The 56,821-nt window shown below is 61.5% G+C and carries 47 protein-coding genes and 12 pseudogenes (2 of these 59 only partly in view); 33 read left to right on the forward strand and 26 right to left on the reverse strand.

What is annotated here, in order from left to right; genetic code table 11:
- Positions 1-774, reverse strand: the 5' portion of a protein-coding gene (locus AACG97_RS15625; protein ID WP_047595526.1) for an iron-containing alcohol dehydrogenase. Its footprint begins 369 nt before the window's first position; the window shows 774 of its 1,143 coding nt (coding positions 1-774); the start codon lies at positions 772-774; its stop codon lies beyond the left edge, outside the window.
- A 155-nt stretch (positions 775-929) separates the two neighbouring features.
- Between AACG97_RS15625 and AACG97_RS15630 the strand changes: the two genes are divergently transcribed.
- The 10 genes from AACG97_RS15630 to AACG97_RS15675 all read left to right on the forward strand — a co-directional run bounded on the left by AACG97_RS15630 (position 930) and on the right by AACG97_RS15675 (position 9,478).
- The gene (locus AACG97_RS15630) at positions 930-1,928 is read left to right on the forward strand and encodes a LysR family transcriptional regulator (protein ID WP_197885974.1); all 999 of its coding nucleotides are present in this window, start codon (positions 930-932) and stop codon (positions 1,926-1,928) included.
- 168 nt (positions 1,929-2,096) lie between these two features.
- On the forward strand, positions 2,097-2,834 hold the full coding sequence (locus tag AACG97_RS15635) for a hypothetical protein (RefSeq protein WP_197885975.1): 738 nt from the start codon (positions 2,097-2,099) through the stop codon (positions 2,832-2,834).
- Between the two features lie 113 nt (positions 2,835-2,947).
- Complete coding sequence (locus AACG97_RS15640; protein WP_010799440.1) at positions 2,948-3,163, forward strand: AlpA family transcriptional regulator; 216 nt, start codon at positions 2,948-2,950, stop codon at positions 3,161-3,163.
- Positions 3,164-3,167: 4 nt separating this feature from the next.
- Positions 3,168-4,055 (forward strand): ParA family protein, encoded by an 888-nt coding sequence (locus AACG97_RS15645; protein WP_070087315.1) that lies wholly within the window; start codon positions 3,168-3,170, stop codon positions 4,053-4,055.
- A 91-nt stretch (positions 4,056-4,146) separates the two neighbouring features.
- Positions 4,147-5,718, forward strand: coding sequence for a ParB family protein (locus AACG97_RS15650; protein ID WP_047595523.1), 1,572 nt, complete (start codon positions 4,147-4,149; stop codon positions 5,716-5,718).
- A gap of 16 nt (positions 5,719-5,734) precedes the next feature.
- The gene (locus tag AACG97_RS15655; protein ID WP_013972314.1) at positions 5,735-6,286 is read left to right on the forward strand and encodes a DUF2857 domain-containing protein; all 552 of its coding nucleotides are present in this window, start codon (positions 5,735-5,737) and stop codon (positions 6,284-6,286) included.
- Entirely contained in the window at positions 6,280-7,473 is a 1,194-nt protein-coding gene (locus AACG97_RS15660; protein WP_197885976.1) for an STY4528 family pathogenicity island replication protein, read from the forward strand. Before AACG97_RS15655 ends, AACG97_RS15660 begins: the two co-directional genes overlap by 7 nt.
- A gap of 324 nt (positions 7,474-7,797) precedes the next feature.
- Positions 7,798-8,553, forward strand: coding sequence for a PFL_4669 family integrating conjugative element protein (locus AACG97_RS15665; RefSeq protein WP_197885977.1), 756 nt, complete (start codon positions 7,798-7,800; stop codon positions 8,551-8,553).
- Positions 8,550-9,053, forward strand: coding sequence for a DUF3158 family protein (locus AACG97_RS15670; protein ID WP_013972311.1), 504 nt, complete (start codon positions 8,550-8,552; stop codon positions 9,051-9,053). The genes AACG97_RS15665 and AACG97_RS15670 overlap by 4 nt, the downstream gene beginning before the upstream one ends.
- Complete coding sequence (locus tag AACG97_RS15675; protein ID WP_013972310.1) at positions 9,050-9,478, forward strand: single-stranded DNA-binding protein; 429 nt, start codon at positions 9,050-9,052, stop codon at positions 9,476-9,478. The genes AACG97_RS15670 and AACG97_RS15675 overlap by 4 nt, the downstream gene beginning before the upstream one ends.
- A 44-nt stretch (positions 9,479-9,522) precedes the next feature.
- Here AACG97_RS15675 and AACG97_RS15680 read toward each other — a convergent pair whose 3' ends face one another.
- A complete protein-coding gene (locus AACG97_RS15680) occupies positions 9,523-9,765 on the reverse strand; it encodes a hypothetical protein (RefSeq protein WP_197885978.1) in 243 nt (80 codons plus the stop codon).
- Positions 9,766-9,905: 140 nt separating this feature from the next.
- On the opposite strand from AACG97_RS15680, the gene AACG97_RS15685 reads away from it, so the two are divergent.
- From AACG97_RS15685 to AACG97_RS15745, 13 genes are all read left to right on the forward strand, one after another.
- The gene (locus AACG97_RS15685; protein WP_225786227.1) at positions 9,906-10,247 is read left to right on the forward strand and encodes a helix-turn-helix domain-containing protein; all 342 of its coding nucleotides are present in this window, start codon (positions 9,906-9,908) and stop codon (positions 10,245-10,247) included.
- Positions 10,248-10,358: 111 nt separating this feature from the next.
- Positions 10,359-12,338: a DNA topoisomerase III gene (locus AACG97_RS15690; RefSeq protein ID WP_197885979.1), complete on the forward strand. Its 1,980-nt coding sequence runs from the start codon at positions 10,359-10,361 to the stop codon at positions 12,336-12,338.
- A 741-nt stretch (positions 12,339-13,079) separates the two neighbouring features.
- The gene (locus tag AACG97_RS15695) at positions 13,080-13,592 is read left to right on the forward strand and encodes an STY4534 family ICE replication protein (protein WP_197885980.1); all 513 of its coding nucleotides are present in this window, start codon (positions 13,080-13,082) and stop codon (positions 13,590-13,592) included.
- Between the two features lie 60 nt (positions 13,593-13,652).
- On the forward strand, positions 13,653-13,910 hold the full coding sequence (locus AACG97_RS15700) for a hypothetical protein (protein WP_197885981.1): 258 nt from the start codon (positions 13,653-13,655) through the stop codon (positions 13,908-13,910).
- Between the two features lie 62 nt (positions 13,911-13,972).
- Entirely contained in the window at positions 13,973-14,467 is a 495-nt protein-coding gene (locus tag AACG97_RS15705; protein WP_197885982.1) for a JAB domain-containing protein, read from the forward strand.
- A 58-nt stretch (positions 14,468-14,525) separates the two neighbouring features.
- Entirely contained in the window at positions 14,526-15,242 is a 717-nt protein-coding gene (locus tag AACG97_RS15710) for a DUF5983 family protein (RefSeq protein WP_225786228.1), read from the forward strand.
- A gap of 130 nt (positions 15,243-15,372) precedes the next feature.
- On the forward strand, positions 15,373-15,891 hold the full coding sequence (gene pilL2, locus AACG97_RS15715) for a PFGI-1 class ICE element type IV pilus protein PilL2 (RefSeq protein WP_197885983.1): 519 nt from the start codon (positions 15,373-15,375) through the stop codon (positions 15,889-15,891).
- Positions 15,888-16,556, forward strand: a complete 669-nt coding sequence (locus tag AACG97_RS15720; protein WP_197885984.1) for a hypothetical protein — start codon at positions 15,888-15,890, stop codon at positions 16,554-16,556. The genes pilL2 and AACG97_RS15720 overlap by 4 nt, the downstream gene beginning before the upstream one ends.
- A 10-nt stretch (positions 16,557-16,566) precedes the next feature.
- Positions 16,567-17,283 (forward strand): TIGR03759 family integrating conjugative element protein, encoded by a 717-nt coding sequence (locus AACG97_RS15725; RefSeq protein WP_225786229.1) that lies wholly within the window; start codon positions 16,567-16,569, stop codon positions 17,281-17,283.
- Positions 17,265-17,819 (forward strand): transglycosylase, encoded by a 555-nt coding sequence (locus AACG97_RS15730; RefSeq protein WP_197885986.1) that lies wholly within the window; start codon positions 17,265-17,267, stop codon positions 17,817-17,819. The genes AACG97_RS15725 and AACG97_RS15730 overlap by 19 nt, the downstream gene beginning before the upstream one ends.
- Entirely contained in the window at positions 17,816-18,277 is a 462-nt protein-coding gene (locus AACG97_RS15735; RefSeq protein WP_225786230.1) for an integrating conjugative element protein, read from the forward strand. Before AACG97_RS15730 ends, AACG97_RS15735 begins: the two co-directional genes overlap by 4 nt.
- Before the next feature lie 9 nt (positions 18,278-18,286).
- A complete protein-coding gene (gene traD, locus AACG97_RS15740) occupies positions 18,287-20,413 on the forward strand; it encodes a type IV conjugative transfer system coupling protein TraD (protein ID WP_197885987.1) in 2,127 nt (708 codons plus the stop codon).
- A gap of 33 nt (positions 20,414-20,446) precedes the next feature.
- Entirely contained in the window at positions 20,447-21,169 is a 723-nt protein-coding gene (locus tag AACG97_RS15745; RefSeq protein ID WP_225786231.1) for a TIGR03747 family integrating conjugative element membrane protein, read from the forward strand.
- A 133-nt stretch (positions 21,170-21,302) separates the two neighbouring features.
- On the opposite strand, the gene AACG97_RS15750 is transcribed toward AACG97_RS15745, so the two are convergent.
- The 5 genes and pseudogenes from AACG97_RS15750 to AACG97_RS15770 form a co-directional block, all read right to left on the reverse strand.
- Positions 21,303-22,634, reverse strand: a complete 1,332-nt coding sequence (locus AACG97_RS15750) for a BCCT family transporter (protein ID WP_318782798.1) — start codon at positions 22,632-22,634, stop codon at positions 21,303-21,305.
- The gene (locus AACG97_RS15755) at positions 22,600-22,938 is read right to left on the reverse strand and encodes a BCCT family transporter (RefSeq protein ID WP_232109477.1); all 339 of its coding nucleotides are present in this window, start codon (positions 22,936-22,938) and stop codon (positions 22,600-22,602) included. The genes AACG97_RS15750 and AACG97_RS15755 overlap by 35 nt, the downstream gene beginning before the upstream one ends.
- 362 nt (positions 22,939-23,300) lie before the next feature.
- Positions 23,301-23,510: pseudogene (locus AACG97_RS15760) on the reverse strand (aldehyde dehydrogenase family protein); the annotation flags it as partial.
- A 14-nt stretch (positions 23,511-23,524) separates the two neighbouring features.
- Positions 23,525-24,223, reverse strand: a pseudogene (locus tag AACG97_RS15765) (iron-containing alcohol dehydrogenase); the annotation flags it as partial.
- Between the two features lie 118 nt (positions 24,224-24,341).
- The gene (locus AACG97_RS15770; protein WP_225786232.1) at positions 24,342-25,643 is read right to left on the reverse strand and encodes a CoA transferase; all 1,302 of its coding nucleotides are present in this window, start codon (positions 25,641-25,643) and stop codon (positions 24,342-24,344) included.
- A gap of 85 nt (positions 25,644-25,728) precedes the next feature.
- Between AACG97_RS15770 and AACG97_RS15775 the strand changes: the two are divergent.
- Positions 25,729-26,031 (forward strand): annotated as a pseudogene (locus AACG97_RS15775) (transposase); the annotation flags it as partial.
- Between the two features lie 121 nt (positions 26,032-26,152).
- On the opposite strand, the gene gcvA reads toward AACG97_RS15775, so the two are convergent.
- A complete protein-coding gene (gene gcvA / locus AACG97_RS15780) occupies positions 26,153-27,082 on the reverse strand; it encodes a transcriptional regulator GcvA (RefSeq protein WP_197885731.1) in 930 nt (309 codons plus the stop codon).
- An 80-nt stretch (positions 27,083-27,162) separates the two neighbouring features.
- On the opposite strand from gcvA, the gene acuR reads away from it, so the two are divergent.
- Together acuR and acuI (AACG97_RS15790) are read left to right on the forward strand one after the other, a co-directional pair.
- The gene (gene acuR, locus AACG97_RS15785) at positions 27,163-27,795 is read left to right on the forward strand and encodes an acrylate utilization transcriptional regulator AcuR (protein ID WP_197885730.1); all 633 of its coding nucleotides are present in this window, start codon (positions 27,163-27,165) and stop codon (positions 27,793-27,795) included.
- A 47-nt stretch (positions 27,796-27,842) separates the two neighbouring features.
- A complete protein-coding gene (gene acuI, locus AACG97_RS15790; RefSeq protein WP_197885729.1) occupies positions 27,843-28,826 on the forward strand; it encodes an acrylyl-CoA reductase (NADPH) in 984 nt (327 codons plus the stop codon).
- A gap of 115 nt (positions 28,827-28,941) precedes the next feature.
- Here the strand turns inward: acuI (AACG97_RS15790) and AACG97_RS15795 are convergent, their stop codons facing one another.
- The gene (locus AACG97_RS15795) at positions 28,942-30,210 is read right to left on the reverse strand and encodes a DUF2254 domain-containing protein (RefSeq protein ID WP_197885728.1); all 1,269 of its coding nucleotides are present in this window, start codon (positions 30,208-30,210) and stop codon (positions 28,942-28,944) included.
- Between the two features lie 219 nt (positions 30,211-30,429).
- Positions 30,430-32,402: pseudogene (locus AACG97_RS15800) on the reverse strand (BCCT family transporter).
- A gap of 307 nt (positions 32,403-32,709) precedes the next feature.
- Between AACG97_RS15800 and AACG97_RS15805 the strand changes: the two are divergent.
- Positions 32,710-33,264: pseudogene (locus AACG97_RS15805) on the forward strand (Na+/H+ antiporter NhaA); the annotation flags it as partial.
- Positions 33,265-33,764: 500 nt separating this feature from the next.
- Here AACG97_RS15805 and AACG97_RS15810 read toward each other — a convergent pair.
- Positions 33,765-34,139: pseudogene (locus AACG97_RS15810) on the reverse strand (SNF2-related protein); the annotation flags it as partial.
- On the opposite strand from AACG97_RS15810, the pseudogene AACG97_RS15815 reads away from it, so the two are divergent.
- Positions 34,140-35,954 (forward strand): annotated as a pseudogene (locus tag AACG97_RS15815) (relaxase/mobilization nuclease domain-containing protein); the annotation flags it as partial.
- A gap of 122 nt (positions 35,955-36,076) precedes the next feature.
- Here the strand turns inward: AACG97_RS15815 and AACG97_RS15820 are convergent.
- The 4 genes from AACG97_RS15820 to AACG97_RS15835 form a co-directional block, all read right to left on the reverse strand.
- On the reverse strand, positions 36,077-36,382 hold the full coding sequence (locus AACG97_RS15820) for an ArsR/SmtB family transcription factor (RefSeq protein ID WP_066419976.1): 306 nt from the start codon (positions 36,380-36,382) through the stop codon (positions 36,077-36,079).
- A 220-nt stretch (positions 36,383-36,602) separates the two neighbouring features.
- A complete protein-coding gene (locus AACG97_RS15825; RefSeq protein ID WP_197885726.1) occupies positions 36,603-37,574 on the reverse strand; it encodes an LLM class oxidoreductase in 972 nt (323 codons plus the stop codon).
- A gap of 89 nt (positions 37,575-37,663) precedes the next feature.
- Positions 37,664-38,788 (reverse strand): alkene reductase, encoded by a 1,125-nt coding sequence (locus tag AACG97_RS15830; protein WP_197885725.1) that lies wholly within the window; start codon positions 38,786-38,788, stop codon positions 37,664-37,666.
- A gap of 65 nt (positions 38,789-38,853) precedes the next feature.
- On the reverse strand, positions 38,854-39,168 hold the full coding sequence (locus tag AACG97_RS15835) for an aldehyde dehydrogenase family protein (RefSeq protein WP_318782799.1): 315 nt from the start codon (positions 39,166-39,168) through the stop codon (positions 38,854-38,856).
- A 105-nt stretch (positions 39,169-39,273) separates the two neighbouring features.
- On the opposite strand from AACG97_RS15835, the gene acuI (AACG97_RS15840) reads away from it, so the two are divergent.
- From acuI (AACG97_RS15840) to AACG97_RS15850, 3 genes and pseudogenes are all read left to right on the forward strand, one after another.
- The gene (acuI, locus tag AACG97_RS15840; protein WP_197885724.1) at positions 39,274-40,260 is read left to right on the forward strand and encodes an acrylyl-CoA reductase (NADPH); all 987 of its coding nucleotides are present in this window, start codon (positions 39,274-39,276) and stop codon (positions 40,258-40,260) included.
- A 37-nt stretch (positions 40,261-40,297) separates the two neighbouring features.
- A pseudogene (locus AACG97_RS15845) lies at positions 40,298-41,242 on the forward strand (LysR family transcriptional regulator).
- Between the two features lie 2 nt (positions 41,243-41,244).
- Positions 41,245-41,511, forward strand: coding sequence for an EexN family lipoprotein (locus AACG97_RS15850; protein WP_197885732.1), 267 nt, complete (start codon positions 41,245-41,247; stop codon positions 41,509-41,511).
- Here AACG97_RS15850 and AACG97_RS15855 read toward each other — a convergent pair.
- A complete protein-coding gene (locus AACG97_RS15855) occupies positions 41,478-41,603 on the reverse strand; it encodes a hypothetical protein (protein WP_263975073.1) in 126 nt (41 codons plus the stop codon). The two genes, AACG97_RS15850 and AACG97_RS15855, sit on opposite strands and share 34 nt — an antisense overlap.
- Positions 41,604-41,744: 141 nt before the next feature.
- On the opposite strand from AACG97_RS15855, the pseudogene AACG97_RS15860 reads away from it, so the two are divergent.
- Together AACG97_RS15860 and mobH are read left to right on the forward strand one after the other, a co-directional pair.
- A pseudogene (locus AACG97_RS15860) lies at positions 41,745-42,169 on the forward strand (conjugal transfer protein TraG); the annotation flags it as partial.
- 901 nt (positions 42,170-43,070) lie between these two features.
- Positions 43,071-44,914 (forward strand): annotated as a pseudogene (gene mobH / locus AACG97_RS15870) (MobH family relaxase).
- 80 nt (positions 44,915-44,994) lie between these two features.
- Here the strand turns inward: mobH and AACG97_RS15875 are convergent.
- The 10 genes and pseudogenes from AACG97_RS15875 to AACG97_RS15920 all read right to left on the reverse strand — a co-directional run.
- The gene (locus tag AACG97_RS15875) at positions 44,995-47,646 is read right to left on the reverse strand and encodes an excinuclease ABC subunit UvrA (protein WP_225786233.1); all 2,652 of its coding nucleotides are present in this window, start codon (positions 47,644-47,646) and stop codon (positions 44,995-44,997) included.
- Positions 47,647-47,671: 25 nt separating this feature from the next.
- Positions 47,672-49,537, reverse strand: a complete 1,866-nt coding sequence (gene nhaA, locus AACG97_RS15880) for a Na+/H+ antiporter NhaA (RefSeq protein ID WP_225786234.1) — start codon at positions 49,535-49,537, stop codon at positions 47,672-47,674.
- Between the two features lie 60 nt (positions 49,538-49,597).
- A complete protein-coding gene (locus AACG97_RS15885; protein WP_197885721.1) occupies positions 49,598-50,911 on the reverse strand; it encodes a replication-associated recombination protein A in 1,314 nt (437 codons plus the stop codon).
- A gap of 291 nt (positions 50,912-51,202) precedes the next feature.
- Positions 51,203-51,844 (reverse strand): annotated as a pseudogene (gene fghA / locus AACG97_RS15890) (S-formylglutathione hydrolase); the annotation flags it as partial.
- 58 nt (positions 51,845-51,902) lie between these two features.
- Positions 51,903-53,197: pseudogene (locus tag AACG97_RS15895) on the reverse strand (DUF3422 family protein).
- 172 nt (positions 53,198-53,369) lie between these two features.
- A complete protein-coding gene (locus AACG97_RS15900) occupies positions 53,370-53,768 on the reverse strand; it encodes a VOC family protein (RefSeq protein ID WP_009681673.1) in 399 nt (132 codons plus the stop codon).
- A gap of 43 nt (positions 53,769-53,811) precedes the next feature.
- Complete coding sequence (locus AACG97_RS15905) at positions 53,812-54,921, reverse strand: S-(hydroxymethyl)glutathione dehydrogenase/class III alcohol dehydrogenase (RefSeq protein ID WP_023435204.1); 1,110 nt, start codon at positions 54,919-54,921, stop codon at positions 53,812-53,814.
- A 59-nt stretch (positions 54,922-54,980) separates the two neighbouring features.
- On the reverse strand, positions 54,981-55,256 hold the full coding sequence (frmR, locus tag AACG97_RS15910) for a formaldehyde-responsive transcriptional repressor FrmR (RefSeq protein ID WP_007182548.1): 276 nt from the start codon (positions 55,254-55,256) through the stop codon (positions 54,981-54,983).
- Positions 55,257-55,538: 282 nt separating this feature from the next.
- A complete protein-coding gene (locus tag AACG97_RS15915; RefSeq protein WP_197885719.1) occupies positions 55,539-56,429 on the reverse strand; it encodes a carbon-nitrogen hydrolase family protein in 891 nt (296 codons plus the stop codon).
- Positions 56,426-56,821 carry the 3' portion of a GNAT family acetyltransferase gene (locus AACG97_RS15920; protein ID WP_197885718.1) on the reverse strand. It continues 213 nt past the right edge of the window, so the window shows 396 of its 609 coding nt (coding positions 214-609); its start codon lies off the right edge, out of view; its stop codon occupies positions 56,426-56,428. The genes AACG97_RS15915 and AACG97_RS15920 overlap by 4 nt, the downstream gene beginning before the upstream one ends.

A 56,821-nucleotide genomic window follows, 5' to 3' on the forward strand; every position in this document is an offset into this window, starting at 1 on the left:
ACCTTTCTGGAACGCGAGAGCGCCTTGCAGGGAAGCACTCATCATGTTGGTGCGACCTTCCAGATTTTTCGGATCTTGGGTAGCGGTTTCGATGAAGCGCCAGGCACGCCACAGGCCGTCCAATGCAATACCGTCCGCAGGTGGGTTGAACGACGGAGCCATGAAGGTTTCGAGGCAGTGGGCAATCGCATCCATCCCGGTAGCAGCAGTCAAAACTGCAGGCAGGCCAAGAGTCAGTTCCGGGTCACAGATTGCAGATTTTGGAACAACGTGGGGGGAGATCACGCCAACCTTACGGCCATCGTCCAAGATGAGAATGGCGCCACGACCAACTTCGCTGCCGGTGCCGGCAGTGGTCGGCACTGCGATCACAGGGGCCGTTGCTGGAGTGATGCGAGCCAGGCCACCTTCGATGACAGCGAAGCTTTTCAGCGGGCCTTCGTGCTTGGCGCATACGGCTACACCTTTGGCAAGGTCAATAGCGGAACCGCCGCCGATGGCGATGATGCCGTCGCAACCGCATTCCTTGAACATGGCCACTGCTTCACGAACAGCATTTTCGTTTGGGTTGGGTGGCGTGCCGTCATAGATCGGCAGCTGAACAGTGGAGTCGGTGAATTTGCTCAGAGCTACATCGACGATACCTGCCGCACGGACACCACGGTCAGTGACGATCAAAGGGCGGGTAATACCAATGCGCTGACACTCTGCAGGCAGGAGCGAAATAGCTCCGACTTCAAACTGGATCTGGGTGATGTAATTGATCAGGGACATGGGGTCTCCTCGAGCCTACTGGCTTTGTTATTTTGGGCCGATCTCAGGCCAATCCGCCGCACCGAGTGCGACATCGTGCCGCGCCAGTATAGAAATCTGAATTCAGCCGTGGTATTGAGAACAATCCATACAGGTATAACTAGGATTCATACCAAATGACCCCGTCCCTCAACTCGATCATGTCCAGGCTCCACGCTAGACACCTGCGATTGCTCATCGAGCTGGACGAGCACCGCTCTCTTCTCGGAGCCGCAAATAGCGTGGGGCTGACACAACCTGGGGCAAGCAAGGCCCTTCAGGAGATCGAGACGACTTTTGGTACGACGCTTTTTAATCGCAACAACCGTGGGCTTGAACCAACGGCTGCCGGCTATTGCGCCATCAGGTACGCCAGGGTGGTGCAGACTGATATCTCGAACCTGCGGCACGATTTGGATGCGATCCTGAGAGGGGTCGGGGGACGCCTTGCGGTGGGGGCGATCATGGGGGCAGTGCCGCTGTTGATGAAGGCGGTCTCCCAGCTGACTGCCATACAGCCGGAAATGTCATTCGAGATCATTGAGGACACCAGCCAATCGCTCTTAACCCAGATCGAGAGCGGGCGTCTGGACATGGCCCTGTGCCGGACGAGTGTGAGCAGTTCGCCGCATCTTTTCTCGAGTGCGTTTGTTCAGGACGAGACTCTGGCGGTCATCGCCAACATCGACCACCCCCTCCAGGCCGCTGGAGCACTTCGCTTGGAGGAGTTGGCTGAAAGTCGGTGGATCGTCTACCGGGCCAACATGCCTATGCGGGTGCAGCTTGAGCGAGAGTTCCATGATGCGGGCATCCGCTTCCCTCTGCACCTGGTGGAGACCACGTCGATTCTGGCAACGCTGTCACTGCTGCAGAACCAGCCCGAATTCGTTGCGCTTGTGTCAATCGATGTGGCCAAGCAGTGCGTCCAGCACAACCGCGTATGCATCTTGCCCTTGGCCATCAAGTCCGTAAGCGACCCCTACGAGTTGGTAACACGCAGAGGTAGCCAGGCCACGCCTGCTATGGAGCAATTGAGGGGGTTGCTGATACCAATCGGGCTCGACGATGCAGGCCGCCCTAAAGCGCCTCAATCAGAAGGTGGTCGGGCACTGCGACCGAACCACAATCCCCACTGACCTACGTCAAAACTCGTCGCAGCCTGAAGAGTTACGGCGAACTATAATGAAAATACTTTGTCACGTTATTGGATCCGAAACTGCTTTCGGAGTCTAGCTCGCTCGAATGAGATTCAAAATAATGATCCCATCGGCGATTAGGACGACTTCAGCTGGAGGCTGTTCTCCATGGACGCGATCAAAAGCTGCTATCACCCCATCGATGCGGCAATTCTTTGGTGCGATCTGGCCGATCACACCGCAGAGATCTTACAGGTCGAAATAGCCCACTCAGGTGAGCTACTCAAGCATTTTCCGCAGTGGCCCTGTCTCCACTTCTATGTGGAGCGCATCTACGACGCCATTGCCTCGGGTGAGCTACCGGCAACGTTCCTCGGCGGGCCCATTACGCTCAACGACCACGCCGAGCGAGTGTATTGGTCCATACGCCGTCCGGATCTGCGGGCCTGGTTTGCGCTAAACCATCCGGAGGAAAAACCCGAATTCCTGTTCCCCAAAAATATCGACCACCTCGAATGCGTGAGTTTGAACGCCTTTTTGGCTGTGCAAGCTGAACGGGACTTCTACGCGCGTGAGTTTGAGAAAATGCATCAGGCCTACGATTCTGTTGCCGAAGAGATGACGGTCTACAAGCGCCATGAAAACGAGCTAACGGCGCAGCTTGATGCAGCGGAGCCAGCCCCTGAAGCCTCCGCCAGCGTCCACTACACGATCATCGGCGCCCTACTGGCAATCACCGTAGGCAAGTCGAAATCCGGCCAAGTGCAGTCGATCTATAAAAATCAGACTGCGGTAGTCCAGACTATTTTGTCTCAATTTCCCGGCCTACATGGTTTGAGCAAACACACCCTTGATCGGAAATTTGCGTTGGCTCGCCGCCATTTGGCCCAAGCGGAGCAGGCCTAACTCCGAATAGCCAGGCAATGGCGGCCATTGCCTGGCAATGATTTTTCACCCCCACGGACCTTCACTGACTGTCACATCCCACTGCGCGCCACATGGCGCTAAGGAGTGACACCATGCAACCGGCCAGCCCTGCCCCAGCTTCCGCCGATCGCCACATCATGCGCCGCGATGAGGTGGAACAAAAAACCGGCTTCAAACGCTCGCACATCTACAACTTGATGAAGGCCGGACTATTCCCGCAATGCCGGCGCATCGGCACGCGCGCGGTCGGTTGGGACTCGCTGGAGATTGAGCAGTGGGTTCAGGATCGCCTGTCTGTTCGGGAGTAGTGCCATGAAAGTCCTTTCGCTGATCTCGACCAAGGGCGGGGCCGGCAAGACCACGGTTGCCGCCAACCTCGGCGGCCTGCTTGCCGACGCGGGCTTGAAGGTGCTGCTGCTCGACCTAGACAGTCAACCGACGTTGTCCAGCTACTACGCTCTGTGCAAGTCACGTGAAGCGGGCAGTTACGAACTGATCTCGCAGCGGCTCACGGTTGCCGAGCAGATCATTTCCGTCACCACCATCCCGCGGCTTGAACTGATCGTTTCCAACGACCGCGCGGGCCACCTGGGCACCGTACTGCTGCACGCGCCCGATGGCCGACTGCGCCTGCGCAACCTGCTACCCGCATTTGCCGATCAGTACGATGTGCTGATCGTCGACACCCAGGGCGCGCGCAGCGTGGTGGTGGAAATGGCCATCCTGGCCTCAGATTGTGCGCTATGCCCGTTGCCACCGGAAATGCTCGCGGCACGCGAACTGCGCCGCGGCACGCTCGGCCTGTTCGAAGAGCTGGAACCCTACCGCTACCTCGGCGTGTACTTGCCCCCGGTGAAACTGCTTCTCAATCAGGTGAACGCCAACCGGCGCGATACCTGCCTGATCATGCAGAGCCTGCGCAACACCTTTGCCGCCGACCCGCATGTCAGCGTCTGTAAAACGGTGATTCCCGATCGCGTCGCGTACCTCAATGCCGCGTCATTGGGATTGCCGGTGCATCGGATCGAGTCGAAAGCCGCCCCTCGATCGCGCAGTCGCTGCGCGGCCGATGTCATGCGGGCACTGGCCAATGAACTGTTCCCGGAGTGGGAGCAGCGACTGGCCCAGCCCAGGGGCCGTGCGCGCTCTTATCCCGACAGCATTGCCTCAGAGGAATGCGTCACCGGCCGACCCGCCTAGTGCCCTGCCCTTCCCCCCGCTGCCCCACCCACGCAGACAACTGGGAAGGCCAGGGCGGGGCCGCCTGCACTGACAGATCAGGGGCAAACCCATGAAACCACCAACCTCCGAAGACATTACACGCCAGCTCCAGCACGGGCACTTCCCACAGCGGGCAACACAGGTATCGCCCACCGATCCCGACTGCGACACGCCGATGGTGGTGACCCTCGAGCAGCTGCGGCCCTACGAGCACAATCCACGCTTCATCCGTAATCCGCTGTACGAGGAACTGAAGGCCTCCATCCGCGACCGCGGCCTGGACCAGCCCCCCTCTATCACGCGCCGGCCCGGCGAGCCGCAGTTCATCATCCGAAATGGCGGCAATACACGGCTGAGTATCCTCGGCGAACTGTGGCAAGAAACCCGTGACGACCGTTTTTTCCGCATCCATTGCCTGTTTCGCCCCTGGCAGTCGGAGCTCCATACGCTGCTGGGCCATCTGGCCGAAAGTGACCTGCACGGCCAACTGACTTTCATCGAGCGGGCCCTGGCCGTGGCCAAGTTCCGCGACATGCTTCTGGTAGACGGTGGTAGCCTGAGTCAACGTGAACTGGCGGCGCAACTATCGGCCGGCGGCTACCCAATCTCGCAATCGCACATCAGCCGGATGCTGGACACCCTGGAGCACCTGCTGCCGGCGATCCCGCAAACCTTGTACGCCGGCTTAGGCAGACCTTCGATCGAGCGGACCCTTAACCTGCGTCGACGTGCCGAATCGGTGTGGAATCGGTACGTTGCGACACGGTTGGATTTCACCGCGTTGTGGTTGGAGGTGCTGTCTACGTTCGACTGCACAGCCGCCGAGCTGGACACCGCCGAGCTGCAGGACGAACTGCTCGCGCACATGGCGAAATCCTTGGACCAGTCACCACGCCTGCTGGCGTTGGAGCTGTTCCAGGATAGCGGCCAGGCATCACGTCAGCCACTGACGCCCGACCGGTCCCTGCCCTCGCCGCTGGGCGTGGGCCAAGACACCGATACCACTTCCGGTAGTGAGCCTGAAGCCCCCACGGGGCTCCACTCACCGGAGCTGGTCTGCCCTCCGCAACCTGCTGATAGGCAACCCGAACAGGCAGACCTGAAGCAGCCTCCTGCCGTCACCCGTGAACAGGTACGCACTCCAACTGCGCCACCGCCCGCTCAGTCTGCCAATCTCGGCAGTGCTGGGCGCCTGTGCTTGCCCGATTCACTGGATACCCTCTGGCCGATACCGCCGGCTCTGGAAGACCTGGTGCAACTGCGCCAGGCCTGCGCGCAGTTGGCCAGCGAACTGGCCGGCTACGCCAATGCGCCACACATGGTCTGCGCCACGGAGGAAGGCCTGGGTTTCTCGTTGGCGCCCGATACAGCAGCGCCTTCGACACCGCACCGCACCGGGATTCAGCTGCTGTTGGGCGCGCTGCTGCGCGTGCAGGATGACGTTGCTTGGGAGCAACGTCAGCAGCTCCCGGCGGCGCTGTTCGGCCAACTGCTACTGGGTGCCTACGACCTGCCACTGATCGAGCGCCCACAGCTCGCGATCGGGATTGAGCGGCTCCCCGATCCTCAATTGGCGCAACTGTTTTCACTTATCCGGCTCTCTCGACGCTTGATCGAACTCACGCTGTCGTCCACCCGCTGACACTCGGAGGTGCCGCATGAGCACGTCGTTCAATCTGCTGAACCACGCCATGTTGAACCAGGTCCTGCATGAGCTGCGCCATGGTCGGCTGCAACGCTGCAAGGCCTTGGGCCTCGGCGACGAGGACATCGAGGTGCTGCAGTCGCTGCCGCCTACGACCTTGTCCCACCTGGCGCACTCCACGATCGCCTGGGTCGAAATCAAGGTCGACACCACGGTGCTGCGGCGCCTGATCGCCCAGGCCGAACGCGACGAGCTGAACGAGCGGCTGATCAACCGTGCCCTCAAGCTCGGGGCAAGTTCAAACATCATGTACCGCTGCTTCGGCCTCGACCATTCCGAGACGGCGTTGCGCCGACGCATCCTGAAGATCGAGACCCATCGCGGCCGCCCCGTCCAGCTCAGCGAGACTCAGGAGCATGCGGTGTGGAACCGCTGGCGCCAGTTGCGGGCTGAAGATCCGGACAGTGAACCGCTTGATGCAATGATGATGCTGGCCGAGGAACAGCAGATCAGCCTGACCCTGATCTGGCAGCAGATCGAGCTTTACGGAGGTATCCCATGCTGAATTTCTACACCGTGGACTGGGCCGATGTGGTGCGCCAGAGCATGGTCACGCTCAAGCGCTGTCTGGAGCAGGCCGAACAAGCCAAGGCTGCCCGTGCACTGGCAGAGGGGCCGGGCTTCGTGTACCACGGCAGCCACGAACCGTTACCGCGGGGATTGCTGCAGGATCGCCGGCTCACGCCCGTGGAGCGCAATCTCTGGTTAGTGCTGCGCTGGTTGATCACCGAGCGGCAAATGCGTACCCCACGTTATCAGGACCTGCAGCCATACCTGGCGACCAGCCCCTGTGGCGCGCAGGCTTCACGCGAGACCATCGCCCGCGCGCTGAATGTGCTGCGTGCTACCCGCTGGCTCAGCCTGAGCGAACGGTATCGCGATGAGCAGGGTTACCTGCGCGGCTGCGTGTACGTGCTGCACGACGCGCCGCTGTCACCCGCACAAGCCATCGACCAAGATGCCGGCTACCTGCCCCTGATCAGCCAAAACCTGTCCCACGCCACCAAAGGCGTGCGCGATCTCGCTCAGCATCTTCTCCAAGAGCTACGGGCGGATCCGGAGGTGGCTGACGAGGCCTTGGCCATGATGGCTTCGCTCCCCGCAACAGGCGCTCAACAGACCTTGCCGCTGCAGGCCGACAGCCATGTCGAGCATTCCGAACTAAGCGAGGCGCACTGCGTTCGGTCTGCCGCACCGTCCTCGACCAATTCCGAACCCAGCGTAAATTTCCCGGCTACGGCTGCCGTTCGGAATCCGACGCTCGACCGTACCGTACAAAAACAAAGCAAAAAAAGTACAGTACCGCCCAGCTCGGCCGATGGCAGCGCCGCTTGGCCAGAGGGTCTGCAGTTGAGTCCGAATGAACAGCGCCGGGCAGTCCAGGCGCTGTGCCAGCTCGAGCCCGAACAGCGACAAGCGGTGATCAATGAAGCAGCGGTTCGCTGTAGCCGCGGCGACATCCGCAAACCCATTGCCTACTTGTTGGGGCTGATCAAGCGAGCCTGCCAGGGCGAATTCACGCTTTGGGCCGCACGAAGAGATGTACCACCAGCACCGCGCAAGCGCATTCGCCCGCCTGAGCCGGCTGATGAGCGCTCACGGGAATCCGGAAGCCGGGTGGCCTCGCCGCTGGCCAAGGCGTACCTGGAGCAGCTCAAGCTTCGCTGCGGTGTTGTGAGCGGAACAACGTAACTGCGCGTTGAGTCTTTCAGGTCTCCAACTGTCAGCGGACCTCTATGGATTTGATCGCAGTGGCATCACTCCAGTGACGTCTTCCAGCCAGACACCATTGCTCGAGGAGTGTGATCTGCGTGATGGCTGTGAGGTCGCAACATTGACCAATGCCAGGATGAAGCAGTTAGCGGCGTTGGCACTCAGTGGATTTGATCACAGTGGCATCAATCGCAGGACCATCGAAAGTAGGGGCAATGTGAGCCCATCGCGTTCACATTGATCACTGCCAGGTTGCCTGAGAGCGCAGATCGTCGGCGTCATTCCGACGGCGAGGATCTGGCGATGGTCGACCACTACCAGCTCAACCTGGGCTCACTGCGCAGCAGCATCACCCTCACCCTGCACACGCATCACGCAGCACGACTGTGGCAAGGCCGTGCCGCACGCGAAGGCGTGTTCGGCATCATGGGTATGGCGGGCTACATCAGCGTGACCAACCTGCTCAAGCAGGCGAGCAGTCAGGACGACCCCTTCGCCGACTGGTTCATGCTGCAACTCGAAGACAAGGTAATGCAGGCCAAGGCCGAGCTGCTGACATTGACCGAGCAAGTCAAACTGGTCGAACGTGACCTGCCCACTCAGGTCAGCATCGGCGACAACCTGAACATCCACCCTGTCACCCTGCCCCTGTTCATCGGCAGCCAGCTGGGGTTTCTCGCCGTCTACCTGCTGACTGACTACGACAGCCTGGTGCGCCGCGTGCTGCTCGCCCACCACACCGCGCTGATTGGCCGGGTCGACATGGAGTACTGGATCGATGGTGGCGCCCACCTGCTGCGCAGCCTGTTCAGCATGGCACAGCAGTTCCGACTGGCCGGGGTAAGCCGCGACGACATGGCCGCCAACAACGCCCGCGCCCGCGAAGCCGTCGACAAGTTCGGCACTCCGCCCCAGGACATTCTCGAAGGTACGCGGCGCTCGCAATTTGCGCCGCCCATCGTGCGCAGCGCCAAGCCCGCACTGCCCACTAAGGCCGATCAACTTGCTGACGACGTGGAACCTTCGCCCGGCGACCCCGCCGAAGGCGGTGAAGCATGACACTGCCCGAAGCGATCGCCCATTGCCTGTCATCCGAGGCCTATCGCGAGTTTGAACACAGTGCCTCTCTAAAAGGCCTTTTAAAGCCTTTTAAGGGTAAGGGGGAGCTGGCCCAGTTCGCCGAGACAATCAAACAGCTGCGAGGCGAACTCGAGACGCTGATGGCCGCGATGCTGGCGATCATGGCGCAGCCACCCTTCTCGTTGCTCGAGTTGCGACTGAGCGTCCAGCACAGCTCCCAGGGCGCCTGCTTCCTACGCTGGCGCAGCCCGGACTTCAAGCGCATGGGCGTGGAGGTCTGGCAGCAGGCGATGGCACATCCGCTGCTGCAGCCAGAACTGCGCCAGGCGCTGTACCAGCTGGAAGCCAACCGGATCGTCCTCAACCTGCAGATGAGCAGCCTGAACTCGCTCTATCGCCAGGTACTCACCGGCGCCCTCAAACTCGCGTATGCCGATGACGTCCTTTTCGATACCACCACCGAGGAGAATCACCCATGAGCACGTTCTTTGTTGGCGAAGGCAACATCGGCAGTCCGCCTGAGTTTCAGGAGTTCAACAACAACCCGGACGAGCCGAAGCGGCTGCTGCGGTTGAATGTCTATTTCGACAACCCAGTACCGCGCGAGGGCGGCTACGAAGACCGCGGCGGCTACTGGGCTCCGGTCGAGCTCTGGCACCGCGATGCCGAGCACTGGAGCACCCTGTACCAGAAAGGCATGCGCGTCTTGGTCATGGGCCGCACGGTCAAGGATGAGTGGGAAGACAGCGAGGACAACGCCCGGGTGACGTTCAAGGTGGAGGCGCGGCACATCGGCATCCTGCCCCACCGCCTGGCCAGCGTGTCCATGCGCGAGAAGGCCAGTGATAATGGTGGCAGCAACCGCAAGCCGGCCGGCAAGAAAACCACACGCAAATCGACCTGAGCGGGTGGACGTCAGTGGAACCGTGCCTTTCAGCGCGGGACCGCTCAGTCACTGCGCCCCGCACGGCGGGCGACGCCCTGCAGGTCGTCCCCCTCGATCAACCCTTTGACCTCCGCCAGGTACTGGTCCAGGGCAAGGAACGCCCGCCAGTGCGCTGGCGCTTCCTTGATCCACGCGATCAACCTGGCCCTCGCCGCCTGATTGTCCGGTTCCTGATGGGTGGCCGTGAACAACTCGCAGGCCTTGATCGCTAACGCATCCGCTTCATGCTGCTCAAGTTCGTCCAATCCGCTATCTCCGTGTGACGATCAGGTCACCGTACTCTCATTGGGTGATACGCCCCGTTAGGTTGATATTCAACCTTTTAGCGCGTTCATATCCTTGGGTGGCTGGTCAACCATACGGGTTGAATTGGAGAGCCACCCCGTTGCCAGTCAAAGAGCCTAGCCCACAACACATCGGCCGCCAGTTGGCCAACTACCGCCGCGCGCAGGGCTTTACCCAGGCGCAAGTCGGTGAGCGCCTGGAGATCGGCACCGAAGCGGTGTCGCGCATGGAGCGTGGCAAGGTCGAACTGACCGTGCCCAAGCTGCTGCAGTTGGCGGACATGTACGGCTGTCCGGCCGATGAGCTGCTACTGGCCATCAGTCCTCGCCCACAGGACCAGGGGCAGAAGATTGCCTCGCTGATCAAGGAACTTGGCGAGACGGACAAGCAATTTGCCTTGGACCTTCTGCAGACCGTGACCGCGCACCTCGCGCAGCGGTAACTCGCTCGCCGCTGGCGGCTACACCGATATGATCTCGACCAGTTCAGCTTTTCCCTAGCACTCCCCAGTCACGCGACCACCCTGTCGGTACCTGACCGAGGGGGCCACGTCATGCGCCTCTACATTTGCGAAAAACCGTCCCAAGCCCGCTATATCGCCCGGGTGCTGCAAGCCCATCGTCGCGGCGATGGCTGCCTGCAGGGCATCGGAGTGACCGTGACCTGGTGCGTGGGCCACCTGCTCGAGACTGCGCCACCGGAAACCTATAGCGATCAGTTCAAGCGCTGGTCGCTGGAGCACCTGCCGATTATCCCGCAGCACTGGCAACTGGTGGTGAAGCCCAAGGTCGCCGCGCAGTTGAAGGCCATCAGCCGGCTGCTGCAGGCCTGCGCCGAGGTGGTGATTGCCACCGACGCTGACCGCGAGGGCGAGATGATTGCTCGGGAGATCCTCGAGCGCTGCCAGTATCAGGGGCCTATCCTTCGCCTGTGGCTGTCCGCCCTCGACGACGCTTCGATCCGTCGGGCCCTGACGGCGTTGCGGCCGGGTGAACAAACCCTGCCGCTGTACCACTGTGCCCTCGCCCGATCCCGGGCAGATTGGCTGGTGGGCATCAACCTCAGCCGATTGTTCACCCTGCTCGGTCGCCGCGCCGGCTTCGACGGCACGCTGCCCGTGGGCCGTGTGCAAACGCCCACCCTGCGCCTGGTAGTGGAGCGTGATCGCGCCATCGCCAGTTTCGTCGCCCGGCCTTTCTGGACCGTGGACGTTGTGCTGCACGCTGACGGGGCGGAGTTTGAGGCGCGCTGGCAGCCACCCGCTGCGCACTGCGATGATGCCGGTCACTGCGTTGATCAAGCGGCGGCCGAGCAGGTTGCCCGGCGCCTGGCAGCTGCGCGTTCAGTACAAGTGGAGCGGGTCGACGTTGAACGCGTGACGGAAGGGCCGCCCTTGCCGTTCGACTTGGGCACGCTGCAGGAAGTCTGTTCGGCCAAACTCGGCCTGGGCGCGCAGGAAACCCTCAGTGTGGCGCAGGCACTGTACGAAACCCACAAGGCCACCACCTACCCTCGCAGCGACTGTGGCTACCTGCCAGAGAGCATGCTGGACGAGGTACCGCGCGTACTGAAGGCCTTGGCCGCAGCCGACCCGGCGCTTGGCCAGCGCTTCAAGGAACTCGATCCGACACGGCGCTCCCGCGCCTGGAATGGCAGCAAGGTCACCGCCCACCACGGTATCATCCCCACCGCCGTGGTGATCCCGCTCGATCAGTTGTCCGAGCGTGAGCGCGCCGTGTACACCCTGATCCGCGCCCGCTACCTGGCGCAGTTTCTGCCCCACCACGAATACCTGAAAACCCAGGTGCAGCTGCGCAGCCAGGCCGATCAGCTGCAGGCCCGTGGCAAACAGATCCAGGTGCGTGGCTGGAAAGCCGTGATCGATGAAGCCGATGCCAGTGAGCCAACCGAGCAAACGCAGCGGCTCCCCACCTTGCAGGAAGGTGCGTCGGTTGGTGTGCGCGACGCCAAGGTCAACACGCAGCGCACCCAGCCACCCAAAACCTACACCGAAGGTACACTGGTCAAAGCGATGAAAACCATCGCCAACCAGGTGGCCGACGTGCGCCTCAAGCAAACGTTGAAAGACAGCATTGGCATCGGCACCGAGGCCACCCGCGCCGCGATCATCCAGGGCCTGATCGATCACGGCTACTTGACCAAGAAAAAGCGCAGCCTGGCAGCCTCTGCCGCCGCCCACACGTTGATCGAAGCCGTTCCGCGTGAGGTGGCTGACCCGGTGATGACTGCGGTGTGGGAACAAGCGTTGGCGCGAATTGAGACTGGGCAGTTAAGTGTCGAGGCGTTTCTCGCCAAGCAGTCGGCCTGGCTCACCCAGGTGGTGCGCAGCCAAGCCTCGTTGAACCTGCAGCTACCCCGTTCGAAAAGTCCCGCCTGCCCCGTGTGCCGAAGCCCCATGCGCCAGCGCAAAGGCCGCACCGGTAACTTTTGGTCCTGTGTGCGCTACCCAGACTGCAAGGGTACTAAGCCAGTGAAGGCCAGCGCGGCGCTTGCCAAGCCGAAGCGTTCCTGACTGCTTGACGCTAGGGACCGTCACTGTTGTAGTGAACAGGCCCCTCGCCGTTTGGCGACCCCAGGCCGATTCGCTCCGGGCAGCTCGGCCAGACTCGTTGAGTTCGGAGCCTCTTTCACCGTGCTGTATCGCTGTTCCGGATGTCCAAGGTTCCCGAGACGGATGACCCGTGCGACCTGTTGCAGGCTGTAGGGGTCATCCGCCTCGGCGACGATGCTCAGTGCCGGTGCCCGCCGGCGAAATAATGGGCGCCGTTTGTGCGCGGATGCGTGCCAGTTATCCCGACCCAGGCCACGACAAGGGTCGGTTGATCAGGGTGACGCGACAGCTGAAGTGAAGCGACGACTTCGCTGTCAATGGACCAGATCAAGGGTGGCCTTTCTGTTCCTAGCCCGACAACCGTTGGGCTATTTTTTCGCGCGTTTGAATCTACTGTGCACCACCCACATCCACACCTCTGAACCCAGTCAAAACCGCTGTTGACGAGCGCTGCGCACCGTTCTATAGATGAACTGCACCACGCTGTCGATGACAGCACCAGGTAGCCGGGACCTGCAAGGCTACGCTCCCCCAGAGTGGTTCCTCCCAAAGTGCGACTAGCGTTCGGCGGCTCGCACGGTTATCGCTCCCCGCGATGATGAGCGCTCTTACACCACTGCTGTTGCACCTGACCTTCCCTTGCGGACTCACCCCCGCCAGGGCCGGTGAATATCCGCGTTTCTCGCAAACAGGAGATTCACCATGACCACGGCAAACACTGCTGCCCCCACCACTTACTTCAACCTGCACACCCAAGGCATTGGTTACTTGAACCGCGTGCACGAAGTGCCGGTACGTCGCGGCCAACCTTTCATGGCCTGCGACATTGCCGCGTTGCACGGTGCGTCGGATGACGTCGAGTACACCCGCTTCGACTGCAAGGTCGCTGGCGGTGAAGCCGAACGGCTGATCCGCGAACACCTCGAGGATGTCCGTGCCGAACGCAAGGTGCTGATCGCGTTTCGCATTGGCGACCTCTGGGTCGATGCCTTCACCTACGAGAAAGGTGAGCGCAAAGGCCAACCCGGCGCCAGCCTCAAAGGCCGGCTGATCTTCATCGAATGGATCAAGGTCAACGGTCAACTCACCTACAAAGCGCCAGCTCGGCAGGATGCTTCCTCGGCTGAACTGCCGCCCCAAGCGGCAGAAGAGCATGCACCGAATCCTTCACACAGTGCCGATCAGGCTCAGGACCAGGCCACGCAGCCTGCCTGAGACTGACGCCCACCACAGAGGCGCTCGCATGAGCGCCTTTTCTCACTTCCGGAGGCTGCCATGGAAAGTTACTGGCTCTGTGAGGATTGCCTGCATGCCGTGGCCTACGACGACTTCAGCGCGCTGTCGCTGTACTACAGCGAGGCCGAAGTCGACCAGCGAATTGCGCAGATGCGTATCGAGCTGCAGGCGCTAATGCCGCTCAGCGCTGATTTCAATCCGGACACCGGCGTCGGCATCGACCCCTTCTCCACTCGCCCCTGCGAAGCCTGCCATTCCCCGTTGCACGGCACCCGTCATCGTTTCACCCGCCTGTGACCGCCTGATCCCACCCACCTGAGGCCTCCCCCCGGAGCGCTTCTGCACACGAGGTTCTGCCCATGAGCACGCCATTGACCCTGGTCGAGCCCCTCGACCCGGTCCTGACCCAGCGCGCCCACGAAGATGCGTTGATCAGCGAAGCCCTGCAGCTGCTGGACCAACGCTATTTCCAGCGCGGCGAAGTGCTGATCACATCTACCGACGCCGCCTCCTACCTGAAGCTGCGCCTGGCGCCCTATCACCACGAGGTGTTTGCCTTACTCTATCTCGACTCACAGCACCGCGTGCTGGACTTCGAGGTGCTGTTTTTCGGCAGCATCGACGGCGCCTCGGTCTACCCTCGCGAAGTGGTGGTCAAGGTACTGGCGCACAACGCCGCCGCGGTCATCCTCAGCCACAACCACCCCTCCGGCTGCCCTGAGCCCAGCGGCGCCGATCGCGTGCTGACAACCCGCCTAATCGAAGTCTTGGCGCTGGTCGAGGTCCGCGTTCTGGACCACATCATCGTTGGCGAAGGTCAGCCCCTGTCCCTGGCCGAATATGGCTGGATCTAACCCTCTCTCTCGCCACCGCCTGCATGGGGTGGCGTTCTCTTTTAATTGGAGCGCCACCATGCTCACCTCAACCCCCAACCCCTTTGCTCGAGGCTTCCATGCGTTCGCCTGCGAACGCGTGGTCCAGATCCACTACGACGACCAGTGCCCGCCCTGCTACCGTCCCCTGCACACCGCCCAGCTGGACCTGGACGACGATCACATCAACTGTCAGGCCTGCGTTTTCGATGACGACTGCGCGGTCATCACGGAAGGCCAGGATGTCTCTGGGTTCCTTCGCATGCAGTTGCCCGCGGACGGTGTGGTCACCACTGTGCTGTACCAGGTCACGGCCGAACGGCTGATTGGCTCGGTACACCTCGGCGACCTTCCCAGCCTGGAAGCTGCGAATCACCTGATGCAGCAGCTGTCCTTTGCCACCGGCCAGTACAGCCGCAGCTGGGAGATCAGCTCATCCCACCTACCGGCCGACGCGTACGCCTACCTTGAGCAGCGTGCCCGCAGCGAACGACCGGCCGGCTTCTATGAATGCTTCCGGTTGGTCAGCAACCGGTCCGTCGGCTGCAAGCTGTACTCGACACCCTGGCACCGCAGCGGCCAAGTGGGCGGCCTCGGTTGCTCAGCGGCAGACGTCTGCACGCGCCTGCTGGACGAACAGGTACCACCGGTGTTGATGACACTGTTGCTGCTGGCCGGCCAGGCCGACACGCGTTTCCTGGTGTTCGACCCCGATGCAGCCCCGCTGGACGGACTGCCGGTATTTGCTGACGATTGACCCAAGGCGCCCCGCAGGGCGCCTTTTTTATGCCTTGGGCCCGATAAACAGAGCGGGCAACTTCGGTTTTTCAGTGGGTGCACCTCGCGAGCGTTGCCAAGGTGTCGACAACTTCTGTCGAGACCTGCTCATGCACACACCCCCACTTCCTTACCTTGTCCTGATGTTCGCGCTGGCAGGCTGCAACACGTCGCCTGCCATCACCCCACCGATGGCGCCAGCCAAAGCCGTACCAGCTCCGGCCACCCCGTCCAAGCCGTTGTCAGAGTCGCCTGCGTGGGTCCGCCAGGACCGCTACACCCTGGTCAACACACAGCCGACGCTGGAGCAACGCCAGCCATTGTTCCAGCTCATCACCGTGCAGATTTCACCGACGCTTCACGCAACAGTCGGTGACGCCCTGCGCCACGTGCTGCAGCGTTCGGGCTACTCACTCTGCGCCAACCGCGCTGAGGTAACGACCTTATTTAGCCGCTCACTGCCGGCCGTACAACACCAGCTTGGGCCGATGGCGCTGCTGGACGCCTTGACCATCCTCGGCGGCCCGGCCTGGTTGCTCGTGATCGACCCGGTCGAACGCAGCGTGTGCTACGCGCTTCGCGCACCGGTGCCCGCCCCACCTCGCCCGCCCCTGGAGATCGCGCCATGAAGGTCCATCACTTTCAGGCCCTGGTGCTCGGGGCTCTGTGCCTCGGCGCCGCCGTACTGGCCGCCGTGACCTACAACCACCAGCAACAACTGACCGCGCTCCTGGTCGCTGCCAAGAATGCTCCGGCTGATCCAGTACCAGCGCTGCGACGGGACCTCGATGCACTCGGCGCCTCCCTCGCGACACTCCCGCCGCAAGTGAAAGCGTTGGACGAGCATCAGCGCCAACAGGACGCGACCTTCGCGACACTGAGCAAACAGCTGGATGAGGTGAGCGCTTCGCTCAAAGTCATTCGAGCGGTACCGCCGGGCCCGACCAAGGCCGATCTGGCCGCGCTGGAACAGCGACTGGGCAACGCCGAGACCGCCGTCCACGCCCTCGTGGCTCGACCGGCTGCGCCATCCGCACAACCCCAGCCTACAGCCTCCGCCAAACCGGCCGCCAAAACCCAAACCCCGATGCCACCATTCACCTTGCTGGGTGTCGAGACCCGTGGCGAGGTTAGGTTTGTCTCGGCTCAACCGGCCGGCGCGCATGCCCTGTCGACCGTTCACCTGCTGCAGTCCGGTGACAGCTTGAACGGCTGGCAGCTCAAGACCATTCGCCGGAATCAGGCCGTATTCCAGGTGCCTGGCCTCGGCGAACGTTCGCTGCCCCTGCCGTGACGAGGTGCATATGGTCCGGATCACCACTCTCTCGCTGCTCCTATTCCCCATCTACCTGGTACCGGGATCGGGATGGAGTGCACCCGCCACGGTTCAAACGGAGCAGCAGTCCAGCGAGCAGGCTCCACTGCAGCAAGCTCGCTCCGCAGCACAGGCCAAGGTCTGGGGGCTGACCGATGACGAATGGGCCAAGTTCGAGCGCCTGCAGAGGGGGCCCCGTCAGTACTGGTCACCGCAACTCGACCCGCTGACCACCCTGGGCGTGGAAGCCGACTCGGACCAGGAGCGTCAGCGCTACGCCGAGCTGCAGGTACGACTCGAAGCCAAGCGCGCCGAGCGCGAACTGGCCTATCAGAAAGCCTACTCCGCGGCTTGGGCACGACTGTTCCCGGGGCTGCTGCCGGTGCAGGGGATGAGTGATGCCGCTCCCCCGTCGAGCAACGCGCGCTATGCGGTGTTTGTTGAAGACCCGTGCTCGACCTGCGGGGCCAGCCTCCGCCAATGGCTGAACAAGGGCGCTTATCTGGACCTCTACCTGGTGGGCAGCCAGGGCGACGATGCGCGCATTCGGCAATGGGCGCGCAAGGTGGGCATTAGCCCTGCCCAGATTGGCAGCGGCCAGGTCACCCTCAATCACGACCGTGGCCGTTGGTTCGCTCTCGGCGCCAGCCGCCCCCTGCCCGCACGCTTCCAACAGGTGGAAGGGAAATGGCAGCGCGTCGACTGAGCCTCGCCCTGACCCTGATGGGGGTGACTGCGGTCCAAGCGGGCGGCCTGCCCCCGCCGGCCTACCAGTTGGCCGCCGCCCAGGCCGGCATCCCGGCCTCGGTGCTGTTCGCCATTGCCCAGCAGGAGAGCGGCACGCCGCTGCGTGGGCAGCTTGTTCCCTGGCCGTGGACCTTGAATGTGGCCGGCACGCCGCAGCGTTTCGCCACCCGTGACCAGGCCTGCAGCGCACTCACCGTGGCGCTCACCCGGCATGACCCCAAGCGCATCGACGTCGGCCTGGGGCAAACCAACCTGGGTTACCACCCGGAGCGTTACCCCACCGCCTGCGATGCCCTCGATCCGCGTAGCAACCTCGCCGTCACCGCCGACTTGTTGCGCGCGCACTACGCCGACGTCGGTGACTGGGTCATTGCCGCCGGCCGCTACCACCGGCCTGCGGGAGGGGCTCCGGCGGCGCGCTACCGCACGCAGTTCAGCCAGCACTGGCAACGCCTTGAAGCCGCCATGCCCAGCCTTGGAGGGCCACGCTCATGATGGATGTTCGCCGGGACAGGCTGATCAGTTGGCTGGTGTGGTCGCTGGCCGTCGGGGTATGGCTTGTGCCAACGCCCCCTGCCATGGCCACCGAATCGGCCGCGCCGGTCGAACAACCCGACCCACGCACACTGAACTGGATGCTGCCGGTGCGCAGCGCGCGCCTCACTCCAGGGGAGGTGCCACGCAGAGGGCTGGACCTGCCAGGCATGCTTCCGTTGTTCCTGGTTGGGGCGGACGCCACCTCATTGGCGTGGCTGGCGCAGCACGCGCCGGCGCTGAAGCGGTTGGGCGCCAACGGTTTGGCCGTTGAGGTCCCCGATGCCGCGGCGCTGCAGCGCATCCAGGCGATAGTACCTGAGTTGGCCATCTGGCCGGTGAGCGGCGACGACATCGCCGAGCGGCTGGAGCTGGAGCACTACCCGGTACTGATCACACCGACCGGCCTGGAACAGTGAGGTAGCGCCATGAGCGATCATGCGATGGAATCCCTGCTGCGCCCGGCAGTGGAGCTGTACACCGTGGGCATCTGTACCGGTGCCGGCGTGCTGTGCTTGCACTCGCCTTGGGCGGTGGCATTGTCGCCGGAGGTCGGCGCCGGCATGGCCCTGGCCTACACCGCCTTCGGCCTCAAGCGCCTCAACGAGGCTCGCATAGTCCTGCGCTATCGGCGCAACATCCGCCGCCTACCCCGCTACTCGCTGACCAGCCGACAAATACCGGTCAGCAGCAAGCGCCTGTTTATGGGGCGAGGCTTTCGTTGGAGCCGCCTGCACACCCAGCGTTTGCTGGAAGCGCAGGATCCCGCACTCGCCCGCTACGTCAACCAGTCGATCGCCTACCAGTGGGCCCGGCGTCTGGAGCACGTGCTGGAAAAAGCACCGCCTGGGCTCTCCCTCCTGCCCCGGATGACCGCCTGGGACAGTCCCCTCAATCCGGTACGACCGCTGCCGCCCGTGGGCGGCTCATCGCTGTTGCACGGCGTCGAGCCGAATGAGCAGGAAGCCTCCTTGCCACTGGGCGAACGCGTGGGTCATACCCTGGTGCTGGGCACCACCCGGGTCGGCAAGACGCGCCTGGCCGAGGTCTACATCACCCAGGACATTCACCGACCAAGCCAGGAAGTGGTGATCGTCTTCGACCCCAAAGGCGATGGCGACCTGCTCAAGCGCATGTACGTGGAAGCACGACGGGCCGGCCGTGAAAACGAGTTCTACGTCTTCCACCTGGGCTGCCCGGAGATTTCCGCGCGCTACAACGCCATCGGCCGCTTCGGTCGTATCTCCGAAGTCGCCACCCGTATCGCTGGCCAGCTGAGCGGTGAAGGCAACTCAGCGGCGTTTCGCGAGTTCGCCTGGCGCTTCGTCAATATCATCGCCCGGGCACTGATCGAGCTCGGCCGGCGCCCCGACTACCTGCAGATCCAGCGGCACGTGGTGAACATCGACGCGCTGTTCATCGAATACGCCCAGCACTTCTTCGCCCGTCATGATCCGCAGGCGTGGGAGACCATCGTGGATCTCGAAGCTCGCCTCAACGAGAGGAACGTGCCACGGCACATGGTCGGCCGCGAGAAACGCGTGGTCGCCATCGAGCAGTACCTGACCGCCAAGCGTCTCTTCGATCCGGTGATGGACGGCCTGCGCTCGGCAGTGCGCTACGACCGCACCTACTTCGACAAGATCGTCGCCTCGCTGCTGCCGCTGCTGGAAAAGCTCACCAGTGGCAAGACGGCCCAGTTGCTGGCCCCCAACTATTCCGACCTGGAGGATCCACGGCCAATCTTCGACTGGCTGCAGGTCATCCGCAAACGCGGCATCGTCTACGTCGGCCTGGATGCACTGTCCGATGCCGAGGTCGCGGCTGCGGTCGGCAACTCGATGTTTGCCGACCTGGTCTCCGTCGCCGGGCATATCTACAAACACGGTATCGATCACGGTCTCCCGAACTCCTCCAGCGCGACCGACAAGGTGCCCATCAACCTGCACGCCGACGAGTTCAACGAGCTGATGGGCGATGAGTTCATTCCGCTGATCAATAAGGGCGGCGGTGCCGGTATCCAGGTCACCGCCTACACCCAGACCTTGAGCGACATTGAGGCGCGTATCGGAAACCGGGCCAAGGCCGGCCAGGTCATCGGCAACTTCAACACCCTGCAGATGCTTCGCGTGCGGGAAACCGCCACCGCCGAATTGCTGACCAATCAGTTGCCCAAGGTCAATGTGCAGACCCGAACCCTGGTCTCTGGCGCGACGGACACCGCCGATCCTGATGCCCGAACCGACTTCACGTCCTCCTCGCAGGATCGGGTCACCACCACCGCCGTGCCACTGATCGAACCCGCGCACATCATCGCCCTGCCCAAGGGCCAGATGTTCTCGTTCCAGGAAGGCGGGCAGTTGTGGAAAGTTCGGATGCCACTACCGAAACCGGCTAGCGACGATGCGATGCCGGCGGATCTGCAGGCCCTGGCTGCGCGCATGCGCGAATCCTACAACGCCAACGCGGGTGATTGGTGGACCAGTGCTGGTGGTGCACCGACGGTCGACTTCGATCCCGAGATGCCACCACCCGGGCATAAACCCGCCCCTTGATCCCCTGATAGCCCGCGAATACCCGGGAGCCCTATGTCTACTGCCCCAACCAATTCGCCTCAGACACAACGAGGGCTTATCTTCGGTACGCTTGAGCTGTGCCTGCGATTGCTCGGACTGCTGTTTGCATCCTTGCTGTTCTCCATCCTGTTGGAGTTCATGGGCATGCTGTGGTTCTGGCCAGAGCAAGGCTGGCATCACAGCCATACCATGTGGCTGACTGAGCTTGGCTGGCTGAGCAATCACTTCAGGAGCTCGCTGCTGGTACATGAGCCGGCACAAGCCACCGCGAAAATCCTTGAGCACCTTAATGATTGGGTTGTAGTCCGCTCCGGCTGGGCACAATCCGATACCCACCTGAAGCTGCTCAGTCGCGAGGCGTCACTGCAAGGACAGCTTGCTCAAGCATACGTTGCTGGCCAGGACTACCTGCTGGCGGCCCTGTTCACGGTCTTCACGTTCGTGGTGCGCTTGACCGTTCTCTCTCTGGCCATGCCCCTGTTCCTGCTTGCAGTGCTCACCGGTATGGTCGATGGATTGATGCGCCGCGACCTGCGCAAATTCGGTGCAGACAGGGAGAGCAGCTTTATTTATCACCGAGCCAAGCGAACATTGCTGCCGCTGACAATCAGCCCATGGGTAATCTATCTGTCACTCCCTTGGTCGCTGAATCCAAATTGGGTGCTGCTGCCCTATGCTGGTCTACTTGGCTGCATGGTGGCACTCACGATGGCTACCTTTAAAAAGTACTTATGAGAGCCGAGCGTTGATTGTCAACCCAGATAGGCATTGTGGTTGCTTCTTTGAGTCCGCCATACATACGCTAGGGGGAAAGGAAGAGCCCAGAAAATTCGAGCTCTTCCTAATAAGCAAAACAATAGAAAACTTACTATCTAGCCTCTGGGTGTATCGTAATCAAAACAGTATCAGTAGTCTGTCGGTCGTCCATCTCAGGTGTCTTGTCAAGCGTTAGCGCGTCGTCCAAAACAACTTCAGTCGTTCCTAGTGCATGGCCAAGGTCTACACGAATCATGCAAAGCAATGACCAGGCCAGTACGCCAAGTACGGGGATCAATGGCAGTGCGACGACGATAGTAGAGGTTTGCACAGCCTTCAACCCGCCCACCTTGAGAAGCCCGATGCCGATGACCGCCAGCAACAGGGCCCATACAATTCGCAGCCAGCGCTGAGGCTCCTCATAACCACTGAGTTCTTTCGATGTCACCGAAGCAAGCACATAGGCCGCCGAATCAAGCGTTGTCGCCAGGAACACAAAGCAAAGGAGCACGAAAGCTGCAATAGCAATACTCGAAAAGGGCATGGTTTTCAAAATGGCGAGCACCGCCGCCGGGATACCTTGCGCGGTCAAGATGGCGCTGACGTCCAACTCACCACTGAGTTGCAGATTAAGTGAGTACCCGCCCCAGACTGCGAAGAATACCCAGCAACCCAGGCTGCCCCACACAAGTTCGGCTAGAATCAGTTCCTTGATCGTTCGCCCCCGGGAAATTCGGACGACGAACAAGCCCATCATGGGTGTATAGGCAATCCACCAGGCCCAATAGAAAATTGTCCAGTCCTGAGGGAACGAACCCTTGGCAACCGGATCCGTCCACAAGCTCATGTGAATGAAATTATTGATCATCAGGCCCAAGCTGTTTGCCCAGCCATTGATCAGCAGCAGCGTGGGGCCCACGACGGCCGCGAACAACAGCAGTGCAAACGCCAGGTAGACGATGATATCACTGAGAATCTTGATCCCTTTGCTAAGGCCAAACCAGACACTCATGCCGAACATCAGTGTCCAAAGTGCCAGGACACCCATGTCGAATGCGAAGGACTGCTGAATACCGAAGATGTCGCCCGCCAAGGTCGAAACCAGCGGCACGGCCAAGCCGAGGGAGGTGCCCACGCCACCCACGATCCCGAACACCACCACCGTATCCAGCGTAAGGCCCAGCCACCCGTTGGACTTCTCACCCAGCACACCACGAGCAGCCACGGACAATCTCACCCCTGGCTGCCGGCGTACATACATCGAATAGGCAATCGGCAAGGCTGGCAGGCAATAGAATGCCCACGGGGTCAGGCCCCAATGGAACTGGCCGTAAGTCAACGCCCACTCTGCCGCTTCCCGACTGTGAGCCGCCACATTCAAAGGAGGGCCTTTGAAATAATAAATTGGCTCAACCCAGGCCCAGTTGACAATGGCGATGCCGATACCGCCACAAAAAAATCATGGCGACCCAGCTGAAATAGGAAAGTTCTGGCGCATCGCTCTTTCGTCCAAGGCGTATATTTCCATAGCGCCCGAACGCCATCCACAACAGAAACGCGACCGTCATCAGGCCTGAAACCAAGTAGAGCCAGCCAAACTTGCCGGTGGCAAACGCAAACATTTGATTGATCACTGCATTTCCAGCCTCGGGAAATGCAATAAGCGGGACTGTGACGCCAAGTATCACTGCAATGGATGGCCAAAACACCCGCCCATCCATCGACGCACCTTCTTTCAACGTACTCATTTGGCATATCTCCTCAGAACGTTCGACTCAACACCAAACACTTGTTGAATACAAATAGGTCAAGCACGAACTGCAAACCTTGCTCGAACAGACCTCGTCCCTTGAAGAAATGAAAGACCACCCGTCTTTCCCGAACATATATTGTGCTTATTATTCATATTCGCCTCTAGCTTTATCTAATTATTATTTCAGCGGTGCCACAAAACAGCACACCATCACTCGGCAGTACGACGATTATTGATCATCGGTGTCATACGAAACGGTGTGCCTGGCGGCAGCCAGGCACACCTCCTGTACATGCGTTACTTCATGGTTGGCATGGAGAATTCAGCGCCCTCGCGAACACCTGACGACGGCCAGCGTTAGGTAACGGTCTTGCGTCGGGTATAGAACCGCACGCCATCCGGCCCGTAGGCATGCAAGTCACCGAACAGCGAACGCTTCCAACCGCCGAAGCTGTGGTACGCGACAGGTACTGGCAGCGGCACGTTGATGCCGACCATGCCCACCTTGATGTTGTCGGAGAAGTAACGAGCAGCCTCACCGTCACGGGTAAAGATGCACGTACCCGAGCTCATGCCAACCATGGCCGCTCAGGCGCCTTGCGAAGGTTTGGGCCGATCAAGCGCATAGCGGCCAGCGCCTGGGCATCGCTGAAGAGGTTTGCTTTCTTGCTGACGTAAGCCTCGATGGCGTGAGTCAGCGCGTCGATACCGGTATCGGCCGTCACCCGAGCCGGCAACGAGAGGGTCAGTTCATAATCGACCAGCGCGGCAACGGGCATGAAGCCTGCGCCGACGCAGAGCATTTTCTCGTCAGTCGACTCATCGGTAATGATGGTGAACCGGGTCGCCTCGGAGCCGGTGCCGGCCGTGGTTGGAATGGCAATGATTGGCAAGCCCATCTCGGTGACGTTGCGCGGGAACTTGTAATCGCGCATGACGCCGCCGAATTTGGCCAGGATGCCGATCGCTTTGGCGCTATCGATAGGGCTTCCGCCGCCCAGTGCGATGATGCTGTCGTAGCCACCTTCCCTGGCGGTCGATACGCCGGCTTGAATCGAAGCGACGGTCGGCTCGGGTACGGTGTCGGAAAATACGTCGCCTTGAATCCCCTGCTCTGCCAGGACTGAGCTGATACGCCCTGCGTAGCCTAGCTCGACCATCATCCGGTCAGTGATGATCAGCGGTTTGTGGCAGCCCAGGCTGGCGAGAACGTGATGGATTTGCTGGCTGGCACCAGCTCCGGTTTGCAGGATACGTGGAAGGATGCTGTTGTAATTCATGGCTCTATCTCATTTTTTGGGCATGAACGCGCCCGCGAGCAGCCTTGGGCTCGTGTTCGCTTGATCGAAATGGGCAAGCAAGAGCGGAAAACCCAGCCCCTTGACCTGCCCTCAGCAGTCAGCTCGGCAGATATTCCTCACTCCAGGATTCGCCGATTGCGCTGGCGTCCAGGAGCGACTGAATCTGCGCCTCGGTGTAGCCGTAGCGGCTCAGCACCTTGCGAGTCGAGGCACCGAACTTCTCAGCCGGTGACAGCGCTCGAATACGCCCGACCCGTGGGCGAATGGCGTAAGGATCGAGTTGCGTAACCCGATGCCCGCTCGGATGGTCGTTATAGATGCTGAAGGAGTAGCTACCATTCTCGATACCCGGCTGGCCATCGGCACTGCGGCTGTACTGGCTGCGCAGGTGGTCGATGTTGTCCGGTACTGCGGCAGCGATGTTGGCAGCCTGCAGGCGCTCTTGAAGCACCGAGCTCCTCATCCTGCCGATGGCAGATTGCAGATAGCCCACCCGATCACTTGCGCTGGTCACGCCGCTGAGATCGGCGATGGCCGCGAACTTGTGCAGCTCCCCTTCGCTGGCATCCAGGTAGATCCAGCCATCCGCCGTCCTGTAGAACCGGGAAAGGTCGCTGTAGCCGACCACGTCACGGCCGGATGGCTCATTGAATGGGCCACGGCCTGGGTAGTCGTAGCAGAACGGAATTTGCACCAGGTTACCCAGTGAGGCCAACGAGGTGCGTGCCCGGTAGGCCTCACCCGAGTGATGCTTACGATACAGGGCGGTTGCCACGCCCAGCGCAGCAGCAAACCCGCACATCACATCGATCGTGCCGACGTGTGCATGTTCTTCCGGCTTTTCCATGCCGCCGCCAAAGCGCAGCATGATTCCGGTAGTGGCCTGGATCAGGTCGTCATACCCCAGGTAATCCGTACGAGGTCCGCGACGTGGGCCGCCGAAGCAGTCCAGCTGGCAGAAGATCACGCCAGGATTCACCGCCTGCAGACTCGCCTCATCAAGGCCCAGCGGTGCCAATTGGCGATCCGGCGCGTTCATGACGATCACATCGACCTCGCGCACGAGACGATTGAAAACCTCGCGCCCTTCGGGCTTGTTCAAATCGACCAGCACACTTTCCTTGCCACGTGCCGACGACATGCCGAAGACCACGGTATTCCAAGGGTCATAGTTGGGCATCACAGGGTCGAGCTTGATGACATCTGCGCCGAAGCGGCCCAGGAACGATGTCGAGTGCGGCCCTGCGATCACGTTCGTCAGGTCGAGGATCTTCACGCCTTCCAGCCAACCGGCAGGCGTGTCGAGCTTGGCGGGCAGCAATACAGGATCGGGACGTTCGGACAGGGTTGCCAGCGCTTGCTCGAAGTTGACATCACGACGCGACAGCGGCTTGAGCATGGGCTCCGAACACCCCTCCAACCAGGCAATTGGGCCAGGCTGCTTCATCACGCCGAACTCGCGATCATTGACCTCGACGATCAAGTGTGCGCTGAAAGCCCAATGTACGACGGCCAAGCGTCGCTATGTCTCGCGTCACGCTCAAGAGGAAGCCTTTGAGCGCATGGCGCAGCGAATGCAGCTGCATCCAGAGATGATGGAGCGGCGTAGATCCATCGTGGAACACCCGTTTGGCAATCTCAAACAATGGCTATTTGGGAACGGGCGCTTCCTGTTGAGACAACTCGAAGGGACAAGAGCTGAAATGGCTCTGGCCGTGACCGCTTACAACCTCAAGCGAGCGATCGCCGTCCTGGGTGCCAAGCAAATGATGCAACTGATGGGCTGAAGAACCTTCTTCAGCACAAAAACAAACGCCCCGAACAAGTCGGGGCGTTTGGTCTAAGGCCGGTCAGTGTGTTTTCACACAGTCTGTAAGGGGCCATTTTTTTATTGCTGGGGAAATTTCCTTATCGCTTGGCGTTTTCCTCCTCCAGCGAGCGGTGCTCGTCCCTGAAGGCCTGTGCCTCTTCGCACAGCCACTGTGCAAAAGCCGCGGCGTCAGGGTTAACCATGCTGTGGGCGGCATACACCAAGTAGAACGCCTCCTTGGTAGGCACACTGCGCCCAAGGGGGGCAACGAGACGGCCTTGATCCAACAGGTGCTTGACCAGCGAGGAACGCGCCAAGGCTACACCCTGCCCCAATTCCGCCACCGTCAATGCCGAGATAAGGGTGTCGAACTGCAACCCTTGCGAGGAATCAACGTTCTCCGCATGGTTCTTCTTCAGCCAGTAGCCCCACCCCTCCTCATAACCCAACACGTGCAGCAACGGGTTTCTGGCAAGGTCCTGGGGGCGCTGCAACGGGCGGTCTTGCGTGATCAGCGCAGGCGAACACACCGGCACCAGGGTATCCCAGGTCAGTCGTTCAGCCTTCATGCCCGGCCAGCGGCCCTGCCCGTAGCGGATTTCAAGATCGGCATCGAATGCTGTTTCATCCACCCAGATGTTGCTGGCAATGCGAATGGGGATGTCTGGATGGCTTGCTTGAAATTGAGGTAAGCGCGGGGCTATCCAGTGGGTGAAAAACACCAGACTGCTACGCAAAATGAGTGCGCTGCGATGGCCTTGCCCAAAGATTTCGTCGGTCGATGCAGCCAGGCGTTCAACCGACTCTCTGACCACTGGAAAATACGATTTACCCACCTCGGTAAGCTCAAGTCCACGTGGCAGGCGCTTGAACAGCGCAACGCCCAGCTGGGACTCCAACGCTTTAACCTGCTGGCTGATCGCCGCCTGCGTGAGGTTGAGCTCTTCAGCGGCGTGGGTGAAATTGAGCATCCGGGCAGAAACCTCAAATGCTCGAAGCCAGTTCAAGGGCGGTAAACGCTTTTTCATGACGCATCCAACACTCGGCTCATCGGGGATCGAATCGCTCGGTGGTTGACATTAGAGACGATCAGTCTAAATTACAACGCATGACTACCTCCAAAACAGCACCTCGTCGAGGCCGCCCCCCCAAAGTCGCACGTGAGCATGGCGAAACCCTCGAAATGCTATTGCGTTGCGGTATGGAAATCCTCACCGAACAAGGCTTCGCCGCCACCGGCATCGAGGCCGTGCTCAAGCGCGTGCAGGTGCCCAAGGGTTCGTTTTATCACTACTTCGACAGTAAAGAAGCATTTGGCCAAGCCGTACTGCAGCGCTATGCCGACTATTTCGCTCAAAAGCTCGAACGCAACTTCGGTGATTTGAGCGCATCTCCCCTACAACGGCTGTCCAACTTCGTCGAGGAGGCGAAAGCGGGGATGGCCCGATATCAGTTTAGAAGAGGCTGCCTGGTAGGCAACCTTGGCCAAGAGGTACTGGTGCTCCCCGCCAGCTTCCGCGAACAGCTGGAGCTGACCCTACAGGATTGGGAGCAGCGCTTGGCAGCCTGCCTGGAAGAAGCAGTCAATCTGGGCGAAGTACCTTGCGGACATGACTGCAAGGCACTCGCAGCCTATTTTTGGGTAGGTTGGGAGGGCGCAGTGCTTTGTGCACGGCTGACGCAGAACGTCCGTCCGCTGGACATTTTCTATCAAGGTTTTCTGAACGGAATCACCCACTGATTCCTTTCGGATGATTTAAAGACAACCGGTCTAATTAAGGACGCACCATGTTCAATGCCATTCTGATCGAGAAGCATGATGACCAACACACCGCCCGCGTCACCGAGCTGCGGAAGGATCAACTCCCACCCGCAAACGTGACCGTCAAGGTGACCTACAGCACCTTGAATTACAAAGATGCGCTGGCAATCACCGGCAAGGGGCCGGTTGTACGTCAGTTTCCGATGGTCCCTGGCATCGACCTTGCGGGTACTGTTGAGATGAGTGACGATCCTCGCTACCAGCCTGGCGATCGGGTGCTGCTAAATGGCTGGGGCGTTGGCGAAGGCCATTGGGGAGGCCTTGCACAAAAGGCTCGGTTGAACGCCGACTGGCTCATCCCCCATCCCCAAGGGCTCAATGAGCGCCAATCGATGGCCATTGGCACAGCCGGCTACACCGCCATGCTGTGCCTGATGGCATTGGAACGCCATGGGCTGAAACCCTCCCACGGGCCAGTACTGGTTACCGGCGCCACCGGCGGCGTGGGCAGTTTCGCCATCAGCCTTCTGGCAGGTGCTGGGTATACCGTAACTGCCGCCACGGGCAAATCCAGTGAGCACGAGTATCTGAAAAGCCTGGGTGCGACAACTGTCATCGACCGCGCCGAACTGTCAGCCCCGGGGCGTCCGTTGGCGAAAGAGAAATGGGCGGCCGTCGTAGACTCGGTCGGGAGCCATACGCTGGTCAATGCGTGCGCAAGCACAATGTCCGAAGGTTTGGTAGCTGCCTGCGGATTGGCTCAAGGTATGGATTTTCCGGCCACCGTCGCACCGTTCATTCTAAGAGGGGTAAGCCTGCTCGGCATCAACAGCGTGACTCAGCCTTATGAGCGGCGAGTGGAAGCGTGGGAGAGACTGTCGACTCAGCTGAACCTGGACGCTTTATCGCTCATGACAAAAGAAATCGGCCTGCGGAACGCGATCGCGTCAGCCTTAGATCTGATGGAAGGGAAGATCCGCGGCCGGTTGATTGTGGACGTAAACAGATAGGACGGCTTGCGAATGTCTTCAGAGCAGTCCTCATAGTTGCTGATGGGGGCTGCTCAGCAGTGCCCACTCGAACGCATACATCATTTCCGAAGCCGGTCCTACCCAGCTATAACAATCACCTCGCCTTTCGCAGTTGCGCAGCCAAGCTGCATAACTGATTCTTTTCTGCCTCAAGCACCAACGCAGCATTGGCAAGACCAAGCAGCCGCTCTGCATGCCTGCTTGCACTCTCTTCAAACAGCCGTGGATTGATTTGGGCCAAGCTCAGCAATGCCTTGAGCAGCCGAATATTCACCTCCTGCAATGCCGCCCCGTCTCGAGCGATCGGCCCGAAGAAATCATCGACCACAATGCCGTGCAGATAAATGTGGGCACAGGCTTCATGCGGCGGCGTCAAAGCATGAGGCCGCCCCCAGTGCGATAAGCATCTGACACTTCTACCGATGACATCAATCGCCGTGCCGGGGTCATTGACTGCAGGCGACAAGGCTCTGGAAGCGATCTCGGACAGCACTGACAACCCGAAGCGCGGGTCATGTTCGAACGTCCGGCGGGTGCCCACCGTGAGGGCTGCGTGTACGTCATGCTCGAAGGCCGCCACCGATCGTACGTCCTGCCCGGGTTGCGCCACGACGGTGGCTAGCGGCGCTCCAAGGTGGACGAATGCGCCAGGCAACACATCCATATAGATCTGAACGGGGTGCCGATGAGTGATGGCTGCCAACGCCTCCACGTCGATATGCTGAACGTGCCCGGTTCGATGACTCACCAAACGCAGAGCAGAAGGAGGGAACACCATGCCTTCCGGATATGCAGAGCCTCCCAGGTAAGGCCATTTGGCCCGATGTTCGATTGCCTCCATCGCAGCCAGCTCTACTCGGTCGATAGTCTCACCTACCCGCCCGAGCCTGGAGAGGTGATCGATCCAGCGCAGCAAGGTATAAACGATCAGGATGACAACTGCGATGGTGACCGCGAACAGCAAAACGCGCCCTTGATCACCATAGGCACCAGTACTCAAAGCAATCAGCCCAACCAGGCTGAACAGGAACGAGCCGATAAAAGTGGCCAGCGCATTGTGCGTGGTCGTATCCTCCATCACCAGCGTCGTGGCACGAGGCGTTACACCCGTGCTGGCCGCGCCGTATGCCGCCACCATTGTACTCAAGGAAAAGGTGGTCACTGCCAGCATGCTGGAGGCTATGATGCCGAGGATCTTGTCGACAGCGTCCGCGCCGATCCGAGCGGGTAAGGATTCTGGAATGAAGTCTTTCAACACTACTGCAATCAAGGCTGTAGCCACGCCGAGCAGCGAAAACAAAGTCGCTCGGAACCATAGTCGCTTTGTGACTCGAACAGCGAGCCAACGCCAGCGCGCCATCATCCGTATGTCCTCCAGGCAGCCCACGCAATAAATGCATTCAGGTTGATGACCTCACTATCATTGAATCTGTCCATCAGCCTAACCCGTAACCTTGGCTACCGCGCTGCTTTATCGGGGCATGTTGTCGCCGTCGAGCTCTCGCCCGGCTGACTTTCGATGCCCGCTACCGAGCGCACGGCACCGCCCTGACGCCTTGTGCAGGGCAGTGCGCACCCAATCTCAACTCACCACATGAAGGTAATGCAGGTGACGCTCGTATTGATCGAGGATATCGCCGATCACATCGTCACGACTCCAGCCCATGATGTCGTAGTTCTGGCCGCCCTCACGCAAATGCACCTCGGCCGGAAATACTTGCGACCATCGGTTCCGTCTTCCGTATCACGCATCACGAAGCTGGGTGTGTTGAAAGCACGCGGACGGACTTCGTAGAGAAAGCGCCCTTCCCCAGCGTGTGAAAGCTCAAGGGTGACGCGGCCATCATCCCGCTCATTCACCGCGACGTCGTAGCCTTGCTTGCGCAACTCAAGTGCAACCTCCTCACAAGCCGGCTTGACCACCTCGGCAATAAAGCGCGTGACATGGGCGCGGCGCGGCATCATGGCAATATTGCGCAGCCGGCGCTGCCAGCCACCATGGTGCTGCCGGGTATGACGAGTACCTGGAAGAGCCTGATTACGCAAGCCGCGACGGGTGGCATCCAGGCTCAAGGCCTTGAACAATCCCCAGATGGCAATCAACAAGATGGCGGCGAACGGCAAGGCGCTGGCGATAGTGGCGGTCTGCAAGGCCTTGAGGCCGTTGGCCAAGAGCAACGCAATGGCAACGGCACCGATGCTGAGCGACCAGAAAATCCGTTGCCACAATGGGGAATGGCCCTGGCCGGAGGACGCGAGCATATCGACTACCAAGGCCCCCGAGTCTGCCGAGGTTACGAAGAACACCACCACCATCAGCACCGCGATCAGCGAGATCACCGTGGAAAACGGGAAGTGTTCAAGGAAAGCGAATAACGCCAATGAGCTGTCTTGGCCAACGACAGCGGCCAAGTCTTTTATCCCGTCATTGAGGATCATGTGAATAGCCGAATCACCAAACACCGTCATCCACAGCAAGGTGAAACCGGCCGGCACGAACAGCACACCACACACGAACTCACGGATGGTACGCCCACGTGAAATACGAGCAATAAACAGGCCTACGAAAGGCGACCAGGACAACCACCAGCCCCAATACAGCAACGTCCACCCACCGATCCAGTCAGTCGGTTCATAGGCGTAGAGGTTGAAGGTCTTGTTGACGATGTCCGAGAGGTAGGCGCCGGTGTTCTGTACATAAGCCTGCAGCAGGGAAACGGTAGGCCCCAAGATCAGTACGAACAACATCAATATCACTGCCAGACTCAAATTGAGCTCGGACAGGATGCGAATGCCTTTATCCAGCCCACTGGCCACCGAAAGCGTTGCCAACCCACACGTGGCTGCAATGAGAATGACCTGAACCGTCGGGCTGACCGGCAGACCGAACACATGGTGAAACCCGCTGTTGATCTGCAGCACCCCATACCCCAGCGAGGTCGCGACGCCGAACACCGTGCCGAGGATGGCGAAGATATCGACCGCATGACCAAGGGGGCCGTAGATACGCTCACCAATCAATGGGTAAAGTGCCGAGCGCAGGGTCAGCGGCAGACCGTTGCGGAAGCTGAAGTAAGCCAGAATCAGTGCCACAATCGCGTAGATCGCCCAAGCATGCAGCCCCCAGTGGAAAAACGTGATCTTCATGGCTTCGCGCGCCGCCGCGACCGTGCCTGGATCACCCACCGGTGGCGTGGTGAAATGCATCACCGGCTCCGCCACACCAAAGAACATCAAGCCGATGCCCATGCCGGCGGAAAACAACATGGCGAACCAGCTACTTTTCCGGTAATCCGGCTCACTGTGATCGGGACCTAACTTGATGTCGCCATAGCGGCTGACGGCCAGGAACACCACACTGATCAAGACCAACGCCACGGTAAGGATGTAAAACCAACTGGCATTGGTGATGATCCAGGTCTGGACGTGTTCGAACAGTGCCTGGGCATGCTCTTGAAATGCCGTGGCGTACAGCACGAGAAGAAAGATCAAAACCGCGCTGGTGTAGAAAACTGGGGGGTTGAGGGTGCTCCTGGGTTTCGGGGCTGCAGTCATTGCGGCAGTTCTCCTTGTAAGGCGATGAGCACAGGGGGTCAGCACGGCGATTTGATCCAAGACTAGCAGCCAATGCAGTGCCTGATGGCGGCCCCTCCCCGCTCGAAGTTGACTTTAAACCCTACCGTCCGCCGCAAAAAATCTCAAACACCCATCAACGAACAGTGTTTGAACCACTGACCGCTAATTGATCATTCATCTGAGCGCCATGATTGGTTAGACTATTCGCGGGTGCTAGCTGCTCGGCGCAGTGAGGCAGGTTAAACAAGAGCGCTGGTCGGGCCGCCATGCGGGAGCCACTGCGCCTATGCCCCAGAAAGAACTGCCTCGCGCCCAGGAATTGGCCGAACGGGCCTTTGCCAACTTTGAACGCTTTCTCCACATCGAAGCCGTCAGCGGCATTGTCCTTCTGGTGGCCGCACTCGCCGCGCTGGTCTGGGCGAACTCTCCAGCGGCAGAAAGTTATGAGCATCTTTGGCACACCCCGCTGACACTCGGCATCGGTTCGCTGATCTACGCCCAACCCCTGCACTTCTGGATCAACGACGGCTTGATGACCATCTTCTTCCTGGTGGTCGGCATGGAGATCCGTCGTGAGATCCATGAGGGGGCACTTGCCAGCCTGCGCCAAGCCGCTTTACCGATGGCGGCAGCAATCGGCGGTGTGGCCGTCCCTGCGCTCATTTACCTTGGTTTTGGTCATGCCCCCCAAGAGCAACAAGGCTGGGCTGTGCCAACGGCCACCGACATCGCTTTTGCCGTCGGTGTACTGGCGCTGCTGGGCAAATCAATTCCTTCCAATGTCCGCGTCTTCTTGCTGGCACTGGCGATAATCGATGACATTATCGCAGTGCTGATCATCGGGTCAGCCGGCACGCGATCCACCTCGCTGCGCCCAATGCTGTCGCGCTGCAAGCCGAACTCCTCGTGAATCAGCTCGCGCGCCTCCTCGGTCAGGCGTTCACGGCCTTCGATGTCCAGCTCTTTGTCGCGCAGAAACGCCTCGTGCAGCGTCAGCATCAACAAGCGTCGCTTGATCGTGCGGCGCACGGCAGCGAAGCTCGACGCCGCGATCTTCTGGAAGATCGCCATCAAGAAGCCCAGTGCGCGCCCCTTGTTGCCCTGGCGCCGGGCCAGATCGAAACCGTCCTCCAGGTACTCGCGCAGCTTCTCGTAAAACAGCCGCTCCTCCTGATTCATCAAGAAGGACTCGGTATGCACCCAGCGCCGGGCAAACAGCGGTGAGCCATCGGGTTGACAGGCATCGGCCTTGGTGCGGCGAAACATCACCGTGTTCAGGCGATGGCGGTTTTCCAGCATGTCCTCGGGACTGCCAAACAGCGTGGGGTTCAAAAGCTGAGCCAGCATCCAGAACTGGAAGGGATTGCCCTGGTGCGGCGTAGCAGACAGGAGCAACAGATCACGCGCGTGATCCTTCAGCGCTTCGGCCAGCTTGTAGTTTTCCGTCTTGCGCACCTTGCCGCCCGTGCGGTGTGCGGTCAGGTGATGTGCTTCGTCGAATACCACCAGATCCCACCGTGGCACATCCAGCAGACGCTTGATACGGGCAGAGCGCTTCAAGGTGTCGATGCTGGCAATCAGCCGGTCGTGCTTGGCGAAGGCATTGGTCTTGCGGTCGGTGATGTCGCCTTCGGAGCCGAACACCTCGAAGTAGAGATTGAACACCTCGTTCAATTCGCGGTGCCAGTTGTTCACCAAGCCTGCGGGCACCACCATCAGCGCCCCGGTTCACGGCTTGGGCGCGGCCACACGGCGGCGCGCTTCGCCGGGGCGAAGCTGACGCCCATGTCGCGGCGCGTGACTATCAAGACCCTGCTGGTCAATCAACGCAACGCCAGCCCGCAGTCGCTCGCCAAGTACCTGCGCTACATCGAGCGCGACGGCGTCGGCCGCGATGGCGAACCGGGCCGGGCCTACGGGCCGCAGACTGACGATGCCGACCTCGATGCCTTCAAGGAGCGGGCCGACGACGACCGGCACCATTTCCGCTTCATCGTCTCCCCGGAGGACGGGGTCGAGCTGGACGACCTGCGTACCTACACCCGGCACCTGATGAACCGCATGGAGGCCGACCTGGGGACGCGGCTGGATTGGGTGGCAGTCGATCACTGGAACACCGACAATCCGCACACCCACCTGATCGTGCGCGGGCGCGACGACACCGGCAAAGACCTCATCATCGCGGGCGACTACATCGCCCACGGCTTCCACCATCGCGCCGCCGAACTGGCGACGGAATGGCTCGGCCCGCGCACCGAACTGGAGATCCAGCAGACCTTGCAACGCGAGGTGGAACAGGAGCGGTGGACGAGCCTCGACCGCACATTGCAGCGTGAGGCCGGCGAGGATATCCGGGTGCAGATCGAGCGCTTCAACGAACCCCGGCTGCAACGCCAGCGGCTGCTGCTGATCGGACTCCAACGCTTGCAGCGCCTGGGCCTGGCCGACGAGACGCAGCCTGGCACCTGGGCCGTCCATGCGGACGCGGACAAGACCTTGCGCGCCCTGGACGAACGCGGCGACATCATCCGCACCATGCAGCGCGCCATGAGCGGGCAGCCGCGCGAGCTGGCAGTGTTCGAGCCGGGCGAGGATGGCCGCACCATCGTCGGCCGCGTTGCTGCCAAGGGACTGACCGACGAGCTGCATGACCGCGGCTATCTGGTCATCGACGGCGTGGACGGGAAGGCTCACTACGTCGCACTGAACGCCCGTGACCAGCTGGCGAACTACCCCATGGGCGCGGTGGTGGAAGTGAAGGGTTCGGCCGATGTGCGCGCCGCCGACAAGAACATCGCCGCGCTGGTGAGCGATGGCCTGTACCGCGCCGATCACCACTTGGCCATCGAACAGGGCCGGGCCAAGCCCGGACGCGACCCGCAGGAGGTTGTCGCCGCCCACGTCCGGCGGCTGGAAGCGTTGCGCCGGGCTGGCATCGTGGAGCGTGTGGCAGAGGGGCTATGGAAGGTGCCGGACGACCTGGCCGAGCGTGACCACCAGTACGATGCTAAGCGCCTGGGCGGCGTGGCTGTGGAACTGAAATCGCACCTACCCATCGAGCGGCAGGCGCGCGTGATCGGCGCGACCTGGCTTGACCAGCAATTGATCGGCGGCGGCAAGGGGCTGGGCGAGCTGGGTTTTGGTGGCGACACCAGGCAATCTCTACAGCAACGTGCTGACTTCCTGGTCGAACAAGGTCTAGCCGAGAAGCGCGGCCAGCGCGTAATCCTTGCTCGAAACCTGCTGGGCACGCTACGCAATAGGGAGCTGGCGCAGGCCGCACAGGACATCGCCACCGAAATCGGCCTGGAACATCGCCCGTTGTCGGACGGACAGCGGGTGGCCGGCATCTACCGGCGCAACGTCATGCTCGCCAGCGGTCGCTACGCGATGCTGGATGACGGCATGGGATTCAGCCTGGTGCCGTGGCGGCCGGTGATCGAACAGCGGCTGGGACAGCAGATCGCCGCGACGGTGCGCGGCGGCGGGGTGTCGTGGGAGATTGGAAGGCAGCGTGGTGTTTCGGTATAGCCAGATTGACGCCAAACGCTGGGCCACTTCGACAACGTAAGCTTGGTTCCTGGCATGTTCTGCGTTGTCGTCGAGGCCGGTGAAAATCCGCGCCGCGCACACCGCAACGGCACGGCCAATGTTCAGATCAACGTTTGCAGGCTCTTCAGCAACTCTTCAATATTCCCTTCGTGACGCTTGTAATAGGTCCAAGGTCCGATGCGCTGGGACGTGACCAGTTTGGCCCGCTGCAAGACCGTCAAGTACTGTGAAATGGTCGACTGTGACAGCCCCGCACTCTCCTGGATGATGCTCACGCAAACCCCGACCTTTTCGGGATCGACCTCTTGCTCCGGATAGTGTTTGCGTGGGTCTTTGAGCTTGGCCAAGATCGCCAATCGGGCGGGGTTGTCCAAAGCCTTCAGTGCCTCATGGATATCAATGCTCATGGCAACCTCAAAACTACTTTGCTCGATATTATAATATCTCAATTACTAATAGCAGTGCACGGATGTAGTGAGAGCCACTACCGCAAAGTCCAGAGTGATGTCGGCATCAGCAATGCCATCCACCTGTTCGCCGCGTTCGCTGCCCGCTAGTCTCTGCAACCGTCTAGTGCAGCAAAGAACGCGCGTCAGACTCCCCATAACGAGTTGGTCTCTTGCAAACTCATGGCGAGTGCGCGGTAAACTGGGGCACGATATAAGAGCCAACTTCATCAATGACTTCTGATGCCGGACGATGGCCATACTTGAGATTGAGAATTACATGATCGACGCCAATCGACTCAAGTGACTCCAATAGCGCTAGCAGATGATTTCGCCCCAGCCGGTAGCCCAGATGGATTGGCACCGGCGGTGCGTCCGGACGCACATCCAGGTCGATGTAAAGCGACTGGAGGAAAGGTTTGTAGGCGTCCTCCAATTGGGCTTTGACCACCTCTCGCCAGTTCGCCACCATCGTCTTCTGCAACTGCGGTGCCCGTGGATAGGTGATCCACCCGGAACTCTCCCGCGCGATCCACTCCATGGACTGGCGACTGTTGCCCGTCACGAAAAATGGAATCTCGTTCGTAGTCGGTTTCGGAATCAGGTCAGCATTCTCCAATCGGCCACGACTCCATTGCAGCGGCTCGAAGCTGGTGCGCTGAGCCTTGCGGATCACTTCCAGGTGCTCCCGGAAAATGTCGCCCCGCTGATCCGGGTCGACATCAAATGCAGGGAACTCCACAGGTCTGTCACCCGAAGCGATACCCATCAGGAAGCGGCCGCCGCTCAATTGGTCCACGCTCGCAGCAGCCTTGGCTGTGTGCAGCGGATTGCGCAGCGGGATCGCTATCGACGCAGTCCCCAGTGCAATCGTCGACGTATGTGCTGCGATGAAGCCCAGATAGACCCAGGGATCAAAAACCTGGCCCACATCGCCGAAGCTGGGGTCGCGCAACGGTACGTCCCGGAACCAGAGCGCGGAGAAGCCCAGCGCTTCCGCACGACGGGCCAACTCGACCTGGTTGGACATCGTCGGCGTATCGCCCTGGAAGGCCTCGATGGGGAAAAACAGCCCCAGGCTCAGGTGGCCGGCCTTGAAGGTTCGACCGAACCCTTGGTGCTGCTGAAAAGGGGTTGTACTTGGCTGATACATTGTCAGGCTCCTCTGGGTCTCAAGGTTTCCATCGCACGCGCGCAGCGCCACTGGCCGCGTCCGAAGCTGCGAACGCGGCCAGTACTGCCTTATGGCCGGTAAGAGGGGTAGTCGGTGTATCCCTTGTCAGTGCCGCCATACATCGTCGCTGGATCTACTGCGTTGAGCGGCCAGCCCTGGGCGATGCGCTCAGGCAGATCCGGGTTGGCGATGAAGGGACGGCCGAACGCGATCAGATCGCCCCAGCCCGCCTTGACCACGCGCACACCGCGCTCCACGTTGTATTTGCCGGCATAAAGGATCTTGCCGCTGAAGTTGCTGCGCACATCATTTCGGAAGGTCTCGGGCAGCTCTGGCGCGTTGTCCCAATCGGCCTCGGCAAGCGAGACATAGGCAATCCCGACCTGTTCGAGAACCTTGATGGCCTCGATATAGGTTTCATGGGGATCTTCCTCCACCAGCCCCAGATAGACGCGGTCTTCTTCGGTGCTGGCGAACAGCGGGGCAAATCGCACCCCGAGCCGTTCCTTGCCGACCACATCAGCAACGGCCTGTACCACCTCGCGCAGGAAGCGCAGACGATTTTGCAGGGGGCCACCGTATTCATCGGTGCGCCGATTGGTGTGCGAGGAAATGAACTGGTTGACGAGGTAGCCGTTGGCGCAGTGGAGTTCGACACCATCGAAGCCCGCATCGAGTGCATTGCGGGCCGCCTGGGCGTAGAGCTGTACCAACTCTTTCACTTCGGCAGTTGTCAGCGCACGCGGCACCGACGGCTCCGTAAGTGCGCCCTGGCCCGGGCCGGTTTCGACGAACACCTTGACGTTGTCGGCAGCGATTGCCGATGGTGCGACGGGTGCCGCACCGCCGGGTTGCAGCGAGTTATGCGAAACCCGCCCCACATGCCAGAGCTGCGCAAAGATGATGCTGCCTTCGGCATGCACCGCTGCCGTGATCTTGCGCCAGCCTTCAACCTGTTCCGGGCTGTGCATACCGGGCGTCCAGGCATACCCCTGGCCACGCGGCTCGATCTGCGTGCCTTCGGTGACCATGAAGCCCGCCCCGGCCCGCTGACGGTAGTAGTCGGCCATCAGGTCGTTCGGAATGTTGCCCGGCTGGGAACTGCGCGAGCGGGTCAACGGCGGGAGCACGATCCGGTTTTTCAGGGTGTAAGGCCCCAGCTGCGTGCTTTCAAACAGTATTTCTCTATTCATTTCAATACTCCTAAATATCCAGAAATCTCGATGTCATTGAGCAAAATTTTGGCGATGAATCGAACTCAAAACACGCCGAACGGTGCTTCGTTCAGGCTGATGTAGATGTTCTTCTTCTCGCTGTACGCGTCCAGCATTGACTTGTGAGTCTCGCGGCCGAGACAGGACTTCTTGTAGCCGCCGAACGGGGCGTGGGCCGGAATGTCATGATAGGTGTTGACCCACATACGGCCAGTTTCGATGGCCCGTGCCACACGGATTGCACGGCTGATGTCCTGAGTCCAGACAGCACCCGCCAGGCCGTAGTCGGAAGCATTGGCCAGCGCCACCACTTCGTCCTCATCGTTGAACGCATGGCTATCATAGATACATATCGGGATATGTCAATATGTAAATTTATTGATGTCATGTGCCGTGCAGCGTGCACAACTGCGCTCGCAGTCTTGCCCCGCTAATCCGATTTCCCATCCGATAAGGAGCTACATATGTTCAACGCCATCCTCATTGATAAAGACGATTCCGGTTACCACGCCAACTTGAGTACGCTGGACGAGGCCGTATTGCCCTTAGGCAACGTAACGGTAGAAGTGCAATGGAGCACGCTCAACTACAAGGATGCTCTTGCCATCACCGGCCAGGGCGGAGCCGTGGTTCGTCATTTCCCGATGGTGCCAGGCATAGATCTGGCTGGTACCGTGCTGCACAGCGACGACCCCGATTTCAGTACCGGCGATGCAGTGTTACTCAATGGCTGGGGCGTGGGCGAAAAGCACTGGGGCGGCTTGGCTCAACGCGCCCGGCTGCAAGGCGAATGGTTGATCCCGCTGCCGCACGGATTGGACGCACGCCAGGCGATGTCCATCGGTACGGCCGGCTATACCGCGATGCTGTGCGTGCTTGCGCTTGAGCGTCACGGCCTGCGTCCGGAACACGGCGAGGTGCTGGTTACTGGTGCCAACGGCGGCGTCGGCAGTTTCGCCATTGCTTTGCTGGCTCGCCTTGGCTATCACGTCGTCGCCTCCACGGGGCGGCCACAGGAATCCGACTATCTGCGAGCCTTGGGCGCAGAGACCATCATCGACCGCGCCACCCTCTCGCAACCCAGCAAGCCGCTGCAGGCCGAGCGCTGGGCAGCAGCAATCGACTCAGTCGGCAGTCACACGCTGGCCAACGTCTGCGCTGGTCTGCGCGCCGATGGTGCCGTGGCTGCTTGCGGCCTGGCCCAAGGCATGGCTCTGCCGGCCACAGTAGCACCCTTCATCCTACGCGGCGTCAGCCTGCTCGGGATCAACAGCGTGACGCGTCCGAAAGCCGACCGCATCCAGGCCTGGTCACGACTGGTCAAAGATCTGGATTTCGTCCAACTCGATGCGATTACTCAGGAAATTGGATTAGGCGAGGCCATCGCTGCCTCCGAGGATCTACTCGCCGGCAAGGTGCGTGGGCGTCTGGTGGTGGATGTGAATCGCTGAGCAGCTCTGCACAAACCAGCGAATAGAGAGGAACAACATGGAGTTTCGACACCTGCGCTGCTTCCTGGCGGCCGCCGAAGAACTGCACTTTGCCCGTGCTGCCGAGCGACTGCATATTGAACAGTCGCCGCTGTCGCGCACCACCAAGGAACTGGAGGAAGATCTGGGTGAGCAGTTGTTCGTCCGCACTAGCCGCAGCACGCGGCTGACTCGTGCTGGCAAACTGTTTCTGGAGCATGTGCCGCGTGTTTTCACCGCCTTGCAGCAGGCGCGAGACAGCGTGAAGGCAGCTACCAATGGTTTCCATAGCCAACTACGCATTGCACTGTCCGACGGCATCATGCCGTCACGTCTGCCGTCCTTGCTGGCGCTGTGTCGGCAGGAGGAGCCCGAGGTCGAGATTCGGCTGTTCGCGGTGCCGCTGTCGCAGCAGATCAAGGGACTGCACGACGATCTGTACGACGTGGGCTTTGAGCAGTCCGATGACGTTGGTGATGGACTCGTGGCTGAGGCGGCGTGGAGTGATCCGTTGATGGTGGCAGTGCCTTCACGGCACCCGCTGCTGAGACACAAGCGTATCCCATTGGAAGAAGTGCTGCGCTATCCGCTGGTGCTCTGCGATCCGAATGTGTGTGAAGGACATGCCCGCCAGATTGAGCGTGTACTGCGCTGCTCAGACATGGAGCCGATGATTGCTGAGCGTGTGGCGTCTTACGACTTGATGATGGCGCTGGTATCAGCAGGCTTTGCTCTGGGAATTACTGAAGCGCCGCACATTGCGGCTCGCCGTGAATCTGGTGTGATTGCACGAGCGTTAACGGGGCGTTCTCCTTTGCTCACGACCTATGTACTACATCGAGTAGGTGAATCCTCCGATGTACTGTTGCGCTTTATCGAATGAGTACTGGTACTCGAATCACCGGAAGGCGGCGGAGCCGTGCGCCCCTTCGAACCCGACCCCAAAGAGGAAGTCGAGCCATGACCATGAAGCTGATTACCCCGTTCTTGTTGGTTACTGCACTGGCAGCCTGCGGCCCGTCGGAGCCGCCGAAGCAGGAAGTCAATGTGCCAACCGTCGAAGAACTGGCCGCCGATCCGGCACGCCTGAAGGAACTGCGCCGCCAGTGCAAGACGGAGCGTCCGACGATAGGCGACGTGCTGTGCAACCGGGTGGCCGAAGCGACGAACAAGCGCTTCTTCGGCGACGGCAAGGTGCCTTACACACCATCGGAAACGCCGCCGAAGTTCTGACCGTTGGCGGCTTGCCGCATATCCTGTTTTTCTTTCTCAACACGCCGCAGCGCGCTCATGCCTGCGGCGTTTTTATTGGCTTTTTCCTGCATGAAACCATGCTTTCTGGATCACCTTGCTGCCGATAACGGTCTTTGACCGGCACTGAGCCGGCACCGATTCTGACGCCTGCGGCACGCCTTTGTGCCGCGTCTGATTGAGGAATCAGCGCAGGAGAAATCGGAGGCCAGGGTATGCAGGCTCAGGGTGTGTTGTTCGGGCAGATCGCCGCCGTGTTCGGCATCGTGATCGCCGGTGTGTGGGGTGCCACGCAATGGACAGCCGCCGCCTTGGGCTACCAGCTACGCCTAGGCTCGCCCTGGTTCGACTTCCACGGCACGCCGGTCTATTACCCGTGGAAACTGTTCGAGTGGTGGTTCTTCTTCGACGCCTACGCGCCGCAGGTGTTCGACACCGGCGGCATGATCGCGGCAAGCAGTGGCCTGTTGGCCGTGGCAGTCGCCATCGCCATGTCTGTGTGGCGCTCACGCCAGGCGCGCAAGCTGACGACCTATGGCTCGGCCCGCTGGGCCGATGCCGCCGACATTCGCAAGGCCGGTTGACACAGCCTGCTGGAATGCACCTGAACGCCCAGCACGTTGAACACGACCTCGGCCACGTCGTCGATCGTGCCATACGTCACCGCATCCACCGGCGAGCGCCCACCCAAGCCTTCGAGCGGTTCGGACAGTGCGCGGTAGATCGTCCAGTGATCGATACCCTCGACCTCCTGAAGCACGGTTTGGGTCAACTGCTGTTTCACCGGGTCGAGCTGCCAGTCGGGCAGCTTCTGACCGCGCGGTCCCACGTTCAGCGCCAGCAGCCGACGCGCGAGGATGTCCTTGTAGATCTGCTGGCGCGACTTGTCCGCCAGCTTGGCGAACTCCGCGGGCGGCAGGTTGTGCGGCTGGTTGAAGGTTTCCAGCAGCACGGCGCGGCCTCGCTGGACGTCGGTTTCATTCGGTGCCCAGCGCGTGTCGGCGCGCAGCGCGGCCGCCTTGCGTGCAAGGGCCTGCCCAACGGTCTCCCCCTCCAAGTTGGCGGGCAGTGTCACCGCTTCCACACGCTCGTGGACGAACGCCTGCAACTCGGCCGCGAAAGCCGTGGCATCCCGGATTTCGACGGTATCCGCGAAGCGGCGTACATCTTCCACCGTGACGCGCGGCAGACGGTCGGCAATGAATTCAATGGCAGTGGGCATGGTCATCTCCCGAGTAGGTTTCGGACAGGATTCACCCTAGTCGCCTTTGTCGCGTTTATCAACTTAGTCGCCTGAGTGAGAACAACCTACCTGGCGGAAGCAGCGTTCCCACAGCATAGGCAGAGGCCAGCGCCGGGCCGCCGTCCAATGCATTCGAGCGGGTTCCACATTGACGCTGGAGCCGCAACCCAGGCCTCGCTATACCGAAACGGTTAAAGGCCAAAGGGCCGAAATAGCAAGGGAATGGGGTGCAAGGGGAAAGGCCCTACCTCGAAAAGGCCAAAAGGCCTCCCGGTCGGCCCGTCATCAGGACACCCACATGCTTTCCCTGTTCCAGCGAAAACGGCCCCCGGTCGCTGCCGCACCGACGCCACCACCCGTCACCGCCCTCCCGAAAGGGCTGCTGCGTCCTGAGTCGGCCGCATCGCTGCTGGCCACCCACGCCGGCAGAAGCTGCTGGAGCACATCTGGCAGCGTACCTCGCTCTCGCGTAGGCAATTCGCCACCCTGTATCGCAGGCCCCTGGAACGCTATGCCGAACTGGTCCAGGCCTTCCCGGCCTCCGAGGCGCATCACCATGCCTACCCGGGCGGCATGCTCGACCACGGCCTGGAGATCGTCGCCTACAGCCTGAAACTGCGGCAGTCCCATCTGCTGCCCATCGGTGCCAGTCCCGAAGACCAGGCGGCGCAGTCCGAAGCCTGGACCGCCGCCGTTGCCTATGCTGCGCTGCTCCACGCTATTGGCAAGATCGCCGTCGATCTACACGTCGAACTGGCCGACGGCAGTACTTGGCATCCGTGGCATGGCCCGCTGCACCAGGCGTACCGATTTCGCTACCGTGACGACCGCGAATACCGCCTGCACAGCGCCGCAACAGGCTTGCTCTATCGTCAACTGCTCGACCGCCACGTCCTGGACTGGCTCAGCGACTATCCGGCTCTCTGGGCACCGCTGCTCTATGTGCTGGCCGGTCAGTACGAACATGCCTGTGTACTGGGGGAGCTCGTCGTGCAAGCAGACCGGGCGTCGGTGGCCCAGGAGCTGGGCGGCGATCCGGCGCGCGCCATGGCCGCGCCCAAGCATGCACTGCAACGCAAGTTGCTGGACGGGCTGCGCTACCTGCTCAAGGAACAGTTGAAGCTGAACCAGCCGGAAGCCTCCGATGGCTGGCTCACCGAGGATGGTTTGTGGCTGGTGAGCAAGACGGTTTCGGACAAACTGCGCGCACACCTCCTGTCTCAGAGGATCGATGGCATTCCTGCGAACAACACCGCCGTGTTCAACGTGCTGCAAGACCACGGCATGCTCCAGCCCACCTCGGACGGCAAAGCGGTCTGGCGCGCGAACGTGACCAGCACGACCGGCTGGTCCCATTCGTTCACCCTGTTGCGTCTCGCTCCCGCGCTGATCTGGGAGTCTGGCGAGCGACCAGCACCTTTCGCGGGGCCGGTAGAGATCGACGCGACGCCCGCGGAAAACGACGCCAGCATGTCGGCTCCCACGCCTTCCGTCTCGGTGAACCCAGCGCAGGGAGGTCAAGAGCCTCCGATTTGGGAGGGCGACAGCACCACCATCGTTTCACCGCCCGCAGCCCAGCCCGTGCCCGACGTCATGGAGGATTTGCTCGCGATGGTGGGCTTGGGTGAGTTGGCCGGCGTTGGCCAGGATGCCGAGGAGTTCCTCCACACCCCCGCGCCAGCAACAGCCGCGACGTCCATTCCATCGCCTGCACCTGCACCCGCGCCTACGCCTGGGCCATCGGCAACGAAGCCATCCGGGGAACAGTTCATGGTTTGGCTGAAGCAGGGAATCGCCTCACGACGGCTCATCATCAACGACGCGAAGGCACTCGTGCATACGGTGAATGACACGGCCTACCTAGTCAGCCCGGGTGTGTTCCAACGCTATGCGCAGGAGCATCCCGAAGTGGCCGCACTCGCCAAGCAGGAGAATCAACAGGATTGGCAGTGGGTGCAGAAGCGCTTCGAGAAGCTGCAGCTACATCGAAAGCAGCCCAATGGCCTGAACATTTGGACCTGTGAAGTCACGGGCCCGAGGAAGCCCCGCCGACTGCATGGCTACCTCCTCGAAGACGGGTCCTTGGCACTCGCCGAAATACCGCCCAACAACCCCTATCTTGCTCTGACTCAGGAAGGATGACGCGATTCGGGCATTGATCGCCACCGTCGTGTGGCGACGATCAATGCCCCGCGAAAATTGGCAACATTTGGCGAACTGAGCTACTCGGCCCGCGCCAACTCCTGTGCAAGGAACGGAGCGGTTCTGCTGCCAGACGTTCGGGCCACCTGCTGAGGGGAGCCCGCCACCACGATGCTGCCGCCGGCAGCGCCTGCACCAGGCCCCACGTCGATCACCCAATCAGCCTGGGCCACCGCGCGCATATCGTGTTCGATCATCACTACGGTATTGCCGGCATCGACCAGGCGCTGCAACTGCACCAGCAGCCGGTCGGCGTCCGACGCATGCAGCCCGGTAGTCGGCTCGTCGAGCACGTACAGGCTTCGGCCGCGCTGGCTGCGCTGAAGCTCGGTCGCCAGCTTGATACGCTGCGCCTCGCCACCGGAAAGCTCGGTGGCCGGTTGCCCCAGGCGCAGGTAGTCCAGTCCGATATCGCGCAGCAGTTGCAGTGGCCTTGCCACAGCGTCTTCACCCGCGAAGAATTCGCTGGCTTCGTCCACGGTCATCTGCAGCACCTCGGCGATGTTGCGCCCGTTCCATTGAACCTTCAGCGTGGCCTCGTTGTAGCGTGCGCCATGGCACGTCGGGCACGGCGCGTACACGCTGGGCATGAACAGCAGTTCCACGCTGACGAAGCCCTCGCCCTCGCAGGTCTCGCAGCGCCCCTTGGCGACGTTGAACGAGAAACGGCCGGCGTCATAGCGGCGGCGGCGAGCGTCGGGCGTGGCGGCGAACAGCTTGCGCAAGTGGTCGAACAGGCCGGTGTAGGTAGCCAGGTTCGAGCGCGGCGTGCGCCCGATCGGCTTCTGGTCCACCTGCACCAGGCGCTGTATGGCGTCCACATCGCCCGCCAGATGACCGCCAGTCGCTTCGATCACCGCCGGCCCTTCGCTGGTGGCGCTTTCGGCCGCATCGTCTTCCGGCTCGTGGCCCAGGTGCAGCAGCACCAACTCCGGCAGGGCCTGCGCGACGAGGCTGGACTTGCCGGAGCCGGAGATACCGGTGACGGCCGTCAGCACGCCCAGCGGAATGCGTGCATCCACGCCATGCAGGTTGTGGCGGTGGATGCCCTGCAGTTCCAGCCAGCCGGTCGCTTCGCGTGCCCGGCTTCCCGACGCGGGGATCTCCTCGAACAGATAGCGGGCGGTGCGCGATTCGGCAATCTTGCGCAGGCCATCCGGCTCTCCGCTGTAGAGCACGCGGCCGCCACGCTCACCGGCATCCGGCCCGACATCCACCAGCCATTGCGCGCGGCGCATCAGGTCCAGGTCGTGCTCCACTACGAATACCGAGTTGCCGGCATCGCGCAGCCGGTCGAGCGCGTCGTATAGGGCCTGGCTGTCGGAGGGGTGCAGGCCCGCCGAGGGCTCGTCGAGCACGTACACGACACCGAACAGCAGGGAACTCAATTGCGTGGCCAGCCGCAGGCGCTGCAACTCGCCGGCCGAAAGCGTCGGCGTGGTCCGGTCCAGCGTCAGGTAGCCCAGGCCCAGCCCACGCAGTTGGCGCAGGCGTGCCATCACGCCACCGGCCAGGCGCTGCGCGGCGAGGCGCTTTTCTTCCGATAGCGCCGAGGTGCGGCGCACGTCGGGCGATACCGCATGGACGGCGCGCCCGGAGGCCGCGCGTTCGGCACGGTCACGTCGGGTCGCTTCCTTGTCCGTAGCCGCCCCCGCTGCATGGGCGCGGGAATCGCCCTGGGCGATGGGTTCGAGCAAGGCCGCCAACTGGTCCAGCGGCATCTGCATGAACGCGCCGATGTCCACGCCGGCGAAGGTGACCGACAGCGCCTCGGACTTGAGCCGCTTGCCGTGGCAGGTGGGGCACGGTTTGCCCTCCATGAACCGGGACACGCGCTTTCTCATCAGCGCGCTCTGGGTATTGGCAAAGGTGTGCAGCACATACCGCCGGGCGCCGGTGAAGGTGCCCATGTAGCTCGGTTCCATCTTGCGCTTGAGCGCGGCGCGGGTTTCGGCCGGCGTGAAGCCCGCGTACACCGGCACCGTCGGTGTTTCCTCGGTGAACAGAATCCAGTCGCGATCCTTCTTCGGCAGGTCCTTCCACGGTCGGTCAACGTCGTAGCCCATGCTGACCAGGATGTCGCGCAGGTTCTGGCCTTGCCAGGCGGGGGGCCAGGAGGCGATCGCCCGCTCGCGGATGCTCAGGGAGGGATCGGGCACCATGATGGCCTCGGTCACCTCGTACACATGGCCCAGGCCGTAGCAGGTCGGGCACGCTCCCTGCGGCGTGTTGGGCGAAAAATCCTCGGCGTACAGCATCGGCTGGTTGGCCGGATAGGCGCCGGCGCGCGAATACATCATCCGCACCAGGCTGGACAAGGTGGTCACACTGCCCACGGAGGAACGCGCGTTGCTGGAGCCCCGCTGCTGCTGCAGCGCCACCGCCGGCGGCAGGCCGTCGATCGCATCGACGTCCGGCACGCCGGCCTGCTCGATCAGTCGCCGCGCATAGGGGGCCACCGACTCGAAGTAGCGTCGCTGGGCCTCGGCATAGATGGTGCCGAAGGCCAGCGAGGACTTGCCGGAGCCGGAGACACCCGAGAACACCACCAGCGCGTTACGCGGGATGGAGACGTCCACCTCCTTGAGGTTGTTCTCGCGCGCACCGCGCACTTCCACCATGCCGCTGGCCGCAGCGGTACAAGAGGATTCACCGAAAGAATTGTTTGGCAAGTTTTTATCCTGTAGTTCGTCCCGCTCAGGACGGGACTTCCTGAGTTCGGGTGCCGCGGCGGCTGGCTTCGAGCACTGCGGTGACAGTGCGGGCGTCGTAGCTGCCGCGCAGACGACGACCCTCGACGAAGAACGTCGGCGTGGCGTGCGCACCGCTGGCGACCGCACTGGCGAGGTCGCGCTCGACACGCTCGATCACCGCGGTGCTGTCGAGATCCGCGATGAACCGTTCGACGTCGAGCCCAAGCTCGGCGGCGTAGCCGATCAGATGCTCGCGCTCCAGCGCATGCTGACGGGTGAACACGAAGTCCAGCCACGGCCAGAACATCCCCTGGTTCGCCGCTGCCTCGGACGCCCGCGCGGCAATCGGCCCGTGCGGGTGGTGCGGCAGATGGCGCACCACATACCGCAGGTCGTCACCGAAGTGGGCGCGAAGATCGTCCCACGAACCGGTGGCGTGCGCACAGTACGCGCACTCGAAGTCCACGTACTCGACGAGTGTGAGCTGGGCGTCCTCCGGCCCGCGGATGTGATCGATCTCCGGATCGACCGGCGGCTCAAGCACCATCGGCAGGTCAGCGGTCTTCTCACCCCACCGCTGGGCGGCGACCTTGAAGATCAGCCACCCGAGCAACGTGGCGAACACCATCGACACGAGCACGCCGACCGTCGCCTGGCGGCCCAGGTCGGAGGTCGTGCCGAACGCGAGCCCGATGATCAGCAGCGACACGGTGAAGCCGATCCCGGACAGCGCCGCCCCACCGAACACGCTCCCCACCCCGACGCCCTCAGGCAGCCGGCCCAGGCCGAGACGGACGGCGACGAGCGTGGTGAGCCCGATGCCCAAGAGCTTGCCGAGCACGAGCCCTGCGATGACGCCCCACGTGACTGGCGAGCCAAAGGCCTCGGCGAGCAGCCCGCCACGCACGTCCACCCCGGCGTTCGCCAAGGCGAAGATCGGCACGATCAGCAGCGCCGTCGGCAGCCGCAGGAACTCGTGCAATCGCTCGTTCACCGAGATACCCCGGGACAGCCCGCAGTCCACCGCGCGGGCCGATGCGGCACTCGGCGACTGCCAGAAGTCGCGGAACAGTTGTCTTGCCGCAACGACCCCGTGACGTTGCGTCGCATAGGCGGGGATCAGCAGCCCCGCGGCCATCCCGGCGAGAGAGGCATGGATGCCGGAATACACGGTTGCGAGCCACAGCACGATCACGATCAGCACATACGGCATTGCCCGCCACTGGCGGGTGCGCCCTAGCCACCACAGCGCAACGAGACTGGCGAGGGCGATCAACAACGGGACGACCCGGATCTCCTCGCTATAGACGATGCCGATGATGGACACGGCGAGGAAGTCATCGACCACGGTCAGGGTGAGCAGGAACACACGCAATTGACCGGACAGCCGCGGACCGACGATCGCCAGGGTGCCCAGCATGAACGCCGTATCGGTGCCGACCACCGCACCCCACCCGTGCAGGCCCTGACCTCCGGCCAGCCCCACGAGCAGGACGTACACCAGAGCGGGAAGCACAACACCCGCGACCCCCGCGATCAGGGCGAGACCGGCACGGCTGCGATCCCGGAGCGATCCGTGGGCGAACTCCTGACGCACCTCCAGGCCGATCAGGAAGAAGAAGACGACCATCAGGCCGTCGTTGACCCAGTGATGCAGGTCCATGTGCAGGCCCAGCGGCCCGAAGTCAAACCCGACGTCCAGGTGCCACAACTCGAAATAGGCATCGGATAGCGGCGAGTTCGCCCACGCCAGCGCCACGACCGTGACGATCACCAGCAGCACCGCAGCACCAGACTCCGTGCGCAGATAGCGGGCAACGCGTCCCAGGCTGACATTCGCCGAGGATGCACCGAAAGAAGTGGCTGACATGTTCTTATCCTGTTCCTGTAGTTCGTGAAGTCGCGATGAGCCGGTTTCGGAGGCGACCGGTCAGGCGTCCGCCTCTGGCAGCGTCCCATCATCCAGCGAGCGCAGCCAAGTAAGCCATTCTCCCAGCCTGCGCTCAACACCTCTGTCCGTTGGCTGATACCAGCCCGGCCGCGCCACGCCCTCGGGAAAGTAGCTTTGCCCAGCGGCGTAGCCGTTGGGCTCGTCAGGAGCGTAGCGGTAGCCTTCGTGATACCCCATCTGCTGCATCAGCTTCGTCGGCGCATTGCGAAGATGGAGAGGCACAGGCAGGGAGCCGCTGTTCTTGACGAAGGTCTTCGCCTTGTTCCAGGCGGCATAGGCAGCGTTCGACTTGGGGGCGGCAGCAAGGTAGGTCGCCGCGTGGGCAATCGGTATTTCGCCTTCGGGGGAACCCAGCCTCTCATAGGCCAGCGCGGCATTGAGCGCCAGTTGCAGCGCCTGCGGGTCGGCATTGCCGATGTCTTCGCTGGCCACTACCACCATGCGGCGGGTCACCTGGCTGACGTCGCCGCTACCGTCAAGGATGCGGGCCAGCCAATACAGGGCCGCATCAGGGTCGGAGCCCCGTAGCGACTTGTGGAAGGCTGAGAGCTGCCAGTAGAACTCGTCACCGCCCTTGTCGAACCTGCGCAGCGATGGACTGGTGGACAGCTTGGCGGACTGGCCATCGACCACGGTCTTGCCAGCGCCCGACGCCGCATTCGTCACCTGCTCAAGCAGATTGAGGAAGCGCCTGCCATCGCCATCGGCAAAGCCCTTGAGCAGATCCAGCGCGTCCGCGTCCAACGTGACGCCCTGGAGATGCGGCAGTGCGCGTTCGTAGAGTTGGTTCAGTTCGTTGCCGGACAGCGGTTCGAGGGTATAGACCTGCGCGCGCGAGAGCAGAGCGGAATTGACCGCCAGCCCCGGATGCTCGGTCGTCCCCCCCACCAGGGTCAGGAGCCCCGACTCGACATGGGGCAGCAGGGCATCCTGCTGCGCCTTGTTGAAGCGATGGATCTCATCGACGAAGAGCACCGTCGATCGACCATGGTTGTCCAGTTCTGCCTGGGCCTCGTCGATGGCTTGCCGGATGTCCTTCACCCCGGCCAGCACGGCCGAGATGGCGATGAATCGGCTGTCGGTCGCACTGGCGGCCAGGCGCCCCAGGGTGGTCTTGCCCACGCCTGGCGGCCCCCAGAGGATGAATGAGTGCAACTTGCCCGCCTCGAACGCGAGACGAAGCGGCTTGCCGGGGCCGAGCAAGTGCCGTTGCCCGACGAATTCATCCAGCGTCTTGGGCCGCAGGAGTTCGGCCAAGGGAGGCTTGGGCTTTGTCGTGAATAGATCAGTCAAGTTCCTCTCCCTGGCATTTCTGATAGTTGACGTTCCGATAAGGTGGGCACCTCAATCCAGAGAGCCGGATTTATCCAACGCCGTGGGCTCTTTGTCGCTAATCGCATGCATGATGATGCGAGAGCCGCGGTAGCCGATGCTATGGTTCCATACCAGCTCAACGCGACGCTGAGACGATTTCGCGTACCGATCAGAAAGTAGATATGCGCGAGCTTCCAGATCCACCACGCAAAGGCTCCACGCAGCTTAACCCGCCCCATGTCAATTACGGCCAGGCTGCGGCCGATGGTGCAGCAGCGGCAGACGCTCCTGCACGGTGCGAATCAGCTCCACGGTGTCGTACTGCTTCCACGCCTCCCGGTCGCTACCCAGGTACGCCTCGAAGGCCTTGTGTCCCCAGGGAACCTGGGTGGGGGCGACGATGGGCGAGAAGGCCGAGACGCTTCGATAACGGCCCGGGTTGCGCAGGGCGGTGACCAGGGCGCCATGCCCGCCCATGGAATGGCCGCTGATGCTCCGCTCCGCTGTCACGGGAAAGTGGGCCTCGATCAGCGCCGGTAGTTCCTGCACCACGTAGTCATACATCCGATGATTCGCAGCCCAGGGTTCCTGCGTGGCGTTGACGTAGAAACCCGCCCCCTGTCCGAGGTCAAAGGCGGGATCGTCGGCAACGCCTTCGCCGCGAGCGCTGCTATCGGGCTCGACGACGGCAATGCCATGTTCGGCCGCGTAGCGCTGGACGGCGGACTTGGTGATGAAGTTCTGCTCGGCGCAGGTGAGGCCTGAAAGCCAGTACAGCACCGGCACCTTGCCGTGCTGTGCCTGCGGAGGCAGATAGACGCCGACTTTCATCGTGCAACCGAGCGTCGTGGATTCATGCTGATAAACGTCCTGCCAACCATCAAAGCTGGCGTGATGTTCGATGCGTTCCATGGTGTTCTCCTATGCTCAAAGGAACGGCGCAGCTCTCGCGCGCCAGGACGGCATCTCGTCAGGAAGATTTCTCTTCCGCTGCCGTGTCGCCGTGGGCGTGTCTGATCCTGCGCACGATCCACCAGATCGTCAGCATCACCGCAGGCACCAGAACCGCCATTACCGGCGCCACGCTGTCGTGAACCATCGGAATGCCCTTGAGCAAATAGCCGAGAAGACTCATGACGTAATAAGAAATTGCCGCGACCGACAGGCCTTCGACGGTTTGCTGAAGGCGCAATTGCATCTTGGCCCGGTTGTTCATCGACGCAAGCAGATCGCGGTTCTGGCGTTCAAGCTCGACGTCGATCCAGGAACGCAGCAACGCGATGGCCCGGGTCAGCTTGTCGGAGAGCTTGGCCTGGCGCTCCTTTACGGATTGGCATGTCCGCATGGCGGGAGCGATGCGACGCTGCAGGAAATCCGCCCAGGTGCAGTACCCGGATACGGCCTCTTCCGAAAGCGCTGCCAACCTTTCCTCGACGATCTCGTAGTGCCAGCTTCCAGCTCGGCAGCCAGACCGGTCAATTCGGACAGCAGCACGTCGCTGTCGCGCCGTTCCACCAAGCTCGTACACATCTCGTCGGTGATCGCCGCAAGGCGCGACTCCATGCGCCGCAGCTCCGACGTCATCGACCGCGTCAACGGCAAGGACAGCAACGCCAAGGTACGGTAGGTCTCGATCTCCAGCAGACGTTGAGCCAGCGCACCCACCCGCGCCGGGGTCAAATCGCGGGCAAGGACGAGGACCTGCGTCAGGCCATCCTCATCCTGTCGAAAGTCGGTCAGGATGGCGGCAGAGCCGTTCTCCACCAGCGAGTAGCACAGGCTGGCAGGATCGAAGCGATCGGCCTCCTTCTCCGTTTCCGGCGTCCATGGAAGAAGTCTCAAACGGATGCCGGATACGATCGGGCCGGGAGGAACAAATCCATGCTTGAACGGATTTTCGCCGCACGGCTCTCCCGTCTCGGAATCCAGCGAAGCGCACCAGAGATACGTTGAGAACTCGGTGTGTTTTTCACAGTGCAGGTCTCCCTCATCCCATGTCACGCCGTGAAGCGGCGTAGCGTGGTCGGGCTCGGCAACGCCGAAGCGATGAGACAACTCACTCATCGCCATCTGATCCCTGGCCTGATCGCCTTCGGTCATGAAAGCGAGCTGCAATATGCCGCGGGGGGCCTGAATCAACAGATGCGGGCGCGCATGCACTTCACCCACGGCCGCAGCACGATCGGCATAGGCCGGCATGCCGTACACGGTGGCGGTCGGGGTGGGGTGTACGGTCGTCGTATTGATGTTGGCCGGCTCTTGCATAACGACCTCATTTCTTCTTGGGTGAAAAACACGCTTCAAAGCAAATGCCCGCAGCCATGCGTTTCGCACATGGCTGCGGGCCGATCTTCATGAGCGGGCACCGCTCTACACGGTCCGTCTACGTGTAGAGGCTTGTGCTGGCCCTTTCAGAACGCCCTCAGCTTCCTAGCTTTCAGACGAAGGTGTACGAGCAAACCTTGTTGCCCGCCGGATCACGCAGGTAGGCCGCATAGGCACCCGGCAGGTGGCCACGCGGGCCAGGCTGGCCCTCGTCGGTGCCGCCTGCGGCAAGGCCGGCGGCGTGGAAGGCATCCACTTCGGCGGGAGTGGCGGCCGCAAAGCCGACCGTCACACCGTTGCTGGAAGGCGCTTCACCATTGCCAGGACGGGCGATGATGAAAGCCGGCTTTTCGCGACCGAAAAGCACCCATCCGTTGCCGAAAGGACCGAGGTTCTTGATGCCGAGAGCACCCAGAGCGGCGTCATAGAACGCGGTCGACTTCTGGACGTCGGCGGCGCCGACGAAGACGTGCGAGAAGATGCCGTCGCCGGAAATGACAGGATTGGACATGGTTAATTTCCTTGGTGGCTGGTGTTGAATGGATAGTGAGTGATCAGTAGTGGATCACCGTGCGAATCGACTTGCCTTCATGCATCAGGTCGAAGGCCTTGTTGATGTCGTCGAGGCCCATGGTGTGGGTGACGAACGGGGCGAGATCGATCTCGCCTTTCATTGCGTCTTCCACCATGCCGGGAAGCTGAGTGCGGCCCTTGACCCCACCGAAAGCCGAACCCTTCCAGGTGCGACCGGTGACCAACTGGAACGGGCGGGTCGAAATTTCCTTGCCAGCACCAGCCACGCCGATGACGATCGACTGGCCCCAGCCGCGGTGGGCAGCTTCCAGAGCCGAACGCATCACGTCGACGTTGCCGATGCACTCGAAGGTGTGATCGACACCCCAGCCGGTCATCTCGATCAGAACCTCGTGAATCGGCTTGTCGAAGTCCTTCGGGTTGAGACATTCGGTCGCGCCGAAGGTACGAGCCAGTTCGAACTTCGCCGGATTGGTATCGATGGCGATGATGCGGCCCGCTTTGGCCTGGCGTGCACCTTGAATCGCAGCGAGACCGATGCCGCCGAGGCCGAAGATGGCCACCGAGTCGCCGGGCTGTACCTTGGCCGTGTTGTGCACGGCACCGATGCCGGTGGTCACGCCGCAGCCCAGCAGGCAGACGTGCTCGGGGTTGGCGTCCGGGTTGATCTTGGCCAGCGAGACTTCGGCGACGACCGTGTATTCGCTGAAGGTCGAGCAGCCCATGTAGTGGTAAAGCGGCTGACCGTTGTACGAGAAGCGAGTCGTACCATCGGGCATCAGCCCCTTGCCCTGGGTTGCACGAACCGCGACACACAGGTTGGTCTTGCCGGACTTGCAGAACAGGCACTCGCCGCATTCGGCGGTGTAGAGCGGAATGACGTGATCGCCAGGCTTCACGCTGGTCACACCTTCACCCACCTCCACGACGATACCCGCACCTTCATGACCCAGCACGACCGGGAAGAGACCTTCGGGGTCGTCGCCCGACAGGGTGAAGGCGTCGGTATGGCAAACGCCGGTATTCGTGATCTTGATGAGCACCTCGCCCTTGCGCGGCGGCTCGACGTCGATCTCGACGATTTCCAGCGGCTTTCCTGGCCCGAAGGCAACTGCTGCACGTGATTTCATGATGTCGCTTCCTTTACTAGCTAACTAAATTTGCCCTCACCGAGGGCACCCTGGTGCCTCTATCGCAGATAGGAGCGGACGATAGAGATGGTCTCGTCAATGGACTTGTTCTGCGAATCGCTCCTGATTTCGCTACTGGGAAATTCTTCCCGCAGATAGCTCTCCAGAACGGTTGCCATCAATCCGTTGACTGCCCCACGAACGGCCGCAAGCTGCTGAAGAATTGCAGGGCATTCCGCACCTGCATCAAGCGCTTGCTCAAGAGTCGCTACCTGACCTTTGATGCGCCGGATGCGCGTCAGTGCTTGCTTCTTTTCTTCCGGACTGTGTGGCATCGAACACCTCTCTACTTGGGTACACCGCCGCATTATACAATACTCCCTCATAGTATATGCGGCCGAACTTCGCCACAAATTCTGTGTTCTTCGAGCACTCTTACAGGCTAGTACAGGTTTGTTCCCAAGAAGCGCGAAACATTCATATCAATGAATATTTCTTGCATGTATCGACAGCATCGGGGCAAGTTCAAAACTGGTCAAACTGGAAAAATCTATGCGCAGATAGATATGACCTATCTAAGCCGACTCATTGAGTTGAAGCTATCAAGATGAGACCGGCTAGGCGACCTGATGACCCGAGTGTCGAGCTTTCCGCAGTGCAGGCAACATCTGTCCGTCCCAGTCACGATCGACCGCAACCTGGGCCTGTTCTTGGTTTCGTTCGAGTGCTTCAACGTCAAGATCACCGATCGCCCATGTCTGCGTGCCGCAAGTAGTCGCGAGAATGCCATCCTCGGGGAATCCACGATCCATGGGTGCATAGATCGTGGCCTCGCCAGTGTTCGTGTCCAGCGCCGGACTCCAGTCAGCAGCTCCGGTCGTCACGGCCTGCGCGACGAACATCCGGTTCTCCAGTGCCCGCGCCATGCAGCCCACACGAACCCGGGTTGCACCTGCCCTCGTGTCCGTACAGCTCGGGACCAACAGCAGGCGTGCACCCGCCTCTCGCTGGGCTCGCACAGGCAATGGAAACTCACTGTCGTAGCAGACAGCGATGCCGGCACGCACGCCATTCAGGTCGAACACCTTGAGTTCGTCGCCCCCCTCGATGACGCCAGTGTCTTTCTCGAACCCCGTCAACTGCAATTTGTCCTGGTAGTCACGCGTGCCGTCCGGCGCAAACCACCACGCCCGGTTGCGATAGCGATCCGGTCCAACCCGGGTCAAGAACGTACCGGCCTGAATGGTCATGCGCAGCTCGCGCGCCAGGTCGGTGTACAGGGCTAGCCACGCAGGCTGCAAGGCCAGCAGCGCGGCCAGCGAGGCGTTGAAATCCTGGCGGATGCCAGGCTCGAACATCGCAGCCAGTTCGAGGGACAGATATTCGGGCAACACGGCCAGTTCCGCTCCGGCACGGCTCGCCTCCTCCAGAACCCGCCGCTGCCGCGCTGCGAATGCCTCGAAGCCCGTGGGCTGACCCACTGCGTATTTCGCAACTGCTACTTTCATTTCGCGTTCTCCAGGGAGCGCAGCCACATCGTGAGCGTCTGCTCGGTTTCGCTCGGCTCACCCACCTGTTTCCAGGGCAGCGTAACCTTCATGTCCGACTGCCGCACGTAACCACGACGGGTCCAGAAGGGATCATTACTGCGGTAGTTGGAAGGACGCCGGGGATCGTCGCCTGCGCGATCCACCGACGCGAACGATGTCCACTGCATGCCGCCCAACGAACGGGCATGCGCTTCGCGTTCGTCAAAGAAGCGATGGCCCATGCCAAGGCCCCGGAAGGCCGGGAGAAGGACTGATTCGCCGCAGTAAAACACTGCCTCCATCGGGATTGCTCGATCGGCGAACGGCACCTGGAAGGCCGGCTCCGCATCGCCGAGCGGCAATCCCGTGGA

The sequence above is a fragment of the Pseudomonas sp. Nvir genome (assembly GCF_963778085.1).
GTDB classification, from domain to species: Bacteria; Pseudomonadota; Gammaproteobacteria; order Pseudomonadales; family Pseudomonadaceae; genus Aquipseudomonas; species Aquipseudomonas juntendi.

What these genes read in the sequence shown, in the direction of transcription:
- AACG97_RS15670 (WP_013972311.1), top strand. Translation starts at nt 8,550, where the DNA reads ATGACACTGCCCGAAGCGATCGCCCATTGCCTGTCATCCGAGGCCTAT.
- AACG97_RS15665 (WP_197885977.1), top strand. Translation starts at nt 7,798, where the DNA reads ATGGTCGACCACTACCAGCTCAACCTGGGCTCACTGCGCAGCAGCATC.
- AACG97_RS15645 (WP_070087315.1), top strand. Translation starts at nt 3,168, where the DNA reads ATGAAAGTCCTTTCGCTGATCTCGACCAAGGGCGGGGCCGGCAAGACC.
- AACG97_RS15700 (WP_197885981.1), top strand. Translation starts at nt 13,653, where the DNA reads ATGGAAAGTTACTGGCTCTGTGAGGATTGCCTGCATGCCGTGGCCTAC.
- AACG97_RS15915 (WP_197885719.1), bottom strand. Translation starts at nt 56,429, where the DNA reads ATGAAAGTAGCAGTTGCGAAATACGCAGTGGGTCAGCCCACGGGCTTC.
- gcvA (WP_197885731.1), bottom strand. Translation starts at nt 27,082, where the DNA reads ATGAAAAAGCGTTTACCGCCCTTGAACTGGCTTCGAGCATTTGAGGTT.
- nhaA (WP_225786234.1), bottom strand. Translation starts at nt 49,537, where the DNA reads ATGTCAGCCACTTCTTTCGGTGCATCCTCGGCGAATGTCAGCCTGGGA.
- AACG97_RS15655 (WP_013972314.1), top strand. Translation starts at nt 5,735, where the DNA reads ATGAGCACGTCGTTCAATCTGCTGAACCACGCCATGTTGAACCAGGTC.
- AACG97_RS15900 (WP_009681673.1), bottom strand. Translation starts at nt 53,768, where the DNA reads ATGTCCAATCCTGTCATTTCCGGCGACGGCATCTTCTCGCACGTCTTC.
- AACG97_RS15795 (WP_197885728.1), bottom strand. Translation starts at nt 30,210, where the DNA reads ATGATGGCGCGCTGGCGTTGGCTCGCTGTTCGAGTCACAAAGCGACTA.
- AACG97_RS15660 (WP_197885976.1), top strand. Translation starts at nt 6,280, where the DNA reads ATGCTGAATTTCTACACCGTGGACTGGGCCGATGTGGTGCGCCAGAGC.
- AACG97_RS15770 (WP_225786232.1), bottom strand. Translation starts at nt 25,643, where the DNA reads ATGCTCAAGCCGCTGTCGCGTCGTGATGTCAACTTCGAGCAAGCGCTG.
- acuR (WP_197885730.1), top strand. Translation starts at nt 27,163, where the DNA reads ATGACTACCTCCAAAACAGCACCTCGTCGAGGCCGCCCCCCCAAAGTC.
- pilL2 (WP_197885983.1), top strand. Translation starts at nt 15,373, where the DNA reads ATGCACACACCCCCACTTCCTTACCTTGTCCTGATGTTCGCGCTGGCA.
- AACG97_RS15695 (WP_197885980.1), top strand. Translation starts at nt 13,080, where the DNA reads ATGACCACGGCAAACACTGCTGCCCCCACCACTTACTTCAACCTGCAC.
- AACG97_RS15720 (WP_197885984.1), top strand. Translation starts at nt 15,888, where the DNA reads ATGAAGGTCCATCACTTTCAGGCCCTGGTGCTCGGGGCTCTGTGCCTC.
- AACG97_RS15690 (WP_197885979.1), top strand. Translation starts at nt 10,359, where the DNA reads ATGCGCCTCTACATTTGCGAAAAACCGTCCCAAGCCCGCTATATCGCC.
- AACG97_RS15725 (WP_225786229.1), top strand. Translation starts at nt 16,567, where the DNA reads ATGGTCCGGATCACCACTCTCTCGCTGCTCCTATTCCCCATCTACCTG.
- AACG97_RS15830 (WP_197885725.1), bottom strand. Translation starts at nt 38,788, where the DNA reads ATGAATAGAGAAATACTGTTTGAAAGCACGCAGCTGGGGCCTTACACC.
- AACG97_RS15745 (WP_225786231.1), top strand. Translation starts at nt 20,447, where the DNA reads ATGTCTACTGCCCCAACCAATTCGCCTCAGACACAACGAGGGCTTATC.
- acuI (WP_197885729.1), top strand. Translation starts at nt 27,843, where the DNA reads ATGTTCAATGCCATTCTGATCGAGAAGCATGATGACCAACACACCGCC.
- AACG97_RS15710 (WP_225786228.1), top strand. Translation starts at nt 14,526, where the DNA reads ATGCTCACCTCAACCCCCAACCCCTTTGCTCGAGGCTTCCATGCGTTC.
- frmR (WP_007182548.1), bottom strand. Translation starts at nt 55,256, where the DNA reads ATGCCACACAGTCCGGAAGAAAAGAAGCAAGCACTGACGCGCATCCGG.
- AACG97_RS15630 (WP_197885974.1), top strand. Translation starts at nt 930, where the DNA reads ATGACCCCGTCCCTCAACTCGATCATGTCCAGGCTCCACGCTAGACAC.
- AACG97_RS15705 (WP_197885982.1), top strand. Translation starts at nt 13,973, where the DNA reads ATGAGCACGCCATTGACCCTGGTCGAGCCCCTCGACCCGGTCCTGACC.
- AACG97_RS15640 (WP_010799440.1), top strand. Translation starts at nt 2,948, where the DNA reads ATGCAACCGGCCAGCCCTGCCCCAGCTTCCGCCGATCGCCACATCATG.
- acuI (WP_197885724.1), top strand. Translation starts at nt 39,274, where the DNA reads ATGTTCAACGCCATCCTCATTGATAAAGACGATTCCGGTTACCACGCC.
- AACG97_RS15650 (WP_047595523.1), top strand. Translation starts at nt 4,147, where the DNA reads ATGAAACCACCAACCTCCGAAGACATTACACGCCAGCTCCAGCACGGG.
- AACG97_RS15820 (WP_066419976.1), bottom strand. Translation starts at nt 36,382, where the DNA reads ATGAGCATTGATATCCATGAGGCACTGAAGGCTTTGGACAACCCCGCC.
- AACG97_RS15850 (WP_197885732.1), top strand. Translation starts at nt 41,245, where the DNA reads ATGAAGCTGATTACCCCGTTCTTGTTGGTTACTGCACTGGCAGCCTGC.
- AACG97_RS15735 (WP_225786230.1), top strand. Translation starts at nt 17,816, where the DNA reads ATGATGGATGTTCGCCGGGACAGGCTGATCAGTTGGCTGGTGTGGTCG.
- AACG97_RS15755 (WP_232109477.1), bottom strand. Translation starts at nt 22,938, where the DNA reads ATGAGTACGTTGAAAGAAGGTGCGTCGATGGATGGGCGGGTGTTTTGG.
- traD (WP_197885987.1), top strand. Translation starts at nt 18,287, where the DNA reads ATGAGCGATCATGCGATGGAATCCCTGCTGCGCCCGGCAGTGGAGCTG.
- AACG97_RS15855 (WP_263975073.1), bottom strand. Translation starts at nt 41,603, where the DNA reads ATGCAGGAAAAAGCCAATAAAAACGCCGCAGGCATGAGCGCGCTGCGG.
- AACG97_RS15675 (WP_013972310.1), top strand. Translation starts at nt 9,050, where the DNA reads ATGAGCACGTTCTTTGTTGGCGAAGGCAACATCGGCAGTCCGCCTGAG.
- AACG97_RS15730 (WP_197885986.1), top strand. Translation starts at nt 17,265, where the DNA reads ATGGCAGCGCGTCGACTGAGCCTCGCCCTGACCCTGATGGGGGTGACT.
- AACG97_RS15905 (WP_023435204.1), bottom strand. Translation starts at nt 54,921, where the DNA reads ATGAAATCACGTGCAGCAGTTGCCTTCGGGCCAGGAAAGCCGCTGGAA.
- AACG97_RS15635 (WP_197885975.1), top strand. Translation starts at nt 2,097, where the DNA reads ATGGACGCGATCAAAAGCTGCTATCACCCCATCGATGCGGCAATTCTT.
- AACG97_RS15825 (WP_197885726.1), bottom strand. Translation starts at nt 37,574, where the DNA reads ATGTATCAGCCAAGTACAACCCCTTTTCAGCAGCACCAAGGGTTCGGT.